At 44.4% G+C, this 57,671-nt stretch carries 45 protein-coding genes and 6 pseudogenes (1 of these 51 running past the window's edge); 22 read left to right on the forward strand and 29 right to left on the reverse strand.

The annotated features are described in order from the left end of the window. Positions 1-92: 92 nt before the first annotated feature. Positions 93-812, reverse strand: coding sequence for a GntR family transcriptional regulator (locus AK966_RS00005; protein ID WP_119463543.1), 720 nt, complete (start codon positions 810-812; stop codon positions 93-95). A 503-nt stretch (positions 813-1,315) separates the two neighbouring features. Between AK966_RS00005 and AK966_RS00010 the strand changes: the two genes are divergently transcribed. The 4 genes from AK966_RS00010 (at position 1,316) to AK966_RS00025 (ending at position 5,477) form a co-directional block, all read left to right on the forward strand. Continuing rightward, the gene (locus AK966_RS00010; RefSeq protein WP_099078810.1) at positions 1,316-2,287 is read left to right on the forward strand and encodes a tripartite tricarboxylate transporter substrate binding protein; all 972 of its coding nucleotides are present in this window, start codon (positions 1,316-1,318) and stop codon (positions 2,285-2,287) included. A 234-nt stretch (positions 2,288-2,521) separates the two neighbouring features. Further along, a complete protein-coding gene (locus AK966_RS00015; protein ID WP_172438089.1) occupies positions 2,522-3,016 on the forward strand; it encodes a tripartite tricarboxylate transporter TctB family protein in 495 nt (164 codons plus the stop codon). A gap of 20 nt (positions 3,017-3,036) precedes the next feature. Then, on the forward strand, positions 3,037-4,563 hold the full coding sequence (locus AK966_RS00020; protein WP_099078808.1) for a tripartite tricarboxylate transporter permease: 1,527 nt from the start codon (positions 3,037-3,039) through the stop codon (positions 4,561-4,563). Positions 4,564-4,706: 143 nt separating this feature from the next. Continuing rightward, the gene (locus AK966_RS00025; RefSeq protein ID WP_119463299.1) at positions 4,707-5,477 is read left to right on the forward strand and encodes a sulfite exporter TauE/SafE family protein; all 771 of its coding nucleotides are present in this window, start codon (positions 4,707-4,709) and stop codon (positions 5,475-5,477) included. Between the two features lie 99 nt (positions 5,478-5,576). On the opposite strand, the gene AK966_RS00030 is transcribed toward AK966_RS00025, so the two are convergent. Further along, positions 5,577-6,548, reverse strand: a complete 972-nt coding sequence (locus AK966_RS00030; protein WP_119463300.1) for a TAXI family TRAP transporter solute-binding subunit — start codon at positions 6,546-6,548, stop codon at positions 5,577-5,579. 208 nt (positions 6,549-6,756) lie between these two features. Beyond that, on the reverse strand, positions 6,757-8,277 hold the full coding sequence (locus tag AK966_RS00035; protein WP_119463301.1) for an aldehyde dehydrogenase family protein: 1,521 nt from the start codon (positions 8,275-8,277) through the stop codon (positions 6,757-6,759). A 241-nt stretch (positions 8,278-8,518) separates the two neighbouring features. On the opposite strand from AK966_RS00035, the gene AK966_RS00040 reads away from it, so the two are divergent. After that, entirely contained in the window at positions 8,519-10,285 is a 1,767-nt protein-coding gene (locus tag AK966_RS00040) for a sigma-54-dependent Fis family transcriptional regulator (RefSeq protein ID WP_119463302.1), read from the forward strand. 73 nt (positions 10,286-10,358) lie between these two features. On the opposite strand, the gene AK966_RS19850 is transcribed toward AK966_RS00040, so the two are convergent. Then, complete coding sequence (locus AK966_RS19850; RefSeq protein WP_172438088.1) at positions 10,359-10,496, reverse strand: hypothetical protein; 138 nt, start codon at positions 10,494-10,496, stop codon at positions 10,359-10,361. Positions 10,497-10,833: 337 nt separating this feature from the next. On the opposite strand from AK966_RS19850, the pseudogene AK966_RS00045 reads away from it, so the two are divergent. After that, positions 10,834-11,396: pseudogene (locus AK966_RS00045) on the forward strand (hypothetical protein). Positions 11,397-11,432: 36 nt separating this feature from the next. Here the strand turns inward: AK966_RS00045 and AK966_RS00050 are convergent. Then, complete coding sequence (locus AK966_RS00050; RefSeq protein WP_119463303.1) at positions 11,433-12,953, reverse strand: DUF1254 domain-containing protein; 1,521 nt, start codon at positions 12,951-12,953, stop codon at positions 11,433-11,435. Positions 12,954-13,224: 271 nt separating this feature from the next. Between AK966_RS00050 and AK966_RS00055 the strand changes: the two genes are divergently transcribed. Then, positions 13,225-13,431 (forward strand): hypothetical protein, encoded by a 207-nt coding sequence (locus AK966_RS00055; RefSeq protein WP_099078802.1) that lies wholly within the window; start codon positions 13,225-13,227, stop codon positions 13,429-13,431. Between the two features lie 89 nt (positions 13,432-13,520). Here AK966_RS00055 and gnd read toward each other — a convergent pair whose 3' ends face one another. From gnd to AK966_RS00080, 5 genes are all read right to left on the reverse strand, one after another. Beyond that, complete coding sequence (gnd, locus tag AK966_RS00060; RefSeq protein WP_099078801.1) at positions 13,521-14,969, reverse strand: decarboxylating NADP(+)-dependent phosphogluconate dehydrogenase; 1,449 nt, start codon at positions 14,967-14,969, stop codon at positions 13,521-13,523. 40 nt (positions 14,970-15,009) lie between these two features. Then, positions 15,010-15,726 (reverse strand): 6-phosphogluconolactonase, encoded by a 717-nt coding sequence (gene pgl, locus AK966_RS00065; RefSeq protein WP_099078800.1) that lies wholly within the window; start codon positions 15,724-15,726, stop codon positions 15,010-15,012. Then, a complete protein-coding gene (zwf, locus tag AK966_RS00070) occupies positions 15,723-17,225 on the reverse strand; it encodes a glucose-6-phosphate dehydrogenase (RefSeq protein WP_182852537.1) in 1,503 nt (500 codons plus the stop codon). Before zwf ends, pgl begins: the two co-directional genes overlap by 4 nt. 616 nt (positions 17,226-17,841) lie before the next feature. Next, on the reverse strand, positions 17,842-18,528 hold the full coding sequence (locus tag AK966_RS00075) for a response regulator (protein ID WP_099078798.1): 687 nt from the start codon (positions 18,526-18,528) through the stop codon (positions 17,842-17,844). After that, positions 18,525-20,144 (reverse strand): sensor histidine kinase, encoded by a 1,620-nt coding sequence (locus tag AK966_RS00080; RefSeq protein WP_119463305.1) that lies wholly within the window; start codon positions 20,142-20,144, stop codon positions 18,525-18,527. Before AK966_RS00080 ends, AK966_RS00075 begins: the two co-directional genes overlap by 4 nt. Before the next feature lie 536 nt (positions 20,145-20,680). Between AK966_RS00080 and AK966_RS00085 the strand changes: the two genes are divergently transcribed. The 6 genes from AK966_RS00085 to AK966_RS00110 all read left to right on the forward strand — a co-directional run bounded on the left by AK966_RS00085 (position 20,681) and on the right by AK966_RS00110 (position 27,186). Further along, positions 20,681-20,908, forward strand: coding sequence for a hypothetical protein (locus tag AK966_RS00085; protein ID WP_099078796.1), 228 nt, complete (start codon positions 20,681-20,683; stop codon positions 20,906-20,908). Between the two features lie 142 nt (positions 20,909-21,050). After that, the gene (locus AK966_RS00090) at positions 21,051-22,478 is read left to right on the forward strand and encodes a TolC family protein (protein WP_119463306.1); all 1,428 of its coding nucleotides are present in this window, start codon (positions 21,051-21,053) and stop codon (positions 22,476-22,478) included. Between the two features lie 3 nt (positions 22,479-22,481). After that, positions 22,482-23,462 carry an HlyD family secretion protein gene (locus AK966_RS00095; RefSeq protein WP_099078794.1) on the forward strand — a complete coding sequence of 327 codons (981 nt, stop codon included), beginning with the start codon at positions 22,482-22,484 and terminating at the stop codon, positions 23,460-23,462. 18 nt (positions 23,463-23,480) lie between these two features. Then, positions 23,481-24,668 (forward strand): ABC transporter permease, encoded by a 1,188-nt coding sequence (locus AK966_RS00100; RefSeq protein ID WP_099078793.1) that lies wholly within the window; start codon positions 23,481-23,483, stop codon positions 24,666-24,668. Beyond that, a complete protein-coding gene (locus AK966_RS00105; RefSeq protein WP_119463307.1) occupies positions 24,665-25,816 on the forward strand; it encodes an ABC transporter permease in 1,152 nt (383 codons plus the stop codon). Before AK966_RS00100 ends, AK966_RS00105 begins: the two co-directional genes overlap by 4 nt. 713 nt (positions 25,817-26,529) lie before the next feature. Further along, complete coding sequence (locus AK966_RS00110; RefSeq protein ID WP_099078791.1) at positions 26,530-27,186, forward strand: nitroreductase family protein; 657 nt, start codon at positions 26,530-26,532, stop codon at positions 27,184-27,186. Between the two features lie 194 nt (positions 27,187-27,380). Here the strand turns inward: AK966_RS00110 and AK966_RS20380 are convergent. Then, positions 27,381-27,582, reverse strand: a pseudogene (locus tag AK966_RS20380) (integrase); the annotation flags it as partial. A 439-nt stretch (positions 27,583-28,021) separates the two neighbouring features. Here AK966_RS20380 and AK966_RS00120 point away from each other — a divergent pair. After that, complete coding sequence (locus AK966_RS00120) at positions 28,022-28,294, forward strand: hypothetical protein (RefSeq protein ID WP_119463308.1); 273 nt, start codon at positions 28,022-28,024, stop codon at positions 28,292-28,294. 299 nt (positions 28,295-28,593) lie between these two features. On the opposite strand, the pseudogene AK966_RS00125 reads toward AK966_RS00120, so the two are convergent. The 6 genes and pseudogenes from AK966_RS00125 to AK966_RS00150 form a co-directional block, all read right to left on the reverse strand. Continuing rightward, positions 28,594-29,669, reverse strand: a pseudogene (locus tag AK966_RS00125) (HlyD family secretion protein). 270 nt (positions 29,670-29,939) lie between these two features. Next, positions 29,940-30,422, reverse strand: a complete 483-nt coding sequence (locus tag AK966_RS00130) for a porin family protein (RefSeq protein WP_099078817.1) — start codon at positions 30,420-30,422, stop codon at positions 29,940-29,942. A 226-nt stretch (positions 30,423-30,648) separates the two neighbouring features. Beyond that, positions 30,649-34,593: an ATP-dependent RNA helicase HrpA gene (gene hrpA / locus AK966_RS00135; RefSeq protein WP_409119912.1), complete on the reverse strand. Its 3,945-nt coding sequence runs from the start codon at positions 34,591-34,593 to the stop codon at positions 30,649-30,651. Positions 34,594-34,850: 257 nt separating this feature from the next. After that, positions 34,851-35,363 (reverse strand): general stress protein, encoded by a 513-nt coding sequence (locus AK966_RS00140; RefSeq protein ID WP_099078778.1) that lies wholly within the window; start codon positions 35,361-35,363, stop codon positions 34,851-34,853. Between the two features lie 341 nt (positions 35,364-35,704). Beyond that, entirely contained in the window at positions 35,705-35,929 is a 225-nt protein-coding gene (locus tag AK966_RS00145; RefSeq protein WP_099078777.1) for a hypothetical protein, read from the reverse strand. Positions 35,930-36,110: 181 nt separating this feature from the next. Beyond that, positions 36,111-37,385, reverse strand: a complete 1,275-nt coding sequence (locus tag AK966_RS00150) for a MipA/OmpV family protein (protein WP_099078815.1) — start codon at positions 37,383-37,385, stop codon at positions 36,111-36,113. 272 nt (positions 37,386-37,657) lie between these two features. Between AK966_RS00150 and AK966_RS00155 the strand changes: the two genes are divergently transcribed. The 3 genes and pseudogenes from AK966_RS00155 (at position 37,658) to AK966_RS00165 (ending at position 39,016) form a co-directional block, all read left to right on the forward strand. Then, positions 37,658-38,008 (forward strand): hypothetical protein, encoded by a 351-nt coding sequence (locus tag AK966_RS00155; RefSeq protein ID WP_099078776.1) that lies wholly within the window; start codon positions 37,658-37,660, stop codon positions 38,006-38,008. Next, positions 38,009-38,427: pseudogene (locus AK966_RS00160) on the forward strand (hypothetical protein); the annotation flags it as partial. A gap of 148 nt (positions 38,428-38,575) precedes the next feature. Next, positions 38,576-39,016, forward strand: a complete 441-nt coding sequence (locus AK966_RS00165; protein WP_119463309.1) for a TerB family tellurite resistance protein — start codon at positions 38,576-38,578, stop codon at positions 39,014-39,016. Positions 39,017-39,120: 104 nt separating this feature from the next. Here AK966_RS00165 and pheT read toward each other — a convergent pair whose 3' ends face one another. From pheT to poxB, 11 genes and pseudogenes are all read right to left on the reverse strand, one after another. Beyond that, positions 39,121-41,508: a phenylalanine--tRNA ligase subunit beta gene (pheT, locus tag AK966_RS00170; RefSeq protein ID WP_119463310.1), complete on the reverse strand. Its 2,388-nt coding sequence runs from the start codon at positions 41,506-41,508 to the stop codon at positions 39,121-39,123. Positions 41,509-41,526: 18 nt separating this feature from the next. Beyond that, the gene (gene pheS, locus AK966_RS00175) at positions 41,527-42,510 is read right to left on the reverse strand and encodes a phenylalanine--tRNA ligase subunit alpha (protein ID WP_099078773.1); all 984 of its coding nucleotides are present in this window, start codon (positions 42,508-42,510) and stop codon (positions 41,527-41,529) included. A gap of 292 nt (positions 42,511-42,802) precedes the next feature. After that, positions 42,803-43,912 (reverse strand): GGDEF domain-containing protein, encoded by a 1,110-nt coding sequence (locus AK966_RS00180; RefSeq protein ID WP_119463545.1) that lies wholly within the window; start codon positions 43,910-43,912, stop codon positions 42,803-42,805. A gap of 422 nt (positions 43,913-44,334) precedes the next feature. Then, positions 44,335-45,144 carry a helix-turn-helix transcriptional regulator gene (locus tag AK966_RS00185; RefSeq protein ID WP_099078772.1) on the reverse strand — a complete coding sequence of 270 codons (810 nt, stop codon included), beginning with the start codon at positions 45,142-45,144 and terminating at the stop codon, positions 44,335-44,337. Between the two features lie 397 nt (positions 45,145-45,541). Continuing rightward, positions 45,542-45,856 (reverse strand): heavy metal-binding domain-containing protein, encoded by a 315-nt coding sequence (locus AK966_RS00190; protein WP_099078771.1) that lies wholly within the window; start codon positions 45,854-45,856, stop codon positions 45,542-45,544. 204 nt (positions 45,857-46,060) lie between these two features. Beyond that, entirely contained in the window at positions 46,061-46,414 is a 354-nt protein-coding gene (rplT, locus tag AK966_RS00195) for a 50S ribosomal protein L20 (RefSeq protein ID WP_004727974.1), read from the reverse strand. A 40-nt stretch (positions 46,415-46,454) separates the two neighbouring features. Further along, on the reverse strand, positions 46,455-46,649 hold the full coding sequence (rpmI, locus tag AK966_RS00200) for a 50S ribosomal protein L35 (RefSeq protein WP_099078770.1): 195 nt from the start codon (positions 46,647-46,649) through the stop codon (positions 46,455-46,457). Between the two features lie 116 nt (positions 46,650-46,765). After that, a complete protein-coding gene (gene infC, locus AK966_RS00205; RefSeq protein ID WP_099078769.1) occupies positions 46,766-47,317 on the reverse strand; it encodes a translation initiation factor IF-3 in 552 nt (183 codons plus the stop codon). A gap of 3 nt (positions 47,318-47,320) precedes the next feature. Further along, positions 47,321-49,249 carry a threonine--tRNA ligase gene (gene thrS, locus AK966_RS00210; RefSeq protein ID WP_099078768.1) on the reverse strand — a complete coding sequence of 643 codons (1,929 nt, stop codon included), beginning with the start codon at positions 49,247-49,249 and terminating at the stop codon, positions 47,321-47,323. Positions 49,250-49,527: 278 nt separating this feature from the next. After that, a pseudogene (locus AK966_RS00215) lies at positions 49,528-50,212 on the reverse strand (transposase); the annotation flags it as partial. Between the two features lie 214 nt (positions 50,213-50,426). After that, entirely contained in the window at positions 50,427-52,145 is a 1,719-nt protein-coding gene (poxB, locus tag AK966_RS00220) for a ubiquinone-dependent pyruvate dehydrogenase (protein WP_119463311.1), read from the reverse strand. 181 nt (positions 52,146-52,326) lie between these two features. Between poxB and AK966_RS00225 the strand changes: the two are divergent. Continuing rightward, positions 52,327-52,568, forward strand: a pseudogene (locus AK966_RS00225) (IS5/IS1182 family transposase); the annotation flags it as partial. 299 nt (positions 52,569-52,867) lie between these two features. On the opposite strand, the gene AK966_RS00230 reads toward AK966_RS00225, so the two are convergent. Then, complete coding sequence (locus AK966_RS00230; RefSeq protein ID WP_119463312.1) at positions 52,868-53,611, reverse strand: sporulation protein; 744 nt, start codon at positions 53,609-53,611, stop codon at positions 52,868-52,870. A gap of 197 nt (positions 53,612-53,808) precedes the next feature. Between AK966_RS00230 and hutC the strand changes: the two genes are divergently transcribed. From hutC to hutU, 4 genes are all read left to right on the forward strand, one after another. Beyond that, positions 53,809-54,516, forward strand: a complete 708-nt coding sequence (gene hutC, locus AK966_RS00235) for a histidine utilization repressor (RefSeq protein WP_119463313.1) — start codon at positions 53,809-53,811, stop codon at positions 54,514-54,516. Between the two features lie 119 nt (positions 54,517-54,635). After that, a complete protein-coding gene (gene hutI / locus AK966_RS00240) occupies positions 54,636-55,901 on the forward strand; it encodes an imidazolonepropionase (RefSeq protein WP_119463314.1) in 1,266 nt (421 codons plus the stop codon). Beyond that, a complete protein-coding gene (gene hutG / locus AK966_RS00245; RefSeq protein WP_119463315.1) occupies positions 55,888-56,901 on the forward strand; it encodes a formimidoylglutamase in 1,014 nt (337 codons plus the stop codon). Before hutI ends, hutG begins: the two co-directional genes overlap by 14 nt. Before the next feature lie 112 nt (positions 56,902-57,013). Next, positions 57,014-57,671, forward strand: partial view of a urocanate hydratase gene (hutU, locus tag AK966_RS00250; RefSeq protein WP_099078762.1) — the beginning only. It continues 1,040 nt past the right edge of the window; only the first 658 of its 1,698 coding nucleotides appear in the window; the start codon lies at positions 57,014-57,016; its stop codon lies off the right edge, out of view.

A 57,671-nucleotide genomic window follows, 5' to 3' on the forward strand; every position in this document is an offset into this window, starting at 1 on the left:
GGGTTGATGGTGCCAACAATTTGTAGCGGATCGTTTTGCTCAACGGCGAGCCGGAATTTCGCCCCTGGTGATAAGCTCATGACAATTTCCTTCTAGTCTTGTTCTATCTCTAAACGTTCTGAATGTGAAATATGTTGTTCGATCAATTTCCTGCTACCTGAGATGTGTCTTCTCATCAGCATTTCTGCCAGCTCCTCATCACGATTGCGAATGGCTTGGAGAATAAATTCGTGCTCAATAAGCGCTTCATTGGGACGAGACTGAGCTCGAGGAGATTGGTAGCGATACATGCGCAGTAAGTGGTACAGCTCATCGCAAAGTAATGAGATCAACTTACTGTTTCGACTCGCTTTTATGATACAATAATGAAAGTCAAAATCGCCATGCTGGTGAAAATAAGACGCGCCCTCGACATTATCAATGTGCTTTGAATGCCTCGACAGTAACCTCTCCAAGTTTTGCAGTTCTTCTTGAGTGATGTAACGCGCCGCTAGCCTCGCTGCCATCCCTTCTAATGCTTCTCGAACCGAATATAATTCAATCAGCTTTTCGGGAGAGAAGGTAATCACGCGAGCGCCGACATGGGGAATGCGTTCAATCAGCCCTAACCCTTCTAAACGCATCATGGCTTCACGTAGAGGACCTCGACTAACCTGATATTGCTTGGCCAGTTCTGGCTCCGAGATCTTGGTACCCGGCGGTATATCACCATTGACGATGGCTTCAACAAGAGAGCTCATCAACGTTTTAGATTTTGTTCTTTCTTTCTCCAAAGTTGCCGATTTTTGGCGAGGCTTTAATTCAATATTCATGTCCAGGAATTCACGCTTACGACACCAGAGTGCCAACAATCTCTTAACTTAAATGTAAAATAACCGATTGCATTGTCTACAAGCAAGAAGATTGTCGACAATTTAGACTAAGGTATAGGTTCCTAATGACGATAAGTGGAAATAAACCGCATATTAATCATCAAATTTCGACAACGAAAAACAAGTTGTCGACAATCCAACCATGATACCTGGGTGTTTAAGGCCACTTCTAATTTCGATGTAAATGGCTCAAACACCTTTTTACCGATCATTTTTTACTCTCAAATGCTTTTTCTATATTCAGTTCATCATGTACAAGACTGTGAACTTTATGAACAAAACTTTGATTATGCCCAATATTCTCTTTATTTACGCATTAGAGACTTCCCATTAACACCTTATTAACCTTCAACCCATCGATAACAAGGTCCCCTACTTCGTTAAACGACCACATAATAAGACTCTTCAAAACAGTAGAGTCACCTACATAAGGAACGTGAAACATGTTAAAGGTACTCAAACCAACACTTGCTGCATCGATCATTGCTGCCTCTTTTTCTTTCAACACTTTCGCTGCTGATGTCGAGAAAATTCATTTCCTCATTCCTGGTGGTGCTGGCGGCGGTTGGGATATGACCGCTCGTGGCACTGGTGATGTACTTGTAAAATCGGACATCGTTGAGAATGTTTCATTTCAAAACCTCTCTGGTGGAGGCGGTGGTAAAGCGATCGCCCACCTGATTGAAACCGCTGAGCGTCAACCAGACACCCTGATGGTGAACTCTACGCCTATCGTTGTACGCTCACTGACGGGTATTTTCCCACAATCATTCCGTGACCTGACCCCTGTCGCTGCGACTATCGCAGACTACGGTGCTATTGTCGCGCCTGCCGATTCGCAATATAACTCTTGGGAAGACGTGGTTAGTGCATTCGAATCTAACCCACGTAAAGTGAAGATCGCCGGTGGCTCTGCAAGGGGTTCGATGGATCACCTTGTGGTCGCAGCGGCATTTAAAGGCGAAGGTTTTGACGCACGTAAAGTACGTTACATCGCTTACGATGCAGGCGGCAAGGCGATGGCTGCGCTGCTATCTGGTGAAACTCAACTGCTTTCAACCGGTTTGGGTGAAGTACTTGAGATGTCGAAATCTGGTCAGGTAAAGGTACTCGCAATTACGGCACCAAAGCGTCTAGACGCAGCACCAGACATCCCAACGTTAACAGAATATGGTAATGAGACCGTGTTTGCTAACTGGCGTGGATTCTTCGCAGCCCCAGGGACGAGCCAAGCCAAACTAGACGAATGGAATGCGGCTCTGACCAAAATGTACAACACGGACGAATGGCAAGTAGTGCGTGACCGCAATGGTTGGATTGACAATTACAAAGCGGATAAAGAGTTCTTCACGTTCCTAGAAGAGCAAGAGCTGCAAATGGGTGACCTAATGCGCGAGCTAGGTTTCCTGAAATAACAGCAACTCTTAATCCGAGTTACGGGGCTAACCATCCTTAGCCCCAGTTATATTTGCACTCTTATTTTAGCCGTATATGGGCATCGTCGGACATTCGACATGTAAAAACTCCTTTGTTATTAATTCGCAAGCACTAAGTCATTCGACTTGTAGTGATGCTCTTAATTGTTAATGGCTTACCTTTCTTCATTAACGCTCATATACGGCCTTTCCCTGATGTTCTAGGAGTTGGATATGTCTCATTCAACCAATCTTTTTACCAAAGAATACTTGCTCTGCCGTGACCGTGTAGGCGCGATGATCTTTTTAATTTTTTGCCTTTGCTACGGCTATCAAACGTCGCAAATTCCGTTATTCCCTGGTGATGAATACGAACCGTTCACTGCACGGACACTTCCAACCATTCTGACTTATGCTGGTATCACTCTATCTTTGATGCTGCTTGTCACTGGCCAACCAGACAAACAAAGTGGTGCAGTCCTGTCTTTTAATTGGAAACTACTTATCGCCTTCCTCGTATTGATGGCTCTATACGGCCTTGGTCTAACGTACCTTGGTTTCGTATTAGCAACGGGCTTTTTCCTGTTAGCTAGTTTTTATTTACTTGGCGAACGACGTAAACCTGTGCTGTTTGGTGCCTCATTCCCATTCGTTATTGCGTTTTATTTATTGCTCACTCAAGGTCTCGATATCTACCTTGAGCCTGGCCTGATTTTTACCATCTGGTAGTCAAAAGAAAGGACTGAATTATGTTAGATGGAATTCTACAAGGTTTATCCACTGCGGTTATGCCAATGAACATCATGATGGTGATCGTGGGCTGTTTCGTCGGTACTTTCATCGGAATGTTACCGGGCCTTGGCCCAATTTCTGCTATCGCCCTGATGATCCCGATAACTTACGGTTTAGATCCGTCATCCGGTCTGATTTTGATGGCTGGCGTGTATTACGGTGCAGTATTTGGTGGTTCAACGTCTTCAATTCTTATTAATGCGCCGGGTTGTTCATCCACGGTAGTCACCGCGTTTGATGGCTATCCGATGGCGCAAAAAGGTCAAGCAGGAAAAGCGCTGGCACTGGCGGCGTACTCTTCTTTTACTGGTGGCACACTTTCCGCCATTATGTTGCTTGTGGCCGCTCCGGCGCTGGCGAAAGTTTCATTGAGCTTCCAGTCCTCAGACTATTTCGCGCTGATGTTATTGGGCTTATCTGCCGTTGCCGCGTTTGCGGGTAAAGGTCAAGTCATTAAAGCTTGGATGATGACCATTCTTGGTCTGATGTTGTCTACGGTTGGCATCGATAAAGGCGTAGGTGTTGAACGTTTCACCTTCGGCATGACTGATCTGATGGATGGTTTTAGTTTCTTGCTATTGGCGATGGCGACATTCGCACTAGGTGAGACCTTGATGGGCATTTTGAAGCCATCAAACGACACTCGGGATGAGGAGCAACAGAAACTAAGTAATATTGGCTCGATGAAGGTAACAAAAGAAGAAATCAAAGAAGTCGCACCGGTCTCTATTCGCTCTTCCATTCTCGGCTTTTTCACTGGCGTTCTCCCGGGCGCAGGTGCAACCATTGCCGCCTTCCTGAGCTACGGCCTAGAGCGCAACCTCGCGCCAAAAGAGAAGAAAGAAGAGTTCGGCAAAGGTAGCATTCGTGGTCTAGTGGCACCTGAGTCAGCGAATAATGCGGCATCAAGCGGTTCATTTGTGCCACTTCTTACGCTTGGTATTCCAGGCTCCGGTACGACGGCAATCATGTTAGGAGCGCTTATCGCTTACGGCATTCAACCTGGCCCTCGTTTGTTTGTTGAACATCCAGATGTATTCTGGTCAGTGATTATCTCCATGTACTTTGGCAACATCGTACTGGTTATTTTGAACCTACCACTGATCCCTTACATCTCCAAGCTGCTGGCGGTACCAAGAACGGTGCTTCTGCCAATGATTTTGTTCTTCTCAATCACAGGCGTGTATCTGGTGTCGTTCAATACCATGGATGTATTTGTGATGCTTCTCGTGGCAATGACCGCGATCGCTTTGAGGCTGGCTAACTTCCCTCTCGCGCCTCTGTTGCTTGGTTTTATCCTCGGTGGATTAATGGAAGAGAACTTACGCCGCGCGTTGATGATTTCTGACGGTGAATTGAATTTCCTATGGGAGCGTCCAATCACACTAACCTTCACAATACTTGCTGTGTTAGTCCTTGGCAGCCCGTTGTTTGTAAAGTTAGTTCAAAAACTGAAAGCCCAACCTGAAAAGGTAGAGCAATAAAAAGTCTATTTTCCTTCAAGATAGACCTTTGAAACCAAGCCACCCTCTGCGGTGGCTGTTTCTTTGGCTAATCACTGCTTCCTTTATTCTCTCGACCAAAGTATTGTTAACATCCTGACAACAAACAATTTAAAGGACGATTCATGCTGCTGGAATTTGCACTTTTATTTGCTGCGGGCATCCTCGGCGGGGTCATTAACTCGGTAGCGGGTGGTGGCAGCTTTATCACTTTTCCAGCATTAATGGCGGTAGGTGTACCTCCTATCACGGCGAACGCAACGAACACCTACGCCTCTTGTGCTGGCTATATCAGTGGTGCAATCGGTTTTCGTGAAGAAATCCTCAAGAACAAGCATGAGCTAGGATTTACCGTTTCTTTCAGTTTAGTTGGTGGTGCCGTCGGCGCATTTTTGCTTCTCAACACGCCAGAATCTATTTTTCTTGAAGCTATACCTTGGTTACTATTGTTTGCGACGGTGCTTTTTCTCACTGGCTCGCATCTAACCGCTGCCATCAAATCATTCACCAAAGGAAGTAAGCATGCCGGAGTTGTGGGTGTAATTGCTTTGAGCTTACTTCTGATTGGCGTTTCTGCTTACGGCGGGTTCTTTAATGCTGGATTAGGTGTCATCGTCTTGAGTTATTTGGTGGTTGCAGGACATCAAGACATCAACTTAATGAACGGTCTTAAACTGCTGGTTTCGACCTGTGTATCCCTGATTGCTATTGTTATTTTTATTTCCAACGGTTCGATTGATTGGACCAAAGGCAGCGTCGTGATGGTTGGTACTTTAGTCGGTGGTTACTTAGCTGCACGCGTGTCCCGACAGCTACATCCTCGCTATGTAAAAGGTTTTGTCGCGATCTCCTCTATGTTAATTACCGCCTACTTCTTTGTTGATGTTTATACCTGAGTGCCAAAGCTCGCTTTACTCATTGAGGTTCTGCTTAGCGCTAACAAACAAAAACGTCATCGCAAATACGATGGCGATTTTTATTGGCGGCATGTGGCGTTACTTAATCAACCCCACTTCTTTGTAGTACTTCTCAGCACCTGGATGAAGGGGTGCAGATAAACCATCTTTCACCATCTCTTCTTTCTTTAAGTTAGCGAATGCCGGGTGAAGACGTCGGAAGCTATCAAAGTTTTCAAATACCGCTTTCACAACGTTGTACACAACTTCATCTGGCACTGCCGTAGAAGAAACAAATGTTGCGCCGACACCAAAGGTTTGAACATCATCCGGAGAGCCACGGTACATACCACCAGGTACAGTTGCGAGACGATAGAAACTATTGTCTGAAACTAATTTATCTACTATCGGCCCCGCAACAGTTACAATCTCACTGTCACAAGATGTCGTTGCCTCTTTGATTGCACCACTTGGATGACCGACGGTATAAATCATCGCATCAATTTTATTATCGCACAGCGCTTTGGATTGCTCTGCCGCTTTTAATTCAGACACAAGTTTAAAATCATCATAAGTCCAACCATACTCTTTCATCAGCACTTCCATCGTGCCACGTTGACCCGAACCCGGATTACCAATGTTTACTCGCTTGCCTTTTAGATCATCAAACGTATTGATGTTGGCGTCTTTACGAGCCACAACGGTAAATGGTTCAGGGTGAACAGAGAACACCGCTCGCAACTCTTTAAAAGGTCCGTTATCTTCAAACTTGCTCGTTCCGTTATAGGCATGGGATTGCCAATCTGACTGTGCGATGCCTAAATCTAGTTCGCCAGCACGAATAGTGTTGATGTTGTAAACGGAACCGCCCGTACTTTCTACCGAGCAACGAATGCCGTGATCAGCACGCGATTTATTGACTAAACGACAAATTGCACCACCTGTTGGGTAGTAAACGCCAGTGACACCGCCCGTACCGATAGTAATGAACGTATCTTTTGCAGAAACTGAAAAACTTGTACTTAATGCAGCCAAAGAAGCCGCGACAACAATTTGCTTGAGCTTTAACATTGAACGTCCTTTTCCTTAGTTTATGGACACGTAAGTATAGCAAGCGTTAACAAATTGATAATGTCAAAGATCACATCCTGTGAATAAGAGTCAGACTCTGGAAAGCATTGATCAGTAAGAAATTACGAATACTCGTTCTCCCCTCCACTCCATAAAAAAAGCCCCGAACGTTCGGGACTTTTTTTGTTGTCTTGAAAAGACTGCTAGTTTAAAAAAATCCTAGCGGATTGACATCGTAGCTGATCAATAGATTCTTGGTATTCTGGTAATGGTCTAGCATCATCTTGTGCGTTTCTCGGCCGATGCCAGATTTCTTGTAGCCACCAAACGCTGCATGCGCTGGGTAAGCGTGGTAGCAGTTGATCCAAATACGTCCTGCTTCGATGTTACGGCCCATACGATAAGCAAGGTTCTGGTCACGCGTCCATACGCCGGCACCCAGTCCATACTCGGTGTCATTGGCAATCGCCAGCGCTTCCGCTTCATCTTTAAAGGTCGTGACGGCTATAACTGGACCAAAGATCTCTTCCTGGAAGACACGCATTCCGTTATGACCTTGCAATAACGTTGGCTGAATGTAGTAACCTTGCTCAAGATCGTTTTCTTGTTTCGCCACATCCCCCCCAAATACCACTTTCGCCCCCTCTTGGCGGCCGATTTCTAGGTAACTTAGAATTTTATCGAACTGCTCTTGTGATGCTTGAGCACCAACCTGAGTGTCGGTATCTAATGGGTTTCCTTGCTTAATGGTTTTAGCACGCTCTGCGACTTTGGCAATGAACTTGTCGTACACTGATTCGTGCACCAATACACGTGATGGGCAGGTACACACTTCGCCTTGGTTAAAGAACGCAAGCAGAGTGCCTTCAATACATTTATCTAGGTAATCATCTTCGTGATCGAAGACATCTGGGAAGTAGATGTTTGGTGACTTACCGCCGAGCTCGACTGTCGATGGAATGAGGCTCTCTGCCGCACATTTAAGGATATGGTTACCCACTTCAGTTGAGCCAGTAAATGCTAACTTGGCGATTCGGTTACTGGTGGCCAATGCTTGCCCTGCTTCTGAACCAAAGCCGTTGACCACATTCACCACACCAGCAGGTAGAAGATCACCAATCTTTTCCATCAGAACCAGAATCGACGTCGGTGTTTGCTCGGCAGGCTTGAGCACTACACAACAACCTGCTGCAAGCGCTGGAGCAAGCTTCCACGCTGCCATCAGCATTGGGAAGTTCCAAGGAATGATCTGACCTACCACACCAATCGGTTCAGGGAAATGATAACTTGCAGTATGTTCATCGAGCTCAGCTGCACTGCCTTCTTGAGCGCGTATACAACCTGCGAAGTAACGGAAATGGTCCACAACCAAAGGCAGATCCGCCGCTAACGTTTCACGGACTGGCTTACCGTTTTCCCACGTTTCTGCCACCGCGAGCTCTTCTAGATTCTGTTCAATACGGTCAGCAATTTTAAGCAAAATGTTAGCACGCTCAGTAACGCTGGTTTTCGCCCATTGTGCTCTGACACCATGCGCAGCATCTAATGCGAGGTTAATATCCGCCTCACCAGAACGAGCGACCTTACAATACGTCTGACCATTGATTGGCGAGGTATTGTCAAAGTATTCGCCACTAGCAGGTTTTACCCATTCGCCACCGATGTAGTTATCGTAATGTGATTTGAAATTAACGATGGCATTGTCACTACCTGGTTGTGCATAGATCATAACTCTTCCTTTTGTTCTCGTTCAGTTTTTAGTTTTATACAGCAGAGTGTTCAACTCCTTGTAAGAACAACACTCAAGTCACATGCCAACAATACACACCTTGTTGTTAATTAAATGTAAAACTATGATTACCAAGCGATAACAAACCAAGTGAGTGATGTTTGAGCGCATGTATGGTGTGAACACCAGTGTTCAAGTGTTCCAAAATGGCACACCCTCACTGTGACAAAATGGTACAGTCATGGAACTTCAACACATTACCAATAGCAACTGGCTTTCAACTTCATGGGATAGAAGCGAACAAGCCGGTTTAAAACAGCGACGTCGCCCAGACGATATTCGTGTCACCTCTGCATTTCTGCAAGACAGACGCCACCAACTCAACTTCTTAATCGATTCTGTAAAGCAATTCGCCTTACCTTTGTTTAATCAACTGTTCGCCCATAGTGATAGCCGACTGATACTGACCGATGCCGAAGGCGTGATCATCGGCAGTTGGGGGCAACCCAAATTTCGTGAAAAGTTAACGGAAATTGCTCTCAGTTCTGGTGCGTGCTGGCAGGAAAAACTCAAAGGCACTAACGCCATTGGCACTGCATTGGTGGAAGCAAAACCGGTTTCGGTTATTGGTGACCAACATTTCATTCAGCATCATCGTTTTATCAGTTGTTCGGCCAGTCCTATCTTTGATCATTTGGGACATTTAATCGGTGTACTCGATATCACTAGTGAGCAAAAGAAACACGACTTTTCTACCCAAGTGCTCGTACAGAACATGGTTCAACAAGTGGAGAACCAACTTCTCAATCAAATCCCTCAAGGACATACTCGAGTGGATATTGCTTGCGAACAGGGGCTGCTCAATAGTGGGTGGCAAGGCATTATCATCGCCAATCAGGAAGGGCAAATTCTCGCGCACAATCAAGTTGCGTCACAGTTGCTTGACCAAAAGAATGTGGTTGGACAATCACTTGAGGCGATTCTAGATAGCTCTTCGAGCAATCAGGCTCTCGTCTTCAAAACTCAACCGCTATCAGAAAGAAAAACTCAATCACGTTCAATTTCTGCATCGAATGATCTCCACTATGGCGATACCAATGTCGAGCATTGCTGGCAACAAGCGAACCGCGTAATTGATAAAGACATTAGCTTGCTGATCCTAGGTGAAACCGGCGTTGGTAAGAATGAGTTCGTTAAAGCCCTACACAAAAACAGTGTGAGAAAAAACGGGCCATTAGTCTCAGTAAACTGTGGAGCACTGCCTAAAGATTTAGTGGAGTCCGAGTTGTTTGGTTATGTTGCTGGCGCCTTCACTGGAGCAAACAACAAAGGCTATCAAGGTAAGATTCGCCAAGCAGATAAAGGGGTGTTGTTCCTGGATGAGATTGCTGATTTGCCGCTGGAAGCACAGACCCGTTTACTGCATGTTCTGCAAGACAAAACCGTGCTGCCGATAGGCTCTAACCAAACGATTCAGGTCGATACGCAAATTATCGCTGCGACACACAAAGATCTAGAGCAGCTAGTTACAATAGGGGCATTTCGTCAGGATCTCTACTATCGCCTCAATGGTTTGATTATCGAGTTGCCACGCTTTGAAGATCGCAGTGACCAACTTGCATTAATAGAAAATATTCATCGTCGCCACTCGCCATCTGAGCAGACTATCTGCCCTCATCTAGTGTCTTTACTGCTTAATTATGTTTGGCCGGGTAATTTACGTGAACTAGACAGCCTACTCAAAGTATCTACCTTAATGGCGGAAGGTGAACCGCAATTAACACTGGGCCATGTACCCACTCATCTCGCGAACAAACTGAGTCAATGCCGAACAACTCAAGCCGTTACCGATGCTCAAGAAGCCGACATGCGTACGACAGTCGAAGATAAACTGGTCAAGACTTACCAAGCCACTCAGGGCAACATCAGTAAGACGTCACGTATGCTCGGCTTGAGCCGCAATACCATTTATCGCAAGCTCAAAACCCTTGGTATATTGAAATCGTAGCATTGGGATCACGAGTGCCAAGGAAATAAAAAAGAGCATCGCATTGGGTGCTCTTCTCATTTTGAAGCCGAGTTTACAATCCGCCCTCTTGCTGCGCCTGTTTTACTAATGCCTGACGTTGAGCTTCCGTTTCTAATATCACTTCATTTTCCTTGTGCGTTTCCTGATCCAAATCTGCTGGAATAAAAACAAAGTACTTGTTAAGAGTCATCGCTAGAACCTCAATTAATTGTGCTAATCACCTTCTTGGCAAACGTAAACAATCTCAACTTTCGTTGATTCCTTGTTTGCAGGCTTTAAAAAATAGTGGATACTGGTCTATCAAACATCCTCCGCATGCCGCTAATTATAGGATGAGATCAAAGGCTTACCTAATACTCTTATTCCTCTTTTATGTAATCTTAGTTTTGCTATCAAAGCGATTACCGTAGTCATCAAGATATTAACTCTATGTCACAAAAGGAAAAATCATTGATTCTTTTATTGGAACAGAGGATGAGACACGTTGATACTTAAGACGCTAATTTTGGGCGAACTGACTCCATGAAATCACTTTCGATTTAAATTTATATCGCTTTCTCCACCTGTTGAACCAACAAAAATCACAAGTCAAAGTGTGCCATACCTTGGACATAAGCAAAGCAACCTTCAATCGCCAGTTGCTGAATGTCGTCAGCATTTTGACAACGAACTATTCAATGTAGAAAAAGCATCTATACACCAACATTACTTTGCCAGCAGCTCTGTGAAATAGAAAACTCGCAGACGGTTCGCGTATCGATGGGGTGTTGGATGTCAGTGCTTATTATGAACGAGTACGAAAAAACACTGGGATCACGTTAGAGCAAAAGTTCACGGTTTCATCCATGACCTTGGCCCTCGACTGCGTAAAAGTCAGCCCGTATGTGTTTGTGGGGATGTACCTTGATGACAGCTCGATTCCTGAGGGTATTTTCCGTATTCCATTGTTGTTTAATGGTAAACAAATGATTTTGATGTAGGCATACAATATCATCGCGCTTTCTATCAGCACCCTATCATCGATCAAGTGGAAACTTTTATTAGACAGGCACTGCATCAAACTAATTTACAGCCAAAAAAGCCGATCTGAAACAGATCGGCTAATGACTTATTACTTCACCAAAACTTACTTCACTTCCGTAATGTCACTTGGCTTCCAAGTGCCGTTGTACCAAGGTTCTAGAGGACCATACATGCGCAAGATACTAAACCACCCTTTGTTTGGAACCGTTTGAATCCAGTTTGCTTCTTTACCCTTCGGTGCGGTTGGACCAAAGTACAAATCAACAGAACCATCGGTGTTTTCTACCATCTTGTCACGCTTATCGTTCTTACTTGGGAACGGTTGACTAGTTTGTAACTCCGAGCGTGTTTGAGGGTCATAAGCCACCACCGACCAGAAGTTCTTCGCTGGTGCGTTCGCCGGAATCGTCAGTTTGTAGTTTTTACCACCATCAAAAAACTCACCTTCTGCAGTTTTATCAACAATGGCATACTGAGAGCCTTTGCCAATCATCTTAAGCGCCATCGCTGGAGTGTTTACCGTTGCCATGTAGAAAAAATAAGTACGCGCATCCAGATTGCGCCCGCCTTTACCTGCATCAATGAGCCACTGATAATCTTTGCCGATAAAAGCGGTTTTCCAGTTACGATCGTCCCAAATGTACGCATTTCCTGTGCGTGGGTTAAACATCAAAGCACGCGCTGTTGCGTTACCAATCGCAGCACCATCTTTCAGAATCTTCTGCATACGCGCATCAGGTTTGAACGGCTTACCTTTTTGAATACCTATTGTCGCAATCAAACCGCGCATTTCTGGGTCGATAAACTCAATCGGCTCTTTATCCATCACTGTTTTGATTTCATCGTAAAAATGCTCATTATTCGCATGGATAGTGTTAAACGATTTACCGCTGCCGGAGATGAACTCCATCTTAGGCTGATCGCCTTTCTTTGACAGTGGGTAGATCTTCAACCCTGTATGGTATGCATTGACCGCTGCGTCAGTCTTCCCGTCTTTCAAGAAACCACGCGCGATAAACCAGTTCACGTAGCTTGTTGATTGTGCTACGTGATAGCCCTCTGGTATTTCGCCTTCATAGTTAGGCGGTAAAATTAGGTACTTCCCCCCTTCACCTTTGTCTGGGCCAACCACCCCCATATCGGTCACAAAACGGAAAAAGGCATCATTAATCGTTGTTGGTCCCATTCCTGGTGGGATTTCAACCACCGTTGGGCCATCTCGTTCTAAATCCAAAAAAGCCGATGCATAAACGGTGTCAGTGTTCCCTGTCAAAAACAGCGGATTGGAATCCATCAAATTATCGAACAACATAACCTGATTAGACTGGGTAATTCCCATTTCTTCATGCCCAAGTCTCAATGCTTCTAACGATGCCATAGGAATCGCATTCATAAACACTTCTGTCGCACGCATGGTATCTAAATGGTTATATAGCTTCTCAGTGGTTTGCTCACTTGGTACACCATCATTGAAGTTTAAAGTACCAATGCTGGTTTCCACCTTATCTGGCGTCATAATGCCCTGTGGAATATCCGTGTTGTAATTGCTCGTCGCCGCCATGGCAGACGATGAAATCAATAAGCTTGTAAGCAATACAACACGTTTAAGCTGAGTTTTGAGCATAAGAGTTTCCTGCGGTATCAGTTGGGATACATTAACTCTAGCTAAAACTAGAAATCATTTTTGATTTTCTCAAAGCTCAAAAATGCCAACGAACACATTAGGCAATGAAACACATAAAAATCCACGACAAAAGCTGTCGAACAGGTCAACATTTAACCTTTTTTGAGAAATCTTTAGCCTGATTTTTGGGTATTTTTCGGGCAAAAAAGAGACCATCGAAATGCGGTGTTAAATCACTCTTGTTTCTACCCGCTAAGATTTGGGAGGCGTTATGAAAAATATTAAACTCGGTCATGTTATGTCATTCAGCAGAATGTTTTCCTTCATTGCCTTTCTGACAGCCACATTCGCTTGGGTATTAAGTATGTATGCCCTCTTTACGGTTTCCGTTGTGACGCTCCTCGTCAGCGGACTACTCTACTTGAATGACAAATTCGGTTCTCACCACAAAGGCAATACAAAAGAAAAGAGTGCATAAGTACTCTTAGAGTTTCTAGTAAACAGGCAATAAAAAAAAGGATGCCAGTTGGGCATCCTTTTGTATTTCGTCAGTTTTAAAACTACGAATTATACGTCGTAAGTGGTAGACGCTGTGTTACCGCCTGTACCCGTCCAGTTTGTGTGGAAGAATTCACCACGTGGACGGTCAATACGCTCGTATGTGTGAGCACCGAAGTAGTCACGTTGAGCTTGAAGCAGGTTCGCTGGTAGACGCGCTGTTGTGTAACCGTCTAGGAAAGATAGCGCAGAAATCGTACATGGCATTGGGATACCAGACTCTAGAGATTTCGCTGCTACTTTACGCCATGCCGCTAGGCTGCCTTGTAGAATGTTTTTGAAGTACTCGTCAGAACCTAGGAATGCGATATCTGGGTTCGCTTCGTACGCATCACGAATGTTGCCTAGGAACGCAGAGCGGATGATACAACCACCACGCCACATCAGTGCTACGTTACCGTAGTTTAGGTCCCAACCGTTTTCGTTAGATGCTTCGCGCATTAACATAAAACCTTGAGCGTAAGAGATGATCTTAGATGCTAGTAGCGCTTGACGCAGTGCATCAACCCACTCTTGCTTATCGCCTTCAACTGGTGTGATTGTCTTGCCGAATAGAGACTCAGCTTCAACACGTTGGTCTTTCAGTGCAGATAGGCAACGAGAGAACACAGACTCAGAAATAAGCGTTAGTGGAATTCCTAGGTCTAGTGCGTTGATACCTGTCCATTTACCCGTACCTTTTTGGCCTGCAGTGTCTAGGATCTTCTCTACTAGTGGTTCACCGTCTTCATCTTTGTAGCCTAGGATGTCAGCCGTGATTTCAACAAGGTAGCTGTCTAGCTCAGTCTTGTTCCAATCAGTGAATACCGCTTGCATCTCGTCTGCAGACATACCAAGACCGTCTTTCATGAACTGGTAAGCTTCAGTGATAAGCTGCATGTCACCGTATTCGATGCCGTTGTGTACCATCTTAACGAAGTGGCCTGCACCATCGTTACCAACCCAGTCACAACAAGGTTCACCAGCGTCAGTTTTCGCAGAGATACCTTGGAAGATTGGCTTAACCGCTTCCCAAGCTTCTGGAGAGCCGCCAGGCATGATTGAAGGACCAAAACGCGCACCTTCTTCACCACCAGACACGCCAGTACCGATGAAGTGAATGCCTTTCTCACGGCAGTGTGCTACGCGGCGATTTGTGTCTGGGTAGTTAGTGTTACCACCGTCAATGATGATGTCGCCTTTGTCTAGTAGAGGGACTAGAGCATCGATGAAAGCGTCAACCACATCACCTGCACGAACCATCAGCATCACTTTACGTGGTGCTTCTAGTTTTTCTACCAAGTCTTCTAGCGAGTATGCGCCAATGATGTTGGTGTCTTTTGCTGGGCCATCTAGGAACTCGTCGACTTTCGCGGTAGTACGGTTGTACGCCACTACTTTGAAGCCATGATCGTTCATATTTAGGATAAGGTTTTGACCCATTACAGCAAGGCCGATTACACCGATATCACCTTTCATTGTTTCTCTCCAATTGTCTTTTCTTCGACTAGCGACTGCATTACGCGATTTTTGCCGCTGCGTCTAAATCTAAATACCATTCCGTCAGACCCGCTTTCGCTTGGATCTTCGCTGCCGGATATGGGAGGTCTTGTGCTGGTGAACTATTGATTTCTTCAACAATGTTTGCTTTACCTGCGCCAAGTACCAAGTAACTGATGCGCTTCGCTGCTTCTAATACACGTGCCGTTTTCGATACGCGAATCTGACCAGATTCAGGGTGAGAAGCCAATACTGATAGGTTCTCATCATCGTAGTTTGTCTGATCTGGGAACAGAGAGGCGGTATGACCATCTGCGCCAACGCCAAGCAAGATCCAATCAAACACTGGTGTGCCATTTTCCGTTGGAATCACTTCTGCCATCTCTTTCGCAAAACGCTCTGCTTCTGCTTTTGGCTCTTCTTCACCACGAATGCGGTGGATGTTCTCAGTAGGAATAGCGACCTGACTAAACAATAGTGTATTCGCTTCACCGTAGTTGCTTTCTGCATCATCCGGTGCAACACAGCGCTCATCCCCCCACCAGAAGTGTAGGTTTTGCCACTGAATTGACGTCGCGTAAGCCTCTGTTGCCAGTAGCTTAAACAGCATTTTAGGTGTGCTGCCGCCAGAAAGGGAGATATGAACAGGTCGGCCCATTTCGCTAAACGCTTTCATGTCGTTAGCAAGGCTTTCTACTACCTGCTCTGCTGTTTGGTAGATCTTGTGGTTGATCATAGTTCGCAGTAGTCCGTATCAGTTAAGTTTTTACAAGGGAAACGCCAAGCTCGGTTAGCTCGCTGTAGCAAGTCGTCCGCTTCTTTTGGTCCCCATGTGCCACATGCGTATCCAAATAGCGCTTGTGGGTCTTGCTTGAAATCAAGAATGGGTTGCACGTATTGCCAGCACGCTTCAACCGCATCGCTACGAGCAAATAGCGTTGCATCACCGTTTAGTGCATCTAAAAGTAGACGCTCATAAGCAGTCAGCATTTGGGTTTCTTGCAGGTCAGCGTAATGGAAGTTCATTTTCACTTCTTTTGCTTTAAAACCTGCACCTGGCTCTTTCAGACCAAAGCTCATTTGGATGCCTTCGTCTGGCTGAATACGAATGATCAGCTTGTTTTCTGGTGCGTTTTGACCAAACACTGGGTGTGGTGTCTGTTTAAAGTGGATAACCACCTCAGTTACTCGAGTAGGAAGACGCTTACCTGTTCGTACGTAGAAAGGCACGCCATTCCAACGCCAGTTATTGATGTAAGCTTTCAGACCAATGTAAGTCTCGGTACGAGAATCGTCTGCTACGCCGTTTTCTTCACGGTAACCCGGTAGGTGTTGACCACGAACTTCAGAAGCGGTGTATTGACCCAGAACAAGGTCATTGCGTAGCGCGTCTTCATCCAGTGGTTTAAGACATTGAAGCACTTTCACCACTTCATCACGCATGGAGTCAGCGTTGATCTGAGCTGGTGGCTCCATGCCTACCATTGCGAGTACTTGTAACAAGTGGTTTTGGAACATGTCACGTACCGCGCCTGAACCGTCGTAGTAACCGCCACGCTCCTCTACGCCTAAGAATTCTGCGCCTGTGATTTCCACGTAATCAATGAAGTTACGGTTCCATAGCGGTTCAAACATCGCGTTAGAGAAGCGAAGTACAAGAAGGTTTTGAACCGTTTCTTTGCCTAGGTAGTGGTCAATACGGTAGATCTGATGCTCTTGAAAGTGTTCGTGGATTTCTTTGTCTAGAATGCGCGCTGATTCAAGATCGTAACCGAATGGTTTCTCGATAATCAGACGTTTCCAGCCATCTTCCTCGTTATTCAGATTGTGTGCTGCTAGGCTTGCAGGGATCACGCTGTATAGGCTTGGAGGCGTCGCAAGGTAGAAAAGTGTATTACGTTGTTCGAATTGGTATTCGTCTGCCAGTTGGTCTAAACGAGTCACCAACTTGCTGTAATCTGGTGTGTCAGAAGTATTGATTGCTTGGTAATGCAGGTGATTGATAAATGCATTAAGCGTTTCTGGCTCCGTTTTCTCCATGTCCTGCAGCGATTTCTTCAGCTTTTCTCGGTAAGAATCGTCGCTGTATTCAGTACGACTAACGCCTAGAATGGCAAAATTATCTGGAAGCTGTTTGTTCGCATAGAGGTGGTATAGAGCAGGAATTAACTTACGGTATGTAAGGTCACCTGAAGCACCAAAAATAACGATGCTGCTGTTTTCTGGTATTACCATCATCTTTCCCTTAAAAACGAGGTACTTATAGTGCGCCTGGATACGGCTAAAAGGATTGAGCCAACCCTATCAATGGCACCTCAAAATAGAAAATTGGTCTTACCTATTTCGTTGATAGATAAAGCCTATAGACCGAAATAACTGTCACTGCTGAGAGCCTTAAACATAGCTTGGATTTCAGCATTTTCTGGTGACTTCGGACACTTATGTCTCTAGAGTACAACCTTGCACTCTGTGGAGGAGATTTCCGACACGGGGACGTATTGTCTACGACTATTTGATTTACATCAACACTTGCTAGTGCAAACGATTAAATAATTTCCATAAAATAATATAAGTAATTGAATCATAAGCAACATCCAACTTTCTCAATATGGCAAAAATTGCGCAAAAGCGCTAAGGTGACGGTTTATTGTACGATAATGACAATCCATCACATCACCCATGCACACTAATAGAGAAAAATAGCCCTACTTTGTTCTGACTGAGAACGGCGCCTAACTAAAATTAGTCGAGAACTCAATGACCACTTTCAAATCATTCACAAATCAAGGTAGGAAAGACAAAGCAGAGGCCCATTTGAACCTCCGCTTTTCTTTCACCTTAAAGATACCCGTTACCGCATCACCTTCCTATAGCAACGCTCGGGCCGCCCAACAGTGCCATAGTTTAGGTCCGCTTCTAACTCACCAGAGCTAATTAAGTATTCCAAATAACGTCTCGCCGTTGTGCGACTTGCACCAATCTGCTCACCGGCTTCATCTGCGGTAAACATTTCATCTCCCGCAAACAAAGTGCTAATCTTATCTAACGTTACACCATCAATGCCTTTTGGTAAGCGCTGAGACGTAGTGTCCGTTGCAATACTTGATTGCAGCATTTTGTCGACCAAGTTCTGATCTACTCTTTCTGCCACATCTAATTGCTGTCGTTGGGAGACGTACTTTTGCAGCGTGGCTTCCAGTCTCGGGAACATCACCGGCTTTAGCAAATAATCGACCACCCCACCTCGCATTGCCTGTTGCAATGTTGCCACATCTCTAGCGGCCGTGATCAAAATAACATCACAGGTTTGCTTGTTTGCACGCAACGTATTTAAGATTTCAAGCCCCGTTCCATCAGGGAGGTAGACGTCCATCAATAATAAATCAGGCTTTAACACTTCTAGCTGCAACTCTGCTTCCATTCGCGTTGTTGCTATGCCCACCACGTCTAGGCCTGAAAGCTGACTCAGGAATTTATGGTGTAGCTCTGCAATCGCAATATCATCTTCGATGATCATGACTCGCGTTGCCATATTCATATTTGTTCTTCCTTTGGCAAATATACGGTAATTCTCGTTCCATGCTCTGTATTTGGTAGCATCTCAACGTAGCCGTGATAACGTATAGTCAGTTGATTCACAAGGTGTAATCCAACACCTCTGTTCTGACGCGACTTAGTTGACACGCCTTTTATCAGCAGCTCTTTCGGTTCAATATCTTCTGGTAAACCACAACCTTGATCGAGCACTTCCAAAATAACTTCATTTCCATAATCGCTCACTGATACTTCAATGATTCTTCGATCCTTGCCGAGCGGTGACTCAGTTTGAATCGCAGTCATCGTAGCGTCAAATGCGTTATCGACGAGGTTGCCAAGAATGGTCACTAAATCTTCTGAGTTCAGCCACAATGGTAATGACTCTAAGCGGCTGCCCTCTTCGACCACCAGCTGCAACCCTAATTCGCGAGCGCGTTCAATTTTGCCTAACAACAAGCCCGCAAGTAGCGGATCTTTAATCGTGCCACGTAAGAATTCGATCATCGCTTGATAGTGCGCCGTTTCTTGGCCAATCAGCTGTTGCACCGACTCAAGTTCACCCATTTGAATCAATCCACTAATGGTGTTGAGCTTATTTCTGTGTTCGTGTGTCTGTGAGCGAAGTAAGTCCGCATACTCTTTGGTTTGCGACAACTGCTCGGTGAGTTCGTTGATCTCATCGCGCAGACGAAAACTCGATACGGCACCCACGATTTTTCCATCTACGTAGATCGGTGAACGGTTAGCAATCAAGAGCTTGTGATTAAGGAAGATCTCGATATCATGATCTTCTTGTCCCGTTTCCAGCACCGTATACAAGTCACTGTCACGGAGTGTATCAGTCAAAGGCTTATTCAGCGCAACGTCTCTATCAATACCCAAAATCTGACAAGCGCTGCGGTTAATAGAACGCAACACACCTTGCGCATCAATGCTCAGTACGCCCTCTTTGATGGTGCACATCGTGACATCGAGCTCACCATACAAACGACCAATTTCTTCTGGTTCAAATCCTAAGATCGCTCGTTGGAATTTATGCGAGGCATAATTAGAAACAATCGCATTGGCAGCAACCACGACTAATGCCATTAAAATAAGGAAAGCAAAAAATGGTTCAATACGATCTTGCAGTCGCTCTAACAGATAACCAACCGATACCACACCAATGATGTTACCTTGCGCGTCAAAAATCGCCGCTTTACCACGTACAGAGTACCCCAATGAACCTTGAGCAGTTGAAATGTACGAAAGCCCCTCCACCAGCGCTTGTTGGTTGTCGCCACCTTTCATTGGCTTGCCTACGCGTTTGTCTATCGGGTGAATCAATCGAACGCCATTTTTATCACCAATAACGATAAATGCAGCGCCTATCGCATCCGCCATATCCCGAAATCTCTGTTGGTATGGGTCCGCGTTTTGCGATTCGATCATCTCTCGAACAATATGAGAGGTAGAAAGGAAACGAGCCACTCCAAGTGCTTTCTCGCCCATTTCCTGTTCTTGGTCATACTTGAGGTAAGTAAAACCTGCCGCAACCAGGATAAGAAGCTCGATCAAGCCCGAGAGCGTCATAATAATAAGCATGCGCTTGCGAAAGCTGATCGTACTCCAACTCATTGCTCTTTCCCTTAATCTCTGAATACTTCCCTATTTATCGCTAAATTAACACTGAGTTTACACAGTGGCTTACATCAAATGATAAATCTGTGAACAAACGAATCAAACGCTGTGCTTTATGGTCAATATATATACCCAAGTAACCTCAAGATGCTGGATTCAGCGAGAATGACTTAGATATAAACGCCGTGAAACATCAAATCCCAATCATAGCGCTAGCCAAATGGTCGTATTAACTATTTAACTCGATACATCATTTGCCACCTGTACCTTGATCTTTGTCACGTCAAAATTAGCGAATTTTTAGGCATTTCGGGGGGTTAGGTCGTATAATTTTTAGTCAAAGGCGTCATTCAGAGCTTCGAATAAAAAGCAGCTAAATAGGAAGCCTATTTAATGCTCAACATATTCACTAGGTAATTCAAAAAATGACATAATAGCAATAATACCTTTTTTATGACAAACGCTTAACTACCAACTGCTGCTGTATAGCTATAAACAAAGATGCACTTATAGTTACAAAGGAATATCAAAGCATGGAACGAGATACATTTGGAATTTGCCTTAATAAGGCTATGCTGTCAGAAAATATGTATTCAACGTTTACCCACGTCAGAGCTTATGAAAAAAGCGAAGTTAGCCCATACGACCTTAAAGTGCTGCTTTCCTTTCCTCAAATGAGTGGTAAAGACTTACTGAATACGATTCGTGGCTCTCGTCAACTCGAGTGGAGAGCTGAGTTTTATTGCCCTTCAATAAAATAGCCCCTAACTGACCTATTTGCCCATTTGCCCTCTACACTAGAAAGAGGGCGCAACCCAATCCCTATTAATTCCAAATTAACTACTTAACACTTACTATTTATTACCTTATATTAGAGTTATTACTCTAAACGAAGGGATGACTATGACACAATATGGAAAGTTTTGGATTTTAAGTCTTCTTAGTAGTTCTATTTCCTTTGCCTGCCAAGCAGCTCCAATTACATTCAGTGATGCATGGCAGTTATTGTTAGAAAACAACTACTCTATAAAAGCAAAGCGTGCCAACGTAGAAAATTACGAGTATCAGCAAAATGCGACAGATAACTTGAATCTTCCTCAGGTAAGTCTTAGTGCTAGTTACACTCACTTGGATAACGATGTCACCCTGTCAGGCCAACAGATATTCGACAGTACTGGGCAAAAAATTAGCGTTCCACCGGAGTTTCTACCGATAGTTGAGCCTGTGTTCAATACGCTAGCAAATACCACCTCAACCATCACTGAGCGTGATATTTTTTCTTCTTCTATCCGGGCAATCTGGCCAATTTTTACCGGAGGCCGTATTGATGCAGCTCAATCAGCGGCACAAGGTAAAACCGATGAGGCGAAAAGCCAACTAGCGATGGAGCAGCAGGCGCGCTTCGAAGATCTTGCAAAATACTATTTCTCAGTGGTGCTCGCCAAAGAAGTGCTAACGACACGTCAAGCCGTTGAGAAAGACTTAGAAAAGCACCGCGACTTCGCACTAAAATTGGAAGAGCAAGGTCAAATCTCGCGAGTTGAGCGCCTTCAAGCTGAAGCATCCCTCGACAAAGCAAAAGTCGACACTCGCAAAGCAAACAGCGATTTGGTCATCGCTCAATCAGCGTTGGGTAAGATTTTAGAGCAAGTTGGCTTGGTTGAACCTTCTGAGGCTTTGTTTATAAATAAACAACTTCCTCCTCTTAACGCATTTATTGATCAAACACTACTTACCTACCCTGGTTTAGATTTACTCGACGCGAAGCACAAGCAGGCATCTAGCTTGCTCAAAGCAGAAAAGGGCAAATATTATCCAGAGGTTTTCCTATTTGGTGATTACAACTTGTATGAAGATGATTCCCTCGCGAGCCAAATGAAGCCAGATTGGCTAGTGGGCGTAGGGGTGAACATACAACTGATTGAATCATCGGGTCGTAGTGAACAAGTTAAAGCCGCGCAGAGCATGATCAGGCAAGTGAACGCACTAAAATCACAGGCGAAACAGGACCTTTCTTTGTTGGTACAAAAAACCTATCTCCAAGCTCAACAAGCCATTGATGAAGTGGAAGGCTTGGAGTCCAGTATACGACTCGCCAACGAAAATTTACGCCTTAGACAAAAATCTTTCATACAAGGTCTTGCCACTTCGCTCGACGTTGTTGACGCTCAACTCTTTGTCGCGAGTATCAAAACTCAACAATCAACAGCACGTTTTCAATATTTAATGTCGTTAACCAAACTATTAGCGCTTAGCAATGAAATGAATAGTTTTAATCAATACCAAAGCACTGCACATTCATCAACCTCAACAGATAAGAAGGTCAAATAGTTCATGGTAGCAAAATCTTTAAAACCCACTCTACTTTCTCTTTGCGCTCTCGGTATCGCTTCTTGGGTTGGCTATCAATTTTACCACGCATACCAACCAGAACCAGTTCGCCTACAAGGTTTGATCGAAGCTCAACAGTACACGATTTCGTCAAAAGTACCGGGGCGTATTGATGATGTCCTCGTACGTAAAGGCGATGATGTCGAAAAAGGTCAGCTTATTTTCACTCTGCACAATCCCGAGATAGAGGCTAAACTAGAGCAAGCTAAAGCCGAAGAAAAAGCGGCGGGCGCATTGGCATTAGAAGCTGAAAAAGGCGCACGTGAACAACAAATCCAAGCAGCAAAAGATCAATGGTTAAAAGCAAAAGCTGCAGCAAGTTTGATGAACAAAACGTACCGACGTGTGGAAAATTTGTACAATGATGGCGTCATAGCAGAACAAAAACGTGATGAAGCTTTCACTCAATGGCAAGCGGCAAAATACACCGAAAGTGCCGCTAAGCAAATGTACCAGATGACAAAAGAGGGAACGCGTACCGAAACTAAAGTTGCCGCTGCTGAAAAAGTTAAAATGGCAGCTGGTGCCGTAGCAGAAGTTGAGGCTTATGTGAAAGACACCAAAATCTTTAGCTGGTTTGATGGTGAAGTATCACAAGTGTTATTGCAAAGCGGTGAACTCGCTCCACAAGGCTTCCCTGTGGTCACCGTTATCGATATTCAGGACTCTTGGGCAACCTTGAACGTTCGGGAAGATCTTCTGAATCACTTCACCAAAGGAACGACCTTTAATGCTTACCTGCCTGCGCTAGATAGAGAAGTGGAGTTCAAAGTTACTCATGTTGCTGTGATGGGTGATTTCGCAACATGGCGCGCCACTGATGCATCTAAAGGGTTTGATCTTCGTACTTTTGAAGTGGAAGCCCGACCAACCCAAGAAGAGTCTGGGCTGCGTGTGGGTATGAGCGTTGTGGTTGAACTTTAATGGCATTGGTTTAACTCTATGACGATTCCTATCTCACAACGACAGATCCTACGGCGCGATAAATGGTTATTTTCGTGTCTGACTTGGCTTCCTGTCTTATTAGCCGTCACCATTTGGGGTGTTTTCTCTATTGGCATTGCAAGAGATCTACCCATTGGCATGGTAGATTTACAACATTCCCAACTCTCACGCAAAATGATGCAGACCTTGGATGCATCACCAACTTTGTCGATAAATTTTCAGTACAATAGTGCTTTAGAAGCAAAGACCGCCATGATTGAAGGTGACATCTACGCGTATGTAGTACTCCCCCATAATTTAGATCAGGACATTCTTCAGCATCGCCAACCGCAGATATCCGTGTTCTTCAACAGCCAATATATTCTGGTTGCAAAGCTTATCAGCTCAGCAGTGGAACAATCATTTGGCTACTTTGATGCGCAATTAGAAGCGATGAGTAATCTGGCAAAAGGTAATACTACTATGCTAGCCGCTCTTGACCAGGCTGTGCCAATTTCTACTCAAATAACTGCACTATTTAATCAAAATACTAACTATGCTCAGTTCTTGGTTACGGCTATCGTCCCGGCTATTTGGCAAATTGGCATCGTGGTGAGCACCATCTTGATCCTTACTGCACACTTTCGTATCTATGGAAACAAAGCAAACCGTTTTGCGTTCTTGGGAGAAAAACCCATTCAGCAATTGGCTAAGATTCTTAGCCAATACATTCCAGTGTTTATGCTTCAAAGTGCCCTCTTCCTATACTGGTTTTACGTTTTGTTAGATTGGCCAATGGAAGGCAGCTTTACTGTCATGTTAATTGCACAGTTCGTTACCATTATCGCTTGTATCATTATGGGGGCATTGTTTTTCTTCCTACCGATGGATCCTGCACGTGCGATGAGTTTTGCTGGAGCCTTTACTGCGCCTAGCTTTGCTTTTATGGGGATTACGTTTCCAGTGTCTGATATGAACGCATTGGCTCAGGCGTGGCGTGGATTATTGCCTATCACTTACTATATTGAAGTGCAGATCGACCAAGCTAACTATGGTGCTAGTGCGGCTCAATCTCTCAGCTCTATGTGGCCAATGATTGGTTATACTATTCCCCTAATGCTCACCGTCGTACTTGTGCTCAAGCATCGTGATGCTGCGATTAAAGACAGCATGGCAAGCAATAACGATCCACAGGAGGCAGCATGAGTTTTTGGCAATTGATTAAAACTGAATTTCGCTCAGTCTTAACCAACCCAGTCGTCGTGCTTACTGTATTTGGTGGTGTGGTGTTTTATTCATTTTTGTATCCACTCCCCTACGCACAGCAAACCCCGCGCGAACAACCTATCGCGGTTGTTAACTTAGATGGAAGCCAAACGAGCTTAACACTGGAGCGCATGGTGGATGCGACCCCACAAGTGAACATTGTTGCCCGTTTATACACTATTGCTGATGCAAAAAACGCATTTTTCAATCGTGAAATCACCGGTTTCTTGGTGATCCCAGAGCACTTCTACAAAGATTTAATGTTAGGTAAAAGCCCAACTCTGGCTTACGCCGCTGACGCCTCTTACTTCTTGGTTTACGGCACAGTGGTAGAAGGATTAGCACAAGCCGGTGATACGTTAAGTGCGCAAGTCAAAGTAAGTAAAATGCTCATTGATGGCGTACCATTAAATATGGCAAGCCACGATTATTCTGCATTCAAGCTCAACATGAAACCGACCTTCAACCCAACCATGGGATACATCGAGTATGTTGTGCCCGCGGTATTCGTACTGATACTACAGCAGACTCTGATCATGGCGGTGGGTTTGCAAACGGGTACGCAACGCCATGGGCGTGGTTATTGGTCACAAGCATCAACCGGCGCTTTATTGCTCGCCAGAACCTTAGTTTTTGTTGCAATCTACTACCTACTTAGCGCGTATTACTTTGGTTTTAGTTTTGAGCGCTTAAGCGTCAACCGCGTTGCAAACCCGAGCGAATTGCTCACCATGTTACTGCCATTTTTACTCGGATGCTGTGGCTTGGGATTATGGCTCGGTTATTTACTACCACGACGCGAACTGGTCTCTGTTGTCGTACTTGTTAGCTCGTTGCCATTAGTCTTTTTAGCGGGCTTTATTTGGCCGGTTGAATCGATTCCGGCCCCCCTACTTTGGTTTGCAGACTTAAGCCCAAGTACATGGGCAATTAAAGGCTTTTTAGCACTCAACCAAATGGGCGCAACGTGGCAACAAGTGGCGCAATATTGGACGGGGCTATGGGGTCTAACACTGCTTTGGGGAGGCGTGGCGTATTGGATTGCAAGACGTAATACCAAACCAGTGATAACAGAAAGCTTGAGTTAACGGCTTTTTATCCAAATATAGAAAGGGGCTCACGTAGCCCCTTTTTGTTTGCGTAGATATTCTAGTGACTGAGTTGAGCGGAAGAATCACTGACTCATTTCATGGACAATTCTGATTTACGATGTGCCACTGAGAAAGTTCTGGGCATGACGAATGGAAGTAACACATCTCATCGTGAGTCATGCTGATTTTTTGTTCTTTCTCTTCGTGTCTAGATATTCTTGATACTTCTTAGAAAACCACTGATGTAAGTGCAGCCCCGTATTTTTCTTTACCAAGTACGCGATGAACGCCAAGACCAACATACCTATAACTGTACCCATGATGCACCCCGTATTTTAAATAAAAACTAATTAACAGCACGTAAAGCATGCTTATATGAATTGTGGCATTGACTCTATCTTAACTAAAGTTAGTGATTTTGATACTGATTTTTTAGCTGTGTGGTAACAGCAATGAGTCGTGTTTTGGACTGCTTTGTTTAGCAAAGGCTATACATTAGTTTTTGGTTTGTTCAAGTTCAAATCAATCAACGTTGAAAACTTTGGAGCAAAAGCGTTTCAGTGTTTTACCAAATTGGTAAATTATGGATAACTACAAGTATCAAAAGTCGCTTAACTTGATGTCCAGTATTGTGGAGCAGTTCAAATATTTAAACTTGATATTTTGTACTAGGCTTTAATAGAAAATCAAACACCTAATAAGGACATACAATGAATCAAATCATCAAAGATTTGCACTTTCGCTATACCGTTAAGCAGTATGACTCCAGTAAGCGTATTCCTTTAGATAAAATTGAGATAATTAAAGAAGCGATTCGGATGTCAGCCTCATCCATTAACTCCCAACCTTGGAAATTTTTGTTATTGGAAAGTGACGAGGCCAAACAGCGTTTCCACAACACATTTGCTATCAAGTATCAATTCAATCAACACCACGCCCTTGAGGCATCTCATGTCATTCTTTTTGCCTACAACCCTAAGTTCACGAAAGAGCAATATGCGCATTGCGTAGATGTTGAAGTAGACTCCGGCCATCTGCCGGAAGACATGTATGACAATATGCTAAACGGAGGCTTCTCGTTCGCGGAAGTGAACACTGATGATGCAGGCTACAACGGCTATTGGACTAAAGCGCAAATGTATTTGGCGCTTGGGAATGCTCTGCACACCTTGGCTCGATTGGAAATTGGTTCCACACCCATGGAGGGAGTCGATACGGCCCTGATAGGACAAGCGTTCGAAGAAGAATTAGATGGCTTTGTTTGTGAGGTAGCCTTAGCTATGGGATATCCGAAAGAAGATGAAGATTATAATTTCGGGTTGCCAAAAGCTAGATTACCAATCGATGAAATATTCAAAACACTATAACGTGTTGATTGGATTGAAATGGTTGACTTCACTGCAATGCCAATAAATGTTTTTACTCATCGATGACCACTCTCGATTCGAAAATGATATTCAATGATGAGTAGCTAGAAACTAGCCCTGAAACAAAGAATTTGGGAATTTTTGTGTTTTATGCCCCGTCAGCACACATGTATGAAAAGCTTGTATCCGTCCTTCTAGCAGTCCGTTTGCTCAGAAAGTCTCAGAGCGTCTTCTAGTTCAACTCCGAGGTATCTAATAGTATTATCTAGCTTCGAATATCCAAGAGAGCTGTACGGCCCTGATGTTTTTCGTTCTGGCATAGATTAAAGTGGCTTTGGTGCGGCGCATGGAATGTGTGCCGTAATAGTCAGCATTCAATCCCAGTTTTGCAGCCCAGTTCTTGATGATCGTTTTCAATCTCCAGCCTAGTTCTGATCCGCCAGATCTCTTCAAGCTTAAATGGTCTTTTGATGCCACTGCATTTTCCAGAAGTTAATTTTCTCATGATGACCTCCTCCCAGTGTTTTTGGTCAACATGAAGTTTGGCAGTCATATTTAGTAGGGTTCAGGAAGAACTGAAACGTTGGTGGACTTCCTGCTGCTCATGAAGGTGATAAGTTAGTTTGTGGTGGGCCTCCAGATCCAATAAAAGAAGGCTCTAGCTCAGTCAAATTAATGGTAAAGCGGCAGCTCGTGTTGATGACAGTACAGTTCATGGCGGTACAATTGTCATTGGAAACGCGACTTTACTCATTGGTGATCAGGGCTAGCGTGGCCCAAATGAAGCGACATTACCCGCTTTCCCTTAGAGCATGGAAGAAGTTGAACACCGCGAATGATGGCGGTCAAAGAAAGGCTTGAAACCGCCAAGACCGAAGGTCAAACCGCCCAATCACCTTACACTACTGAAGATAAGATGTACGCAGTGCATAATCGAGATGGGCGTTATTTGGTACGCATTATTCCAAGCGATTATGATGGGGATAGTGGCACTATAGGCAAGCCTGGCGATCAAACCTATTGGCCCCCCACATACACCCAACTTGAGTACGCCGATTCTGAGCCTGAAATGATTTGTAAAGCAGTGGGTATCCCGCCGCATGTTTGAGCGACCATTTTCTAGCGGAACCAACAATCGTCGAGTTTGGTATGGTTACAGCCCTTATAAACCAGAAATGCTTATCAAACTGGCTGACTTATATAGGCTTTTCTAGAACTTTGTGTTGAAAGGCGCTGATGGAACAACCTCAGCGATGAGGTTAGGAATCGCAAAAGACGCGGTTTCAATTGAAAAAGATTATATACCATGGAAAAACAAAGGAGAGCTAATCCTCTCCTTTGTTAGCACCACATTAGCCAAATGCCTTGGCCAAAACTAGACCTTTTCAGTTATCGCATCTCTTGTTTCTACAAGGCCATTAAATACGACTTCATTGCAGTAAGACGCATTGTTGCCCCGCCAATCATATCGATAAACCCGACCGCTGCAGGTTTCTTCGCACTTATCCAAGCTTGTCCAGTCGCACCAATCGGAATGTCGTAACCACCATTCATATTCTCATCAAACTCGATAAGAACCGTGCGACCGTGAGCACTCATGTTATTACCAATATGCTGGCGAACGTGTTGATCACCCGGCATTAGGCTAACTTGTGCTTCACCGGTGCCCGTTCTCACACTATGGACACGTCCACGGAAGGTTTTTCCTGGAAATGCATCGACATAAAACTCAGCAAACTGACCCGACTCAATCAAGTTATAGGTTTGGTCTGCAATACGCATCTCTACGAATTTTCGTGAAGTATCATACAAGTGGATCCCTCCAAAAATAGTGCCCGCAGAAATATTAATTAAGCTAACCTGGCCATCAAATGGCGCGCGAACCTCTTTTCTATCGTCTTGCCAGCGTGCTGTTTTTAGTCGTGCGTCTACCCCTGTGATTTGCGAACGTACAGCTTGAATCGATGCATCCACTGCTGCTGCCGCTGCGCGTGCCGTATTAAGTCTCGCTCGAACATCTTCCAAGTTTTGCTCTGCAGCAAAGTTGCCCATTTTGCTTAAGCGCTTATAGTTCGCTTCAATGTTTTTGATGGCGTGCTCATCCGCGAGCTTTTGTGCTGCATGCGCTGTGATTTGTGCATTCAAAGCTTGCTTTTCTGCTTGTAGTGCTTCAATCGAGCTTTTTGTGTCGACACTCACTTGCGTATAAAGCAACTGACCTTTTTTCACATTTTGGTTGTGATCAACAAAGACTTGATCCACTTGCATCATCATAAAGGGAGCCATGTCGCGTGAGGGGCTTTGACTGTTGTGGAGTTGGTCATATCGACCGGAGACCACATACGGTGCCCAAGAAATAGCACGACCAAAATACCCAAACCAACCCCAACCATTTTCACTGCATTGCGAAGATTCCATGTAATGATCCCCATTTTGACTAAGATCCAGCAAATCAAAATATAAGGTATTAGCATCTCTTTCATGATTGAGCTTCCTCTTTAACCTTTTTCGACAGGCGAATAAATGATTCTGTAACACTCACGATCAAACGATGTTTCTAAGAGCCAATTGAACAGATCAGTTGGCTTTTTTTTATTCACCACTTTTTGAAGATAATCGCTTTTCTGTGATTTAAATTTCACATTGAACAACAGCACGACAATTCGAATATTGCGCCAGCGGTCATACGCTAGGTGAAAAAAAACACCAGCGAATACCGGTGTTTTTCATATTAATCATCAACATATCAATGATTATAGGAAATGCAGTGTTGCGTTTAGAGAGAGCGAACCGATATCTTCTTTACCCGCTGTGTAGTTCATGTAGCTTGCGCCAACCGACATTGGACCAAAGATGAAGTATTCCGCACCTACGCCGTACATCAGATCAATATCATCATCATTTTGACCGCCAGAAACTTTCTTATCCCACTGGTGAATACCACCTTTCGCGTATACGTGAAGTGGGCCAAAGTCGATGCTTGGCTTGAGCGCTGCGTAGTAAGAAGTCATTTTAGCCTCTTGTCCTACTGCGTTCTTGAATTCACCGTGCTGAGTAACACCCGCTTCGATACCGATGATTGGCAAAATACCGGTACCTACGTGTACTGAGTATGACGTATCAGTTTCGCCTTTGTAGTCAGACTGACCTACAGTAGCGCCACCGTAAATCCATGAGTCTGCCATCGCCGCAGAAGATGCACCTAGAAGTGCCACTGCTAATAAAGTTTTCTTCATCATCAACCTTTGTTTTTTATTATTACCAACACCGCAATTCAAGTCTGGCTTTGGTACTACAAACATAAGAGAGGCAAAACTTTGCCTCCTTTATGACTTTAATGTGTCATTTTTTAGCATCAAGCAAATTTCATACCAGTTAAATTTGCATTCAAAAAAGACAGACCTATAAGGTACGTTTTTACAAATCCATAACTGCTTAAATCAGACTCGCCATTGATATAAATTAACAAGCATCAATGGCGTTTTTGATTCGTTTATCAGAAACCGGATATGGGGTGCCCAGTTGTTGAGCAAAGAAGCTCACACGAAGCTCTTCTAACATCCAGCGTACTTCTTTCACGTTGTCCGGAATCACCATGCCTTTCGGAATTTTATTCAGCAACTCTTTGTAATCGTTCGTCACTGACTCAATCTTCAACATGTGCAAACGGTCTTTGTTTGGATCAATTGGCAACTTCTCCATACGACGCTCAATCGCACGCATGTAACGCAAGATATCTGGCAGACGCTTCCAACCACACTCGGTCGCAAAGCCCTTGAAAATCAGACCTTCGATTTGTGCTTTGATGTCTGACAAAGCAAACGCCATGGTGAAATCAATTCGACCTTTCAGCTTCTTGTTAATGTTGAATGCTGTCGTCAAAATGGTTTCCACTTGCTGCGCAATCTCTACCACAGTGTCACCAAGCTCAGCACGAACGTATTCTTTCAGAGATTCAAACTGATCTGGCTCCCATGCTAAACCACCGTGCTGCTCAATCAACTTATCAACACCACATGCGATACAGTCATCAATCAGATCCAGTACCTTTCCATACGGGTTGAAGTACAAGCCCAGCTTCGACTTATTCGGTAAATTGCTGTGTAAATACTTAATTGGCGACGGCACATTTAACAGAATCAAACGACGCTGACCCGCTTGCATAGCCGTCACCTGTTCAAACTCGGTTTCGTACAGTTTGATTTCAACACTGTCTTTTGAATCCACCAGCGCCGGATATGCTTTCACATCGTAGCCGCCACGTTTTTGCTGATAGACCCTCGGCAGTTCACCAAAGCTCCAAGTGCGCAGACCTTGCTGTTCGATATCATCATCCGCCACTTTAGAAAGGGTCTCCTGAACTTTCTCTTTTAGACTCTCTTTTAATTCGTGCAGATCTTTGTTTTCTTTCAGTTTACGATTTCTATGGTCAACCGCACGGAATGTCACCTTCAGGTGTTCCGGAACTTGATCCATATTCCAATCTTCGCGACGAACCTCTACACCAGTCATGCGGCGGAGTTCTTTTTCCAAAGAATCCAGAAGTGGTGCATCCATTGCCGTTGTACGTGCTAAAAAGGCATCCGCGTAATTGGGTGCTGGCACAAAATTCTTACGAATGCTCTTTGGCAATGATTTGATCAGGCTAACGACAAGCTCATGACGCAGGCCTGGGATCTGCCAATCAAAACCCGCTTGTTCTACTTGGTTTAATATTGGCAGTGGCAGATGCACCGTGACACCATCACTATCCAATCCTGGTTCAAATTGATAGCTAAGCTTCAACTTCAAACCATTTTGATGCCAGAAATTTGGATAATCAAAATCGGTCACGTGACTCGCATCACCTTTGAACAGCATTTCTTTTTCAAAATTGAGCAGTTCTTTATTATTTTTAGATGCTTGTTTCCACCACGTATCGAAGTGCTTGCCTGACACCACTTCCGTGCCGACTCGTTGATCATAAAAATCAAACAACTCATCGTCATCGACCAAAATGTCACGACGACGAGACTTATGTTCAAGTTCTTCAACTTCTTGCAACAATTTTCGGTTTTGCTTAAAGAAGGCATGTTTGGTTTCCCACTCACCTTCTACCAGAGCACTACGAATAAATATTTCGCGACTGATGACAGGGTCGATACTGCCGTAGTTCACCAAGCGTTTGGGAACAATGGGCACCCCGTAAAGCATCACTTTTTCATGTGCCATCACCGCAGCGTTTTTCTTCGACCAGTGTGGTTCACTATAACTGCGTTTGATCAGGTGCTTCGCTAACGGTTCAATCCATTCTGGTTGAATCTTTGCGATGATACGGCCCCATAATTTTGAGGTTTCCACCAGCTCAGCTGACATGATCCACTTTGGCTGTTTCTTGAATAAGCCAGACGCAGGGAAGATATGAAAACGAGCATTACGAGCACCTTGGTACTCATTCTTCTCTTGGTCCTTCATACCAATATGAGACAGCAAACCAACCAAGATAGCGCTGTGAACACTTTGGTATGCGCCCGGCTCATCGTTGAGTTTGTAATCCATCTCGCGCATCGATTGGTGGATTTGGAAGTACACATCTTGCCACTCACGTACTCGTAAGTAGTTCAGGTAATCCTGTTTACATTGTTTGCGGAACTGGTTACCCGTTAGCGCTTTTTGCTGCTTCTGAATGTAATCCCACAAGTTCACCAACGTCAGAAAGTCCGAGTCCTCATGGAAGAATCGGCGATGTTTATCATCAGACGATTGTTGTTTGTCTGATGGACGCTCACGTGGATCCTGTATCGACAATGCAGCCGCAATGACCATAATTTCTTTCAAACAGCCAAATTTAGGTGCTTCAAGAACCATACGTGACAAGCGTGGGTCGATAGGCAAACGCGCCAACTGGCGACCACTTGCGGTCAGGCGTTTCTTCGGATCTTTTGCATTTGGATTAATCGCACCCAGCTCTTCAAGTAGACGCACACCATCTTGAACATTGCGTTTGTCTGGCGCTTCCACAAATGGGAAGGCTTCAATGTCACCCAAGCCAAGCGCGGTCATCTGAAGAATAACGGAGGCTAAGTTGGTACGTAGGATTTCAGGGTCTGTAAATTCTGGACGAGCGTTAAAATCATCCTCTGAATACAGTCGAATACAGATCCCCTCTTCCACACGACCACATCGACCTTTACGTTGGTTCGCACTCGCTTGTGAAATCGGCTCGATTGGAAGACGTTGAACCTTAGTTCGGTAACTGTATCGGCTGATACGCGCTGTACCAGGGTCGATAACGTACTTAATGCCCGGTACGGTCAACGAGGTTTCTGCTACGTTGGTTGCCAGTACAATACGACGGCCAGCATGTGGTTGGAAAATCTTGTTCTGCTCACCAGCCGACAAACGTGCGTAAAGCGGTACGATCTCGGTACTTTTCAGATTACGCTTAGACAGTGCATCTGCGGTGTCGCGGATTTCACGCTCGCCGTTCATAAAAATCAGAATATCGCCTAAACCTTCATCGCACAGTTCATCGACCGCTTCAAAGATACCTTCTAGCTGATCACGATCGTGATCATCTTCACCACCTAGTGGGCGGTAACGTGTTTCTACTGGGTAAGTACGACCCGAAACCTCAATGATGGGTGCATTGTTGAAATGCTTTGAAAAACGCTCGGGATCGATGGTTGCCGACGTAATGATGATTTTTAGATCAGGGCGACGTGGTAACAGTTCTTTCAGATAACCCAAGATGAAGTCGATGTTTAAGCTGCGCTCGTGCGCTTCATCGATGATGATAGTATCGTATTGATTTAAAAAGCGGTCATGCTGAATCTCTGCCAGCAGAATACCGTCAGTCATCAGTTTTATTTGTGTTTTTTCAGAGATTTGATCGTTAAATCGAACCTTGTAACCAACAAACTCACCCAGCTTAGTTTCCATCTCCTCAGCAATACGGTTTGCGACCGAACGTGCCGCAAGACGACGCGGCTGAGTATGACCAATTAGACCAAACTTGCCTCGCCCGAGCTCTGCACAGATCTTCGGTAACTGTGTCGTTTTACCTGAGCCAGTTTCACCTGCGACGATAACCACTTGGTTTTCTTCAATCGCTTTAGCGATGTCGTCTCTTTTTTGGCTAACAGGAAGAATAGGTGGGTATTCAATCTTTGGTTGATAGTTGCCACGTATTTCTACGTCCATCATAGACTGAGCAATGTCTAAGGCGATTTCATCGAACACGGCATTACGCGCGGCATCCTTTTTGATTTTACTCGCTCCGGAGATGCGTTTGCTTAAACGAAAACGGTCTCGCAACATGCACTGTTCCAGCGCTTTGCGAAGTGATGCTGCATTATTAGCATGCGCCTTTTGCTCTGCAGCAGGCTGTTCAAGCTTTTGCTTTTTTGGGGGCAGTGACGAAGTCAAAGCGTTTCCTATTCTTTTTATTACACAAAACTGGGGGAATTGTACCACACAAGGGCAAAAACGGGATAACGGAAAGGTTTAGTGATAAGCTATTCACACGACCAAATAACTCTAATACAAATTTGCTCTTGGATAGAAACAGTTTTCCACAGTAACCGCACATTTTTTCGGTTTCAGAAATACAAAAAGCTCCAGAATAATGGAGCTTTTTGTATCAAGGTTAATTCAGTAGCCTGAAATCAGAAAAAAATCCACTATTATGCTTTTGCTTTGATGGTCTCAAGTTCATAATCGGCCAAAATTGCTTTCGCTTTTTTAATATCTTCTGCATCACCATGGACAATAACTAAGAATTTGTCAGCTTTGATTGCTGAATTATATTTAACGATACTATCTTTCGGCACACCAATGCTCGCAAGTGCTCCACCGATAGCGCCGAGACCTCCTGTAAGTACCGCACCTTCAAGCGCACCAACAAGGGTAGAGACTATCGGGCCTGCTATCATCAGAGCGCCGACACCTGGTAACCAAAATAAACCTGCACCAAACAACGCGCCCCACAGTCCTCCCCAGAAAGCCCCTGTCGTACCCCATTTTTTGACTCGATCTCCAGTATTGTAGAAGCCCGACACGTGCTCCTCACTATGGTATCCTTTACCTAGAATCGAGATTTTAGCTACATCATAGCCTGCATTTTTAAGCGTTTTAATGACGTCTTCAGCATCAGTGTGGGTTTCAACAACCGTAATGATTTTTTCTTGATCTTTCATTCTATATCTCCAATAGAATATCCATAGAAAATAGAACGTACCAACTTCATGCCATTACTTGGACTAGCACTTTCACCGTATTCACTAAAAGAAACCCGCACATCAGCGGTATTTCGTGACCATAGTGATACTTCCTGAGTATAGAACATCGATATGAGTTGAGCATTTTGTGGCATTACCTTGTTGAGATTTTGCCACGCCGAACAATAGCATGCACCGTTAGCATAAAAGCCAATGCGTTATAAAACGACTACACGTTGCTCATGCGTGTTGGATACTGAGCTTCTAGAGTACTTATGCTTTAAATGCTTGGTTTACGCAATCCTTGCAAGCATAGTGATCTAATTAACATTGTTGAAATCCACGCCAACTTCTGCAGACTTTTTAATCTCTTCTTTCAGGGCACTATATTCTTCAACCGTAATAACATTTTCATCAAGAGCTTTTTTAAGATCAACTAACTCCTGCCCTATTGTAGTGTGTCGATTTTTAACAACCGTCAGATCATTCCCTGTCATACAGCCCGTAAGTGCTAATGCCATCAGAATCAACAATACTTTTTTCATATTCACTTCCTTTTCTTCATTTTATTGGCTCATGCTACGGTGGTAAGCAATGCATTCACTCTACCCAATGTCATGCGAGCCATTCCCTTGTTGAACGCTCTATATATCATTTGACGTCATTTGATTAATTCATCGCCAAGCGCACAAAATAGTAACATGCAATCAAACAAAGTTCATGAGATTAAAAATTGTACTGAAAGTAAATGGTGTTGTAGTTACTGCCACCTTTGATACGACCAAACTGAGAAGCGCTCTCAAAAATCGCCGAACGGTGATGTAAAGAGTAACCAACCCACATATTTCCCCAATCTTTCTGGTTGAATAAATCGCCTACGTTGACATCGAACGAGAAGTCGAGATAATTGAGCAGGTTACTTGCCGTGTATCCCTTCTCCTCCATTTCAGTTCCTTCAATGTAGGTAACGTTATCAATATAAGAAACACCTTCTGCAACACCAAAGCGCCACTGGGTTGGCCAATTGAACGTGTAATACGCTTTGATCGCCACAACATATTCTGTACTAGATGATTGCACATCAGAAGACCAATGGTGAACAAGACCCGGCGTTAGGTAAAGATCAAGCGGGAAACCAAATATTTCATCGGTTAAAGGATGGCCATAGAATAACGACGTAAGTTGATTATTGTATTCATCTTTTTCCGCATTCAGTTTGAAGATATCACCAATATTTGAAGGTGTAGCCCAACCATGTGCTACTCGCAAATATGGTCGATTACTCAACTCTGACTTGTACGCTTTGGTCTTGTCGTGAAAGAATCCAAACCCGACAAAAAGTTCGCCTTGATAGCGGTCTTCGACTACTTGACTGCGATATGCCTCACTATCCAGTCGGGTAATGCTAGTTTCTCCCAACAGATATAAATTAGAAATCACATGGTAACGTGCTTTAATACCAAGGTTGGCGTCGATGCCCGCTCCGATTTTTTCACCCGTCACATCAGAAAATGAATAGTAAGCGCTGTTAAAGTCCGCATCTTTATAACGAATCGTAAAAGAAGGATCCAGTTTCCAATCGCCAAACTCATAATTTGCTGCTAGACGATAGTTTGAGTGGAACTGAAACTCATCATCCGTCATTAGTTCAACTTCAACTCGCCAGTTTTCATCCGCGTGGTACCGAACTTGGACACCAACATCGGCACGATCTCCCTCAAAAGCATTTTGGACGGACTTGGGAATATCAACAAAGCGTAGGCGGGTAATCGCGCTTATTCGCCAATTCGAGTCACGCTCATCATATAAAAACACGCCACCTTCGATACCGTCGATGTACAAATATTCATTTTCAAAGAACATCATTGGTACAAATGTGCTGACCGTAGAGTCGTCATCTGCCGTGTAAAAAGGAATTGATGCTGTGCGATACATTGCTGCAATGCCCCACTCTTGCTCTTGAGAAACGGGCTGAGCCCCTGCAGTTGCGTTGAGACACATGCCCAAAAATGCAATAGAAGCTCTAATAAAGTGCGTCATGTTTTCCTATATCACTGTAATTTTTAGAAATACTTGCGTATCAGTATATCCGAGTTTACCTGCCTATTTGTGAAAAATGTACAGCACTCATTAGACCGATACTCAAACCGCTTATTCGCCGCACAAATTAGCAGCAAAAAATGCGCTTTTTACTCCCTCTCTTTAATGAGATTTAGATTTTTGCCCAATTCACCGATACAATAAGCAACCAATGTTAGAAACCGCAATTTATAGTGAAAGCATCTGAACTTATCTCCATTTTCAATACATTTCCCGCGGGAAATGACCCCGATATCGTAATGGGTGAAGAATGGTTACCGGAACGACTGGTAGAAACCAACCTGAGTGGAGAAATGCTGTTTTTGCGCTTTGATAATGCACCGGAAGATAGCCAAGGTGAAGAAGAAGGACGTGGTTTTGTTGAACACGAAATCGACCTGATTCGCACCCGCCTACTGCAAATCCTCGACGAGAAGAGTGATAACTCATCAAAAGCGGACGCGATGTTAGGCTTATTTCTTATGGGGCATGAACTTAGCAGCTCACAAGTTATCGAAATACTCGAAGAAGACGCTTATTCATAAGTATACCGTATTGAAGATTGGCACTACACGATTCATACCTCACCGAAAGTCCTCGTGCTTGACACGCGAACGCGTCGTTGGCGCTCAGAGTCACGTATGACATTAAGCTCCGCTACCGAAAAAACAGCCCTAATATCTATCAAATTACGTGTAGTGGCATTAAGAATCCGTTCCCTGCAACACTACTCAGTTTTTGTGATGCCATAGATCGATTACTTTATAGCTCTCGCTCCCCTTTGGACTCGCTCACCAAGCGTAAACGCCTTAAATTTTTTAAGCGAGTGCCAAGTAATCATCACTTATATCGTTTAGTAAACCAAAGCGCTATTGGCGAACTGCGCTTGGAAGAGAATGGTAAGCCAAGTCAAATTAGTATCTTAACCAGCGATGGACAAGAACTTCCCTCCACGAAGTGGTAGAGTAGATTTCATCACTATTTATCTGCAACATAATGGATCGGTTAAGTCATTCGTTCGTACGAAACTTTAAGTCCGATGGCGATTAGCTCTTGAGATTTACTCAAACTAATCCCATCTTAAACTAATAAACTACTGCTTGGTGTTCGATATGTTCAATTCTCTCACCTCATTATTCAAACAGCTTATTGAAGGCTCTGACCTAAGCCAATCTAATTCACTGTCGCCAAACTTGGCCATCGCTTGTCTACTTTGTGAAGTTGCAGGAGCCGATCATGAAATCAATAATAGCGAACAAGCAACTAAACGGTCACTGCTCATGACGTTACTGTCAATCAACGAGCAGCAAACCGAAGCACTACTAGTGCAGGCACAAAATAAATCTCGCGAATCAACATCGTTATATGACTTTACATCCCAACTTAGAGAACTAACTCAAGAAACCCGATATGACTTGATCAAAAGTATGTGGGAAGTGGCGTACGCCGATGGAGAACTCGACCCGTTAGAAGAGGCTGTAATACGTAAAGCGGCAGAGTTGCTGTATGTCGACCATAGCGACTTCATTCGGGCAAAGTTGCAATCACAATAATAATACCAACCCACTGTGCCAACTAAATTACCTTAGAGCATAAAAAACCCTGCCGAGTTGGCAGGGTTTTTAGTCTCTCTTAGCAGAGATGAGGCCCGAAACGCTTAGTCTCGAAGAGCCGCACCAAACTTATCAGAAACGTGAGCAACGATAGCGTCAACCGCACCAGCGATGTCTGCATCTTCAAGCGTACGCTCAAGTGACTGTAGAGTCAGTGCGATTGCGAGGCTCTTCTTACCTTCTTCAACGCCTTTACCTACGTAAACGTCGAATAGTTTCGCATCTTTAAGGAACTCGCCGCCTTGCTCTAGACAAGCGTTCACGATGTCACCAGACGCGACTGCTTCGTCCACGACTACCGCGATATCACGACGGTTTGAAGGGAACTTAGAAAGCGCTACCGCTTCTGGGATCACTTTGCTGTTGATTGCAGACCATTCGATTTCGAATACGATAGTACGACCGTTTAGGCCAAACTTACGCTCAAGCTCAGGGTGAACTGTACCGATCACGCCCACCTCTTTGCCATCTATGATGATTGCCGCAGATTGGCCTGGGTGAAGTGCTGGGTGCTTCGCTGCTGCGAAAGAGTACGCTTTTTCGTTCGCAGATAGCTCTAGAATCGCTTCTAGATCACCCTTAAGGTCAAAGAAATCAACAGTGTTAGTTTCGATATCCCAGTGTTCTTCACCGCGAGTACCTGCGATAACACCAGCTAACATAGGCTCTTGGCGCATGCCGTTTTCTGCAGATTCACATGGGATGAAACGTAGGCCGTATTCGAATAGACGAACACGTGGCTGTTGACGCTTCTGGTTGTGAACAACCGTGTTCAGCAGACCTTGGATAAGACCAAGACGCATTGCTGACATGTCTGCAGAAATTGGGTTTGGAAGCACTAGTGGCTCAACACCAGGTACAACTAGCTTTTGTTGCTCAGGCTCAACGAAGCTGTATGTAATTGCTTCGTGGTAACCACGGTCAACAAGAAGATCACGAACACGTTTCAGTGGAAGATCCGCTTCAACGTGGTTGTGCATCTTAAGTGCTGCTGCTGGGTGTTGGTTAGGAATGTTGTCGTAACCGTAGATACGGCCAACTTCTTCAATCAGGTCTTGCTCGATAGCGATATCGAAACGCCATGTTGGTGCTACTGCTAGCCAACCTTCTTCCGAAGCTTCAACAGTCAAACCTAGACGCTCTAGGATTTCGACTACGTCAGCATCCGCGATATGGTGACCTAGTAGGTTGTCTAGTTTAGTGCGACGTAGCGCAACTTTGTTTGGCTTAGGTAGGTCTGCTTCAGACTCAACAGCAACAACAGGTGCTACTTCACCGCCACAGATTTCAACAAGAAGCTGAGTTGCACGCTCCATTGCGCTTACTTGCAGTGCGTAGTCCACACCACGTTCGAAACGCATTGAAGAATCAGTGTGAAGACCGTAGCTACGAGCGCGACCACGGATGTGGTCAGGTGCAAAGAATGCACACTCAAGTAGAACGTCTTTAGTTTCCGTTGTTACGCCAGACTGTTCGCCACCAAAGATACCTGCGATTGCAAGTGCTTTGTTGTGGTCAGCAACAACTAGTGTATCTGCGTTTAGTTCTGCTTCGCTACCGTCAAGAAGTGTTAGCTTCTCACCTTGCTCAGCCATACGAACTACGATGCCACCTTCGATCTTCGCTAGATCGAATGCGTGCATTGGTTGACCTTGCTCTAGAAGTACGTAGTTCGTGATGTCTACAACAGGGTCGATAGAGCGAATACCACAACGACGCAGTTTTTCTTGCATCCATAGTGGTGTTTCAGCTTGAACGTTTACGTTCTTAACAACACGACCTAGGTAACGTGGACACGCTACAGGCGCTTTCACTTCGATAGACACTTTGTCTTCGATTGAAGTCGCTACTGCTTCTACTGATGGCTCAGTCACGTCAGCACGATTTAGTACGCCAACTTCACGAGCTAGACCACGGATACTGAAACAGTCAGCGCGGTTTGCTGTTAGGTCAACATCTACGGTTACATCGTCTAGAGCTAGGAATTCACGGAAGTCAGTACCAATTACTGCGTCTTCTGCTAGTTCCATGATGCCGTCTGACTCAACATCAATGCCTAGTTCAGTGAACGAACAAAGCATGCCATGAGATGGCTGACCACGTAGTTTTGCTTTCTTGATCTTGAAATCGCCAGGAAGAACAGCACCAACAGTTGCAACTGCAACTTTCAGGCCTTGGCGGCAGTTAGATGCGCCACAAACGATGTCAAGAAGCTCTTCTTCACCAACATCTACTTTCGTCACGCGCAGTTTATCTGCGTCTGGGTGCTGACCACATTCTACAACGTGACCAACTTTAACGCCGTTGAACGTGCCTGCAACTGGTAGTACGTCGTCTACCTCTAGGCCCGCCATAGTAATTTGGTGTGTTAGTTCGTCAGTGGTAACTGCAGGGTTTACCCACTCACGAAGCCATGATTCGCTGAATTTCATAGTGATGAACCCTCTGGATTACTTGAACTGTTTTAGGAAACGAAGGTCGTTCTCAAAGAAAGAACGCAGATCGTTTACGCCGTAACGAAGCATTGTTAGACGTTCAACGCCCATACCGAATGCAAAACCAGAGTATTTTTCAGGATCGATTCCTACGCTACGTAGTACGTTCGGGTGAACCATACCGCAGCCTAGAACTTCTAACCACTTACCGTTTTTGCCTTTCACGTCCACTTCTGCTGAAGGCTCAGTGAATGGGAAGTACGATGGACGGAAACGTACTTCCACTTCTTCTTCAAAGAAGTTACATAGGAAATCGTGCAGGATACCTTTTAGCTGAGCGAAATTTACGTTCTCATCAACCAACATGCCTTCCACTTGGTGAAACATTGGCGTATGCGTTTGGTCGTAATCGTTTCGGTATACACGGCCCGGAGCGATGAAACGGAATGGTGGTTTGCCATTTTCCATCGTACGGATCTGTACGCCAGACGTATGAGTACGAAGCATCAAATCTGGGTTAAAGAAGAAGGTATCGTGATCAGTACGCGCAGGGTGATCCGCCGCGATATTAAGTGCATCGAAGTTGTGGAATGCGTCTTCGATTTCTGGACCAGACTCTGTGTTGAAGCCTAGTTCACCAAAGAACTTCTCAATGCGCTCAACGGTACGAGTAACTGGGTGTAAACCACCGTTCTCAATACGACGGCCCGGTAGCGTTACATCGATCGTTTCTGCGGCAAGCTTCGCTTCTAACTCAGCACGTTGTAGTGCATCTTTACGCGCTGCGATTGCTTGTTGAACTACGCCTTTCGCTTTATTGATCTCTTGACCCGCTTCACGGCGTTCTTCTGGTGGTAGTTTACCTAGGCTTTGAAGTTGAGTTGTTAGTTCACCTTTTTTGCCTAGATACTGAACACGCACTTCATCAAGTACGACTAGCGACTGCGCGGCTTCAATTGCTGCGCTCGCATTAGCAATGATCTCTTCTAGATGTTGCATCGTTTCCTCATCTACCTGCTGGTAGTGTCCATAAAGGAGTGATTGGTTTTTTGATAGCTGTACATAGTAGCCAAAGCCGCCACCAAAGCCAAATTGAATTATGAAAAGAGAAGGTTATTGAATAAAAAGAACGCAAAAACAGAAAAAAAGCAGTATTGCATTGGAATAATATCGGCTTTGTAAACGTAATTTTCAAAACCGATAAAGAAATCGGATGAATAGCTGCGGCTCTCAGTGCATACATCATCCGTTTCTATTGCGATTAAATAAAGAAAGGTGGGACAGTTTAAGACTAATGCTGAATACAGCGAACTTGGTTCTTGCCATATTGTTTGGCGAGATAAACAGCATTGTCTGCTAGCCTAATCAGATCGGTATAAGTTTCCATATCCTCTCTGCGCTCCGCAACTCCGACACTGATGCTGCCACGCCAAGGGTCGTACGATGTTGGTACTAACATGTTCGATATTTGCTTACGTACAGCTTCTGCGACATGCAGCCCCCCTTCTAACTCCGTATCTGGACAGATGACAAAGAACTCATCACCACCCAAGCGGCAAACGATGTCATCACTACGAAAATAATGCTTGAGTGCTTGCGCAAGCTCCTTTAACACCAAGTCGCCTGCCTCATGCCCACAAGTATCATTGACCTGCTTAAAGTAATCGGCATCGATCATGATACAAACCAAAGGTAAATCTTTGTGTTCATCGTCACTCCACAACTCTTGTAACGTTTTTATCGCACTCCTACGATTAGGAAGCTGTGTCAAAGAGTCGGTCAACGAAAGCACTTCGAGCTGCTTATTTGCTGTAGAGAGCTGCCGGGTTCGCTCTTCGACTTTTTCTTCAAGAACAAGGTTTAACTTAAGTAGCTCTCGATTTCGTTCTGATACTTGTGCAAACAGCGCGTTTAGGGCCTCTAATAAGGGCTCTGTTGACGCATTAACTTGTTGTTCTTGATATTCATACGCAGCTTTTGGCGACATACCTTCATTTATCGCAGCGACTTGCTTAGCCATATTCTGATCAATCCCCAAAATATGATAGGCCAACCAGTGGATCAGAAAATTCAGCAACTGCTCAGCGGCATGCTTATCTTCCTCATTAATAAAGCTCTGCATACTGATGATATCGGTCATAAATGCGCGATGAACTTGAACGTGTTTTTGAAGGTGCTCAGGATAAATACCGGCTTCTCGCATTAAGTTTTCTTCTTCTTTGAAGTGAAACTCTGCATAGCGGGATAATTCAAATAGTGCAATCTGAATATCAGTCATCGAGATGTTATTTTGTGCCAATAGTTCGCCGTACGTATTAATAAAGCCGACTAAATACTGGTGCTGCTCATCAACTTCTGCAATCCCTGTTTCAAAATATGTATCCCAACGAAATGAATTCAATACCATAACTCCCGCTCTAAATCCTAAATAACACAGGCCAATACCTAAGCTTAATATCAACAACACTTGCAATGCATAATGATCATTTTATCGATAAAACATATCAAAGGTGCACTCAATCAACTCAAATAATGACTTAGATCTATTTGATCGTGTTCATACGGTTAAATAATCCACTATACTGCCCAAAGGTGTTAAGCGGACAAGCTAAAAAATTAAAGTGCAATGCATTAGTGACGACGAGTGACGAGTTGAAAATGATACCCTAGTAATTAGAAATTGTAGGATTCCAAGAATGGTCACTGATTCAAGTTCAAGGGAAATAGCGCGGCGTAATTACGCACTCTTCCCCTTTGATGAATGATGAAATAACTTCGTGGCACGCTCTCAAAGGGCAAGGTTACTTGGGTATGAAAAACCGACTATATCGATAGGCTCGGCTTATCCCCTGCAGAAGCGATAGCGTAGCGAATATCATCGATAAAATTTTTGTCCGTTTGTACTATACCGTCAGAGAATATTACTGGAAGGTGCGGTCCCGCAATCAATAGGACATTAGTAAAATCAGATACGTTAAAGTTTTCTGCCACCACATTCTCCGAATGAAAATCTAGTACCGTTTTTGCCACTTGTTCTTCTAACTGAATAAGCTGCTCTTCAGTAATTTTCATGCGTGATAAGGCGACCCGAACGCACTTCTCGTACTGAGTTGTTTGCTCCTTAATTATCTCTGTATATTTATCGTTTAGTTTGGAATTATCAGCGTAGCTATAGTACAACGGACCATGCAGCGTAATATTTTTGCTTTCATCGACATATACGAGGTCGAGCAGTTCTAAAGCGCCAAGGTAGTCAGACATACTATGTTCAGAAAGGTCATATTTTTTCTTTAATATGGTGTAACCATCTTTACCACGTAACATTCGCAACTCTCGGTAAAAATCGTAAAGGTGAGGAAACTGAAAAAACACTTCATCCTGTGTATGGCTAAAATAGTCTTGATCTTCCGCCTGAAGGTTGTCTGCTAATTTCTGCAATTCGTCTAATGTACAATCCACCGCTCGGCAATATTCAAGTAACTTGTCCAACGCAAGATTAGTACTGGTTAAATGCCTCTTAAACGTAGAAAGAGGCATTCCCATTTTTTCAGATAGCTCTCGATATGTTAGCCCTTTCGCTTTAATCGCCTGCCGTAAAGCAGCTAACAAGTATTCGGGCGTAAGCTCTCTCATCTACAATTCCTTCTAAATATATTACATACACATTACATTTGTAACAATTTGAGATGAGTTGGCAAGCTATAAGTTCATATTTTTATATAAAAACCGCGAATCAATACACCCTATCACACATTTCCATAGCAAATACTCGCCATTAAATGCATGTAGCTTCATTATCAATAAAAAACTCCTAAGCAGTCAAATACCCCCTCAACCTTTTTTGAATCGGACTTATTACCAGTATGAGACTTAAAACTAAAAATATTAAACTAGACAGACTTATAATTGCAGAGCATTAATGCAGACCTTGAGTTCACATTTCGCATAATCACACAGAGTTCACTCTCAATGAGATTCGTCACATTTCATCTCACCTTATTGAAGTAAGCATGGAAGAAAGGAAAATATGTTAAGCGAACTTTACTGCGGTCCCAAACGCAAGTATTTCTGAAGAGCCATCAACGATAGAGCTGGTTGTAAAACGAATTCCAACAATGGCATCTGCTCCTTTATGTGTTGCCTCTTCTACCATGCGTTGTATGGCAATGTTGCGCGCTTCCGTCATCATTTCTGTGTATCCACGAATTTCCCCACCGACTATGCTTTTGAGCCCGGCCATAAGATCGCGTCCGATATGTTTTGACTGAACGACATTGCCCGTCACCACACCTCTGATTTCTGAAATTTCTCTTCCAGGAATGGTGTCCGTTGTTGTGTAAATCATTCAATACCCCTGCAAAATAGTTAGATTACCTCAGCAAATTACCATGTGAGGCACTATTGTAAATACCAAAGATACTAACTGGGAAAAAGAATTGAGAATTGAGAATTGAGAATTGAGAATTGAGAATTGAGAATTGTAGAGTAGTTTTGAAGGCAATAAAAAAGGAGAGCTAATGCTCTCCTTCTCTTAATCCTAAACTGCTAATTATAGAGCAGCTTTCGCTTTTTCAACTAGTACAGCAAATGCTGCTTTGTCGAATACTGCGATGTCCGCTAGGATCTTACGGTCGATCTCGATAGATGCTTTCTTAAGACCGTTGATGAAACGGCTGTAAGATAGACCATTTTGACGAGATGCTGCGTTGATACGTGCAATCCATAGTTGACGGAATTGACGTTTCTTAGCGCGACGGTCACGGTAAGCGTATTGACCAGCTTTAGTAACTGCTTGGAAAGCTACGCGGTAAACACGTGAACGTGCACCGTAGTAACCTTTAGCTTGTTTTAGAACTTTCTTATGACGTGCACGAGCTTGTACACCACGTTTTACGCGAGGCATTATGCTTCTCCTAAACTAAACGATTGATAACTAAAAAGAATTAAGCGTATGGCAACATACGAAGTACTGCAGCCACTTCACACTTAGGAAGGATTGCATTTGGACGTAGTTGACGCTTGTTCTTAGTAGTACGCTTAGTCAGGATGTGACGTTTTGTAGCGTGCTTGAACTTAATACCACCAGCAGTTTTCTTGAAACGCTTAGCAGCACCTTTGTTGGTTTTCATCTTAGGCATGATGAATAACTCCGCATTGAGTAGGTTTAATAAACAACGTAATTAGGGCGAACAAAACCCAGCCGCTTACCTTTAAAGGGAAACGGCTAGGTCTTAATTACTTGATGAGCCGTTAATTACTTCTTTTTAGGGGCAAGTACCATGATCATCTGACGACCTTCGATACGACTTGGGAAAGATTCTACTACAGCAAATTCCGCAGTATCTTCTTTCAAGCGATGAAGAACATCAACACCGATGTCTTGGTGTGCCATTTCTCGGCCACGGAAGCGAATAGTTACTTTCACTTTGTTGCCTTCTTCAAGGAAACGCGTCAGGTTGCGTAGTTTTACCTGATAGTCTCCAATATCAGTTCCAGGACGGAATTTAATTTCCTTAATCTGGACCTGTTTTTGCTTTTTCTTCTGCTCTTTCGCAGATTTGCTCTTTTCAAAGAGGAATTTACCGTAGTCCATCACTCGGCAGACTGGTGGCTCAGCGTTAGGACTAATCTCAACAAGATCCATACCTGCTTCTTCAGCAGCTGCGATCGCTTCTTGAATCGATACAACACCAACTGATTCACCATCAGCGCCTGTTAGTCGAACTTCACGAACGCCACGAATTTCACCGTTTAAACGGTGCGGGTTTTGTTTTACCGGCTGTTGGCCGCGTCTTCCGCCTTTAATAGCTTATTCCTCCAGATTGAGCTTACGGCTTGAAATCTCGTCTTGGATGTAAGAAATGAAGTCATCCACTTTAAATTTACCGAGATCTTTACCTTTACGAGTACGTACTGCGATTTCACCAGCTTCCATCTCTTGGTCACCGACAACAAGCATATACGGTACACGCTTCAAAGTGTGTTCGCGGATTTTAAAGCCAATCTTCTCATTTCTCAAGTCCGCTTTTGCTCTAATTCCACTTTTTTGTAATTTTTGTACTACTTCTTGAACATAATCTGACTGTTTATCAGTGATGTTCATAAGAATTGCCTGTTCTGGTGCCAACCAAGTTGGGAAGAAACCGGCATATTCTTCGATCAGAATACCAATGAAACGCTCTAGAGAACCTAGAATTGCACGGTGAATCATCACCGGAACAAGACGTTCATTGTTTTCACCTACATAAGTGGCGCCTAGGCGACCTGGTAGGTTGAAGTCTAACTGAACAGTACCACACTGCCATGCACGGTCTAAACAGTCGTATAACGTGAATTCGATCTTAGGACCGTAGAATGCACCCTCACCCTCTTGAATTTCGTATGGGATTTCCATCGATTCCAGAGATTGTTTTAGCGCTTCTTCAGACTGATCCCAGATTTCATCTGAGCCTACACGTTTTTCTGGACGAGTAGACAATTTCACTACGATGTTGTCGAAACCGAATGTCTGATATGTATCGTACACCATCTTGATACAATTTGTTACTTCTTCTTGAATTTGGCTCTCAGTACAGAAAATGTGAGCGTCATCCTGAGTAAAGCCACGAACACGCATAATACCGTGTAGTGCACCTGATGGTTCGTTACGGTGACATGAGCCGAACTCAGCCATACGTAGCGGTAGGTCACGGTATGATTTTAGACCTTGGTTAAAGATCTGTACATGACCTGGACAGTTCATTGGCTTGATTGCGTATTCACGGTTCTCAGAAGAAGTCGTGAACATTGCATCTGCATATTTATCCCAGTGACCAGAACGTTCCCAAAGCACGCGATCCATCATTAGAGGACCTTTTACTTCTTGGTAGTCATACTCGTTCAGTTTGTCACGAACAAACACTTCTAGATCACGGAAGATAGACCAACCATTATGATGCCAGAACACCATACCCGGCGCTTCTTGCTGCATGTGGAATAGGTCTAGCTGCTTACCAATCTTACGATGGTCACGCTTTGCAGCTTCTTCTAGGCGAGTTAGGTGCGCTTTCAGGGCTTTCTTGTCGTGGAATGCCGTACCGTAGATACGTTGAAGCATCTTGTTGTCGCTGTTACCACGCCAGTAAGCACCTGCCACATTCAATAGTGTGAAGTGTTGACAGAAGCCCATGTTAGGAACGTGTGGACCACGACACATGTCGATGTATTCTTCATGGTGGTAAAGGCCTGGACGGTCATCACGAGATACGTTTTCGTCTAGGATTTCCACTTTGTATGGTTCGCCACGTGATTCAAATGTATCACGCGCTTCCTGCCAGCTAACTTTTTTCTTAACAACTTCGTACTTAGTTTTCGCAAGCTCTTGCATACGCTTTTCGATCTTTTCTAGATCTTCTTGCGTTAGAGACTCGTCTAGGTCGATGTCGTAGTAGAAGCCGTTGTCGATGGTTGGACCAATCGCCATTTTAGCTTGTGGGTAAAGCTGTTTAAGAGCGTGACCAAGAAGGTGAGCACAAGAGTGACGAACGATTTCTAGGCCGTCTACTTCATCTTTTACTGTGATGATCTCTAGGCTTGCGTCTTCTTCAATTAGATCACACGCATCAACGCGGTTACCGTTTACGCGACCAGCAATCGTTGCTTTTGCAAGACCAGGACCGATCGATTGCGCAACTTCCATTGTAGATACTGGGTTGTCAAATTGACGCTGACTGCCGTCAGGAAGAGTAATAATAGGCATGCTATGTCCTTTACAGTGGTGTTGCATACCAAGCAACACTTGAATTTGCATAACCAATTAAATATCAATTGGCTATATGTTGTTTTTGTGTAGAAAAACTGAATTTGGTACAAAACTTGGTACAAATACGGATGTACACGGCTTTGAATTCCTAGGCATTCTAAAGGATGGTGATGAAATAACAAGGCAAATATCGAGTTATGCCTTTTTCTTATTGACATAGCTTTGTTTCCGAATTCGAATTCAGTTAAAAATGCGCCTAACATGACTAATTGATAGGCGATCATTTTCGTTTCAGGTATACCCAGCCCCGCCAGTATATTTAATGCCTGTTATCATGGCGTAAGTTACGCCGACTTGAGCATGGTAATCCCTTAAAGCTTAATGTACCGCCGAGTCGTGTCTTCACAAGGTACATCATCGTCTCCGAGAGCGAACGTTTATGGTAGCCGTACTTCTTTTTCCAAAGCTTATTTGATGTGAATAGCTTCGTAACACAACCTTGTTCATAAGCATCCTATCCAGGCATCTCATTGATTCTTAGGCGGGTCTGTCTAAGCAAACTTGAAAGCACTTCACCATCGATCACATTCGATAAACTCAACTAAGCAGCAATAATTTAATGCATATCTATATCTACGGCTAAATGTAACTTACGCCAGATTTAGCGTTTCCCGTTAATACCATGCTTTTTTACTTTCCACTCGCCCTCACCGTAGACCTTCAGCCCTGTAACACCGATGGTTAAACACTGGATAGCTCCTTTAGTTTTGGCCTTAAACGCAACGCCAACCGCTTTGGCTCGCTTGCTAATGCATGAATAATGAGGGCATAACAAAGGCCGCTGAGCAAGCTTGAAAATAGAATGAATGAATTCTTGCAGACCTCTCAACGGCATTGAAAAATTCATTTGGCGATAAGCGCCGTCCTAATGGCTAAGTCACTAAACAAACGAGACCTTCCACAGTTCATAGAATAATTAGGCTGCAGTACTAGTCCCCCCGAGTTTAAAACGAAGGTGGCATTGGCGGCCGCTGAATTAGCGAAGATGTATCATCTATCCGCTAATCAAATTCGACAATTGAGCCTAGATTAGAGCTCGCCAAGGTGACTAACCTGAATTCGAGAGAGTCCAGGTTTATCAACCCTGCACTTTTCGAGTTCAGGTTAAGTTGGCTTATCGCAACAGATTTATTTTGACAATGTCCACTAACTCATCACCATAGCCGTTAAATATGGCTTTTAACGCATAGAGGCTAAACCCCTTGACTTGTTGTACATTAATACTCGGAGGCATACTCAGTTCATGATGATCAGTCATGACTTCGAGCAAGGCGGGACCATCGTGATTGAGCAAAGAAGACACTTTGTCGGCCAACTCTTGCGGTTGTGTCGCAATGTCGCTTTTAAGCCCGCAAGCCCGAGCAATTTCAGCAAAACTTGGGTTATCAAGCTTTGTACTATCTGAAACAAAGCCTGCGGCTTTCATCTCCATATCGACGAATCCTAAAGATTGATTGTTGAGCACCACGATTTTGATATTCAGTCCGTAGGGTAGCAGAGTTAATAAGTCTCCCATTAACATTGAGAACCCGCCGTCGCCACAAAAAGCAACAACTTGCCGTTTTGAATTGGTAGATTGAGCCCCTAATGCCATAGCGAGCGCATTGGCCATTGAGCCATGGTTAAACGAGCCTATCAATCGGCGTTGTCCGTTCATTTGCAAATATCTGGCAGACCAGAGTGTTGGGGTTCCGACATCGCAAGTAAAGATGGCATCTTCTGCGGCAAGGTCACTTAGGGTTTTAGCTAATGTTTGTGGGTGAATTTGGTGGCTTTTCGGTTTTATCTCAGCCAAGTTATCAAGCTGATTTCGGGTGGCGGTATAGTGCTTTAAGCACGCTTTTAAAAAACGGTCATCCGTTTTGCGTTGGAGAAGAGGGGTCAATGCATCCAAAGCCGCAATTGTATCACTTACTATACCGACATCAACTTGGACATGGCGGCCGATTGCTGCGGGCGAATGGTCAATTTGAATAATGGTTTTATTTTTAGGATAAAAGTGTCGGTAAGGAAAGCCAGTACCAATTAGCACCAGGGTATCGGCATGTTCCATTGCATGATAGCCAGATTCAAAGCCAATTAATCCGGTCATTCCAACGCTGTATGGATTATCATATTCGATGAACTCTTTTCCTCGAAGCGCATGCACAACGGGTGATTGCAGGATATCCGCCAGTTGGAGAATTTCGCTATGAGCAAATTGACACCCAGCCCCGCACAGCAGGGTCACGCGCTTGGCCTTGTTGAGGTAATCTGCGGCTAATTGGGTTGCTTCTGATGCAGGTTCTAACCGTGGCAGCGATGGTGTCTGCCATTTTATGTCCGTTTCCTTGGGGAGAGCTTTGAGAGCAATATCACCAGGCAATACCACCACGCTCACACTGCGCTTTAGTAGAGCTTGACGCATTGCCGTTTCAAAGACTTGAGGCATTTGTTCTGGTGTGGTGATTTTTTCACAATAGACACTGCAATCCGAAAATAGTGTTTTTGGATCGGTTTCTTGGAAGTAATGAGTGCCAATTTCCGTTGAAGGAATATCAGAAGCAATGGCAAGAACTGGCACTTGATTACGATAGCAATTATATAAGCCATTGATAAGGTGCATGTTACCAGGTCCGCATGATCCTGCACAAACAGCCAGAGACTGGGATACTTCCGCCTCTGCTCCCGCGGCAAATGCAGCCACTTCTTCATGTCTTACGCCGATCCACTGAATGCTTCCATCGGACTTAAGGCTATCTGCTAAGCCATTCAGAGAGTCACCCGTTACTCCCCAAATGCGTTGAATACTCGCTTCCCTCAGTAGTTTGACAATGTATTCGGCAATTATCATAACAACCCCCCCCTAGTTGAGAACCTAAAGACGAAGCTAAGCATGACGATGAGAATGACTTTTATAGTTAAACGCAAAGAGATCAGGATAGCTTACTTTTTATGGTGAAATACAATAGTGCTGTTTGAGTTTAGACAGAAGAACAAGAGCTAGCCATTCAATTTGGGCTAGTTGAACCGACTTTCTGGATCAAGGACATCCTCGCACCTTCGCGGTAGGTTGTCAGAAGATCTACGGCTCTAACAAGGCGTGAAAAAAGCGACATGGCTATCATAAGCGTTCGCTATCAGAGACAGCAATGTATCGAGTGAAGCCGTTGATAGGGGGGGAAATTAAGCCTGAGGAACGACAACGCTCAAGTTGGCGAGACTTAACGCCACGATCAAAGCACTGAACAAGCTTTCGAGGCTAAGTATGCCTGAAAGAATTAAGCACAATGGCGCAGCGTGTCTTATCTTTGAATTAAGCAACAAAGCCTCACGACAGGCACATTTCTATGCCTTTAATCGATTAATTTAACATGCAGATATGACTTAATATCACCTAGATGAAGGATATCATTGTGCCCTGATAGGTACGCATTAATTGTAGTGAAACGTGCCCGTTCAGAGAAAAAGCGAATATGAACGTACTGAGTGAAGGCGAAAACTTGCATAATCGTACCGATACCGTATTAACACGCAAATATCGGTACTCATTTTCCGAACTCGAGAAGAGCCAGATTATAAATTGATGATTGGGGCCACCGCCGAAGCAACTTGAGCATCAGTTGCATTCAATGGCAGCGAAAATGAACGGTATTGGTCACCAGAGAAACTGAGAGAACGATCGATTTCCGCCAGACAGTGCATCACTTCACGATCTAATATAAATGACAGCTCGATTTCCTTGGTTGAGATAAAGCCATTATTGCGAAATTCCAGTTCTTGGTAGATACCGGAACGTGAAGAAAAAGTATTACCGCGTAAGTTCCCCTTTTCGACATCCGCTTTCACCATAGTAAAGCCCGCCTGCTCAATAGCACCAATCACACGTGCTGCAACTGGTAATGGCTTGACTTCAATATAGTCACGGTCACGGGGATCAATCGCGAAGCCAATATCTAATGTAGTTTCAACCCATACATGACATTGATTCTTTAATGCGCTGACGGCAGTGATTGGCGTTTCATCGTGCAGCTTAAGTTCGAATGGTACCTGCTTCTCTTCATTTGGTTGAATAACAAATGGTTCAACCGCTTTCAATTGGTCAATCGTAAAGCTCTGGTAGCTAACGCTATCGTCCACCTCAACTTTCATCTCAGTATTCAGCTTAATGGTAATCGCATCAATTTGCTGCTCTACATCGCCTCCTATTATCTGAACGTACCCTTTCAAAGTCGAGCCTTGGTACACACTCATTTCATCTAATATGGTATCGACTTTTGCCGAGCCAATGCCAAGCGACGCTTTTAGTTTTTTAAACATGGGACCCCTTTGTGACTGTCTGTCTTCATTATTTTGATTCGATGAATATCTGTTTACACAACAGATACAGCTCCTGCAAGTAATAGACTCCAGGAATGCGGACTAATTCCTTTTATCAACTCACAAATAGCTTCCACTGCTTGCAATTTGTCCATGGATTGCGCACCATTTGTATAGTCAATTAAAAGGAAATAAACATGGCTGCCCCACTCTACATGCAAATCAAACAGTTTATCGTCGATAAGATTGAGTCCAGAGAGTGGGTTCCTGGGCATCGTATCGCAACAGAAATCGAACTGACGGAACAGTTTGGTGTGAGCCGTATGACGGTCAACAAAGCGATTCGCGATTTAGTGAATGAAGGTAGGCTTCAACGCCGCCCTCGTCTTGGCACATTCGTTTGCGAGCCGGCCGAAAAATCAGAATCCCCTCTATTAGATATCCGCAATATCGCTGAAGAAGTCCAAAGTCGCGGGCGAACTCATCACAGTGAAGTCATTCAGCAAATATCGATAAAAGCCGATGACGCCATCGCCATCAAACTTGGCGTGATGCTTGGTACGACGGTGTTTTATAGCAAGATCATACACTTTGAAGACAACACGCCAATCCAACTTGAACTGCGCTGGGTCAATAGCCAATACGCACCAAACTATCTCAGTCAAGATTTCACTTGCATCACGCCAAACCAGTACCTTTCTGATAATTGCCCACTCAGTGCTATTGAACATACCGTAGAAGCCATTGTGCCTGATGGACGCATCAAACAGGACCTAAATATGCAAACCAACGAACCGTGCTTATTACTTAACCGTCGCACTTGGAGCCAAGATAAGCTTGTGAGTACTGCACAGCTTTACCATCCAGGCAATAAGTACAAATTAAGCTCTAAGATCCTGCTGTAAACTAGGCGTTACTTCTTCGTTTTGATCACATTTCAGCAACATTACTCTTGCCAGTGATGCTTTTTTCTCCTATTTATTTGTATATACATTTAAACTAGCAAAAAATGGGATGAGTTGAAATGGATTTGCTGATTGAAAATGCCCGCCTAGTGACCATGCAAGAAGGAGAACAAGGATACTTACCTACTCTCATTGCTCGTGTCGGTATTCGGTCAGGAAAAATTGTCGCGATCAGCACCACTGGACAAGGTAAAGACAACGAACATAACGAATCCCTTCTGGCTCCAGACCAATATAATCAAGCCATTGACCTTCAAGGCAAACTGTTGATGCCGGGATTGATTGATTGTCACACCCACCTCATTTATGCCGGGAATCGTGCTAACGAGTTCGAAATGCGCCTTAACGGCGTACCTTATGAAGACATCGCAAAGCAGGGCGGCGGTATTCTGTCCACCGTTAATGCAACCCGCAAAGCAACAGAAGAACAACTCATCGAACTTGCACTACCACGCCTTGATGGCCTACTTGCAAGCGGTGTGACTTCTATCGAAGTGAAATCCGGTTATGGATTAACACTGCAAGACGAAATCAAAATGCTGCGTGCGGCGAAAGCTCTTGAGCAACAGCGCAAAGTAAAAATCACCACGACACTGCTTGCCGCTCATGCGCTTCCTGCAGAATACAAATACCGTGCTGACGATTATATCCAACACATTTGTGAAGACATCATTCCTCTCGCCGCTGAAGAAAAGCTCGCCACCAGCGTGGATGTGTTTTGTGAGTCAATTGGATTCAATTTAGCGCAAACCGAGCGTGTCTTTCAGGCAGCAAAGCAATACGGCTTGAGTGTTAAAGGCCACACCGAGCAACTATCAAATATGGGCGGGACAGCACTGACAGCACAATACAACGGCCTATCCGCAGACCACATTGAGTACCTCGATGAGCAAGGTGTGATTGCGCTTTCGAAATCTGACACCATCGCGACCTTACTGCCTGGAGCTTTCTACTTCTTGCGTGAAACCCAGTTACCACCCATTGAGTTGCTGAGACATCATCAAGTCCCCATGGCAATCGCCACAGACATTAACCCCGGCACCTCTCCATTTGCAGATTTAACGTTAATGATGAACATGGCATGCACCCTCTTCCAGTTAACCCCGCAAGAGGCGTTACGTGGTGTGACTCAAAACGCAGCGAAGGCATTAGGTTATGGAGGGTCTCGTGGCGTGATTAAGGTTGGCTTTGATGCAGACTTCTCTATTTGGGATATCGATCACCCTGCGGATCTAAGCTATCAGGTCGGCGCAAAACGCCTGATAGGTCGTATAGTAAATGGTGACTATGTCTCCCACAAAGGACTGCAACATGTCTCAATCTGAGCAAAACACCCCGCTTTTCCACTGGCAAGGCCGCCATGATGCTGAAGACGGCGAGCTTGGCCTACGTGTTCACCATGTCATTAAGCATAAATCCACTGATGAGTTAGTAAACGTGAGCCAAGGAGTCTCCATTCTTGGTTTTGCAACTGATGCAGGTGTAGCGAGAAACAAAGGTCGCATCGGTGCAAAAAAATCGCCAGATTTGATCCGCCGAGCGTTAGCCAATTTAGCATGGCACCAGCAAGCACAACTTTATGATTTGGGTACGGTAGTCTGCGATGACGATTTTCTTGAAAGCAGCCAAACTCAATGCGCCGAAACAGTAGCAAAAGCATTACCGCACACACCAGTTATCGTGCTAGGCGGTGGACATGAAATTGCGTGGGCGTCTTTCTCTGGATTGGCAAAATACTTCAAAACTCATCACCCAGCGAAGGAACCTAAGATTGGTATTATCAATTTCGATGCCCACTTTGACCTACGCGCTTTTGAAAGTTCAATCGCGGACGTAAAACCAAGCTCAGGGACGCCTTTCAATCAAATCCATCACTTCTGTCAACGTAACGATTGGACATTCCACTACGCCTGCATTGGCGTCAGTCGCAGCAGCAATACAAAGGCGCTGTTCCAAAAAGCGGATGACCTGAATGTTTGGTATGTAGAAGATAAGCAACTCTGCTACATGAACCACAGCTACCACCTGACTCAGCTGCAACACTTTATCGATGACTGCGATTACCTTTATCTGACGATTGATTTGGATGTCTTTCCTGCAGCGACCGCTCCGGGCGTGAGTGCTCCAGCGGCAAGAGGCGTCAGTTATGACATCATTTCGCCGTTTCTCGACCGAATCCTGCATTACAAAAATAAACTGATGCTGGCAGACATTGCTGAGTACAACCCCACTTATGATGTCGATAGCCAAACGGCTCGATTAGCCGCCCGCTTATGCTGGGACATCGCCAATGCCATGGCAGAGAAAAAGCATAAGCCTAACTAACCGAAACCAATAACAATTAACTCGAATAAGACCCAATTCAAATTGCACATTATTCGAGTAGAAATAACCAAGCACAGACTTGGTATGAACGTAAAACTAAAGGAGTCTTAAAATGACACTGCGCCAGGGACAAGATCCACGACTTGATACAAGTAGAACAATTCGTGCTCCACGCGGTAATGAGCTGCGCGCGAAATCTTGGCTTACAGAAGCCCCACTTCGTATGCTGATGAACAACCTCGACCCAGATGTCGCCGAGCATCCCCACTCACTTGTGGTATACGGTGGTATCGGCCGTGCAGCACGAAATTGGGAATGCTTCGATAAGATTGTGGAAGTGTTAGAAAGACTCGACGATGACCAAACGCTTTTAGTCCAATCAGGCAAACCAGTCGGCGTTTTCCCGACTCATAAAAATGCGCCACGCGTCTTGATTGCGAACTCAAACCTTGTACCACATTGGGCCAATTGGGAGCACTTCAATGCGCTCGATAAAGAAGGCTTGATGATGTACGGACAAATGACCGCAGGTAGCTGGATTTACATCGGCTCACAAGGCATTGTCCAAGGTACTTACGAAACCTTTGTCTCGGTCGCGAAAAAGCACTTTAACGGTGACGCAAAAGGCCGATGGATCCTGACTGGTGGTCTTGGTGGCATGGGTGGAGCTCAGCCTCTAGCAGGTACAATGGCGGGCTTTTCTATGATTGCTGTTGAGTGTGACGAGTCACGCATCGATTACCGCCTACGCACAGGCTACGTCGACAAGA

Source organism: Vibrio sp. PID23_8 (genome assembly GCF_003584965.1).
Taxonomy (GTDB): Bacteria; Pseudomonadota; Gammaproteobacteria; order Enterobacterales; family Vibrionaceae; genus Vibrio.

What these genes read in the sequence shown, in the direction of transcription:
- AK966_RS00005 (WP_119463543.1), bottom strand. Translation starts at nt 812, where the DNA reads ATGAATATTGAATTAAAGCCTCGCCAAAAATCGGCAACTTTGGAGAAA.
- AK966_RS00010 (WP_099078810.1), top strand. Translation starts at nt 1,316, where the DNA reads ATGTTAAAGGTACTCAAACCAACACTTGCTGCATCGATCATTGCTGCC.
- AK966_RS00015 (WP_172438089.1), top strand. Translation starts at nt 2,522, where the DNA reads ATGTCTCATTCAACCAATCTTTTTACCAAAGAATACTTGCTCTGCCGT.
- AK966_RS00020 (WP_099078808.1), top strand. Translation starts at nt 3,037, where the DNA reads ATGTTAGATGGAATTCTACAAGGTTTATCCACTGCGGTTATGCCAATG.
- AK966_RS00025 (WP_119463299.1), top strand. Translation starts at nt 4,707, where the DNA reads ATGCTGCTGGAATTTGCACTTTTATTTGCTGCGGGCATCCTCGGCGGG.
- AK966_RS00030 (WP_119463300.1), bottom strand. Translation starts at nt 6,548, where the DNA reads ATGTTAAAGCTCAAGCAAATTGTTGTCGCGGCTTCTTTGGCTGCATTA.
- AK966_RS00035 (WP_119463301.1), bottom strand. Translation starts at nt 8,277, where the DNA reads ATGATCTATGCACAACCAGGTAGTGACAATGCCATCGTTAATTTCAAA.
- AK966_RS00040 (WP_119463302.1), top strand. Translation starts at nt 8,519, where the DNA reads ATGGAACTTCAACACATTACCAATAGCAACTGGCTTTCAACTTCATGG.
- AK966_RS19850 (WP_172438088.1), bottom strand. Translation starts at nt 10,496, where the DNA reads ATGACTCTTAACAAGTACTTTGTTTTTATTCCAGCAGATTTGGATCAG.
- AK966_RS00050 (WP_119463303.1), bottom strand. Translation starts at nt 12,953, where the DNA reads ATGCTCAAAACTCAGCTTAAACGTGTTGTATTGCTTACAAGCTTATTG.
- AK966_RS00055 (WP_099078802.1), top strand. Translation starts at nt 13,225, where the DNA reads ATGAAAAATATTAAACTCGGTCATGTTATGTCATTCAGCAGAATGTTT.
- gnd (WP_099078801.1), bottom strand. Translation starts at nt 14,969, where the DNA reads ATGAAAGGTGATATCGGTGTAATCGGCCTTGCTGTAATGGGTCAAAAC.
- pgl (WP_099078800.1), bottom strand. Translation starts at nt 15,726, where the DNA reads ATGATCAACCACAAGATCTACCAAACAGCAGAGCAGGTAGTAGAAAGC.
- zwf (WP_182852537.1), bottom strand. Translation starts at nt 17,225, where the DNA reads ATGGTAATACCAGAAAACAGCAGCATCGTTATTTTTGGTGCTTCAGGT.
- AK966_RS00075 (WP_099078798.1), bottom strand. Translation starts at nt 18,528, where the DNA reads ATGAATATGGCAACGCGAGTCATGATCATCGAAGATGATATTGCGATT.
- AK966_RS00080 (WP_119463305.1), bottom strand. Translation starts at nt 20,144, where the DNA reads ATGAGTTGGAGTACGATCAGCTTTCGCAAGCGCATGCTTATTATTATG.
- AK966_RS00085 (WP_099078796.1), top strand. Translation starts at nt 20,681, where the DNA reads ATGGAACGAGATACATTTGGAATTTGCCTTAATAAGGCTATGCTGTCA.
- AK966_RS00090 (WP_119463306.1), top strand. Translation starts at nt 21,051, where the DNA reads ATGACACAATATGGAAAGTTTTGGATTTTAAGTCTTCTTAGTAGTTCT.
- AK966_RS00095 (WP_099078794.1), top strand. Translation starts at nt 22,482, where the DNA reads ATGGTAGCAAAATCTTTAAAACCCACTCTACTTTCTCTTTGCGCTCTC.
- AK966_RS00100 (WP_099078793.1), top strand. Translation starts at nt 23,481, where the DNA reads ATGACGATTCCTATCTCACAACGACAGATCCTACGGCGCGATAAATGG.
- AK966_RS00105 (WP_119463307.1), top strand. Translation starts at nt 24,665, where the DNA reads ATGAGTTTTTGGCAATTGATTAAAACTGAATTTCGCTCAGTCTTAACC.
- AK966_RS00110 (WP_099078791.1), top strand. Translation starts at nt 26,530, where the DNA reads ATGAATCAAATCATCAAAGATTTGCACTTTCGCTATACCGTTAAGCAG.
- AK966_RS00120 (WP_119463308.1), top strand. Translation starts at nt 28,022, where the DNA reads ATGATGGCGGTCAAAGAAAGGCTTGAAACCGCCAAGACCGAAGGTCAA.
- AK966_RS00130 (WP_099078817.1), bottom strand. Translation starts at nt 30,422, where the DNA reads ATGAAGAAAACTTTATTAGCAGTGGCACTTCTAGGTGCATCTTCTGCG.
- AK966_RS00140 (WP_099078778.1), bottom strand. Translation starts at nt 35,363, where the DNA reads ATGAAAGATCAAGAAAAAATCATTACGGTTGTTGAAACCCACACTGAT.
- AK966_RS00145 (WP_099078777.1), bottom strand. Translation starts at nt 35,929, where the DNA reads ATGAAAAAAGTATTGTTGATTCTGATGGCATTAGCACTTACGGGCTGT.
- AK966_RS00150 (WP_099078815.1), bottom strand. Translation starts at nt 37,385, where the DNA reads ATGTGTCTCAACGCAACTGCAGGGGCTCAGCCCGTTTCTCAAGAGCAA.
- AK966_RS00165 (WP_119463309.1), top strand. Translation starts at nt 38,576, where the DNA reads ATGTTCAATTCTCTCACCTCATTATTCAAACAGCTTATTGAAGGCTCT.
- pheT (WP_119463310.1), bottom strand. Translation starts at nt 41,508, where the DNA reads ATGAAATTCAGCGAATCATGGCTTCGTGAGTGGGTAAACCCTGCAGTT.
- pheS (WP_099078773.1), bottom strand. Translation starts at nt 42,510, where the DNA reads ATGCAACATCTAGAAGAGATCATTGCTAATGCGAGCGCAGCAATTGAA.
- AK966_RS00185 (WP_099078772.1), bottom strand. Translation starts at nt 45,144, where the DNA reads ATGAGAGAGCTTACGCCCGAATACTTGTTAGCTGCTTTACGGCAGGCG.
- AK966_RS00190 (WP_099078771.1), bottom strand. Translation starts at nt 45,856, where the DNA reads ATGATTTACACAACAACGGACACCATTCCTGGAAGAGAAATTTCAGAA.
- rplT (WP_004727974.1), bottom strand. Translation starts at nt 46,414, where the DNA reads ATGCCTCGCGTAAAACGTGGTGTACAAGCTCGTGCACGTCATAAGAAA.
- rpmI (WP_099078770.1), bottom strand. Translation starts at nt 46,649, where the DNA reads ATGCCTAAGATGAAAACCAACAAAGGTGCTGCTAAGCGTTTCAAGAAA.
- thrS (WP_099078768.1), bottom strand. Translation starts at nt 49,249, where the DNA reads ATGCCTATTATTACTCTTCCTGACGGCAGTCAGCGTCAATTTGACAAC.
- poxB (WP_119463311.1), bottom strand. Translation starts at nt 52,145, where the DNA reads ATGATAATTGCCGAATACATTGTCAAACTACTGAGGGAAGCGAGTATT.
- AK966_RS00230 (WP_119463312.1), bottom strand. Translation starts at nt 53,611, where the DNA reads ATGTTTAAAAAACTAAAAGCGTCGCTTGGCATTGGCTCGGCAAAAGTC.
- hutC (WP_119463313.1), top strand. Translation starts at nt 53,809, where the DNA reads ATGGCTGCCCCACTCTACATGCAAATCAAACAGTTTATCGTCGATAAG.
- hutI (WP_119463314.1), top strand. Translation starts at nt 54,636, where the DNA reads ATGGATTTGCTGATTGAAAATGCCCGCCTAGTGACCATGCAAGAAGGA.
- hutG (WP_119463315.1), top strand. Translation starts at nt 55,888, where the DNA reads ATGTCTCAATCTGAGCAAAACACCCCGCTTTTCCACTGGCAAGGCCGC.